Source organism: Roseateles sp. GW821-FHT09B06 (genome assembly GCF_059418245.1).
In genome coordinates, this window is the sequence record NZ_JBWKPM010000011.1 from 114,059 (window position 1) to 160,430 (window position 46,372).

Here is a 46,372-nt window from a genome sequence, read left to right on the forward strand (position 1 = left end):
GGCCTCGGCCGTCCTGCTGGCCGGCGCCGGTGCCAGTTTTGCCCAGGGCGCATCGACGCCCGCCCCGAGCAGCCCCGCGAAAAAGGAAATGATCGCGAAGCTGCTGCAGATGCAGAACCCGGCTTTTGACGCCGTCTCCCGCAGCCTGCTGCAGCAACCGGTCAACAACCTGATGCAAGGCGCCGGAACGGCCCTGCAGCAGCAGGTGCCGGCCGACAAGCGCGAGGCCACCGCCAAGGCCATCGAGGCCGACATCAAGAAGTTCGTCGACGACACGACGCCGATGATGCGCGAGCGCGCCGCCAAGCTGGCGCCGTCCACCATCGGCGCCATTCTGGAGGAGCGCTTCAGCGAGGAAGAGCTGCGTCAGCTGATGGTCTGGGTCGAGTCGCCGCTGAGCCAGAAATTCGCCCAGTTCGGCGTCGATGCGCCCCGAGCCCTGGCCGAGAAGCTGGTGGCCGACACCCGGCCGACCGTCGAGCCCCGTCTCAAGACCCTGGAGCAGGGCATCATCAAGCGCCTGAACGACGCCGGCGCGAAAATCGGCAAGCCGTCCTCGCCCGCCACTGCGCCTGCCGCTCCCGCCGCCCCCACCAAGAAGTAAGGCCGCCCCGCCCATGATCCAGCGCCCGTTCAATTTCTCCGCCGGCCCCGCCGCCCTGCCCGAAGAGGTGTTGCGCCAGGTGGCCGAAGAGATGCTGGACTGGCATGGTTCGGGCATGAGCGTGATGGAGATGAGCCACCGCGGCCGCGAGTTCATCTCCATCTACGAGGCCGCGGAGGCCGATCTGCGCGAGCTGCTGCAGGTACCGGCGAACTTCCGCATCCTGTTCATGCAGGGCGGCGGCCTGGCCGAGAACGCCATCGTGCCGCTGAACCTCTGCGGATCGAAGCCGGGCGGCAAGGTCGACATGGTGGTGACCGGCTCCTGGTCAAAGAAGAGCGCGGCCGAGGCGCGCCGCTACGCCGATGTGCAGATCGCGGCCGACGGCGCCGCGAGCCGCTACACCGAGATTCCGGCCGCTTCCAGCTGGCGGCTGCGCGGCGACGCCGCCTATGTGCATGTCTGCAGCAACGAGACCATCGACGGCACCGAGTTCCATGAACTGCCCGACCTGAAATCCCTGGGCAGCGCTGCGCCGCTGGTGATCGACTGCTCATCGCACCAGCTCTCGCGCCCGGTCGACTGGTCCAGGGTGGGCCTGGCCTTTGGCGGCGCACAGAAGAACGTCGGCCCCTCGGGCGTGACCCTGGTGTTCGTGCGCGAGGACCTGCTGGGCCATGCCCTGCCGATCTGCCCCTCGGCCTTCGATTACAAGGTGGTGGCCGAGGCGCAGTCGATGTTCAACACCCCGCCCACCTTCGGCATCTATGTCGCGGGCCTGGTGTTCAAGTGGCTGAAGAATTTCCGCTATGCCGGCAGGACCGGCGTGGCCGCCATCGAGCAGCGCAATATCGACAAGGCCGCCCTGCTCTACGGCGCGCTGGATGCGTCCGGCTTCTACGACAACCGCGTTGCGGCCCATTGCCGCTCGCGCATGAACATCCCGTTCTATCTCCGCGACGAACGTCTGAACGACGCCTTCCTGGCCGGCGCCAGGGAACGCGGATTGCTGCAACTCAAAGGCCACAAGTCGGTGGGCGGCATGCGTGCATCGATCTACAACGCCATGCCGCTGGAAGGCGTGCAGGCGCTGGTCACGTATCTGAAGGACTTTGAGGCACAACATGGCTGACGGAGCCAACTCTCCCGCATCCGAAATCACACCGGTCGCCGACCCCGCGCTGCTGGCGCTGCGCAACCAGATCGACGCGCTGGACAGCCAGCTGCTGAGCCTGCTGAACCAGCGCGCCAAGGTGGCCGAGCAGGTCGGCGAGATCAAGCGCCGCGAAGGCACGCCCTTCTTCCGCCCCGATCGCGTGGCCCAGGTCATCGCCAAGATCGAGAGCGCCAACCAGGGGCCGCTGAAGAGCGAGCATGTGGCCGCCATCTGGCGCGAGATCATGTCGGCCTGCCTGGCGCTGGAATCGCCGCAGCGCGTCGCCGTGCTGGGCCCGGTGGGCACCTTCTGCGAACAGGCCGCGATCGAGTACTTCGGCGGCGCCGCCGACCTGATCTACTGCAACAGCTTCGACGAGGTCTTCCACGCCACCGCCAGCGGCAGCGCGCAGTACGGCGTCGTGGGCGTCGAGAACATGACCGAGGGTGTGGTGACGCGCTCGCTGGACATGTTCCTGCACACCCCCACCCATGTGGTCGGCGAGGTCAGCCTGCTGATCCGCCACAACCTGATGCGCAAGACCGATTCGCTGGAAGGCATCGAGGCCGTGCTGGCGCATCCGCAGGCGCTGGCGCAATGCCAGAACTGGCTGAGCAAGCACCTGCCGCACGCCGAGCGCCGCGCCGTCTCCAGCAATGCCGAGGGCGCCCGCCTGGCGGCCGAGAACCCGGCCTGGGCGGGCATCGCCAGCGAGCGCGCGGCCACCATGTTCGGCCTGCATATCGTCGCCCATGCGGTGCAGGACGAGGCCTACAACCGCACCCGCTTCGCCGTCATCTGCCTGCCTCAGACCATGGCCACGCCGCCGGCCTCGGCGCGCGACTGCACCAGTCTGGTGGTCTCGGTGCCGAACCGCCCCGGCGCCATGCATGACCTGCTGGTGCCGCTGAAGACGCATGGCGTCTCGATGACGCGGCTGGAATCGCGCCCGGCGCGCACCGGCCAGTGGGAGTACTACTTCTACATCGACCTGGACGGCCATCCCAGCCAGCCCCATGTGGCGGCCGCGCTGGCCGAGCTGCGCCAGATCTGCGCCTTCTACAAGATGATCGGCGCCTACCCCATTAAGGCCTGAAGCTCCCATCATGTTCAACCAACTCGGCGTGATCGGCTGCGGCCTGATGGGCGGCTCCTTCGCGCTGGCCATGAAGAAGGCCGGCCTGGTCAAGCGCGTGGTCGGCTACAGCAAGTCGCCCTCCACCACCGAAACCGCCCGCAAGCTCGGCGTGATCGACGTGGCGGCCGAATCGGCCCTGCTGGCCGTGTCCGGTTCCGACATCGTGCTGCTGGCCGTGCCGGTGGCCGCCACCGAATCCTCGCTGCGCGCCGTGCGCCACCTGGTCGACCCCAAGGTGCTGTTCATGGACGTGGGCTCGACCAAGTGCGACGTGGTCGAGGCCGCGCGCCGCGCCCTGGGCAAGCAGCTGCCGGCCTTCGTGCCCGCGCACCCGATCACCGGCAAGGAGTCGGCCGGCGTCCAGCATGCCGACGCGGCGCTGTACCAGGGCCGCCAGGTGATCCTGACGCCGCTGCCGCAGACCGATGCCGGCCTGGTGCAGAAGGCCACCGACGTCTGGTCGGCCCTGGGCGCCCAGGTGCTGAAGATGACGCCGGAAAACCATGACGCCGCCTTCGCAGCCGTCAGCCATCTGCCGCATCTGCTGGCCTTCGCCTTCTTCCAGGCGGTCGCCAGCCAGCCGGCCGGCCGGGATTTCCTGAGCCTGGCCGGCCCGGGTTTCCGCGACTTCACCCGCATCGCCGCCAGCGACGCGGCGGTCTGGCGCGACATCCTGATGGCCAACAAGACCGAGGTGCTGCTGCAGTCGCGCCTGTTCCGCCAGGCGCTGGACGCGCTGGAGGCCATGATGCACAGCGGCGATGCCGCACAGCTCGAGGCGCGCATCCGCCTGATCGCCGAGGCGCGCGGCAACTGGCACATGAACCTGCCGCGCAGCGCCTCGCGCAAGGATTCCTGAGTTCCCCTTCCTCCCGTCCATGTTCAAGATTCCCTTCCTCGACCTGCCGCCCCTGCGCGCAGCGGCCGGCACGGTGCGCCTGCCGGGTTCCAAGAGCATCTCCAACCGCGTGCTGCTGCTGGCCGGCCTGGCCGAGGGCCAGACCCTGGTGCATGACCTGCTGGACTCCGACGACACCGCGGTGATGCTGGCTGCGTTGAAGGAGCTCGGCTGCGCGCTGGAGCAGGTACCGAACGGCCCGCTGAAGGTCACCGGTATCGGCGGCCGGCTGGCCAACCGGAGTGCCAAGCTCTTCCTCGGCAATGCCGGCACCGCGATGCGCCCGCTGACCGCCGCGCTGGCCCTGCTGGCCGCCACCCAGGGCGGCGAGTTCGAGCTCTCCGGCGTGCCGCGCATGCACGAACGCCCGATCGGCGATCTGGTCGACGCGCTGCGCGCGCTGGGCTGCACTATCGACTGCCTGGGCCAGGAGGGCTATCCGCCGCTGCGCCTGCGGGGCCCGGCCACGCTGAAGCTGGACGCACCGGTGCGCGTGCGCGGCGACGTCTCGAGCCAGTTCCTGACCGCGCTGCTGCTGGCCCTTCCCCTGGTTGCCGAACGCGACATCGAGATCGAGGTGATCGGCGAGCTGATCTCCAAGCCCTATATCCACATCACCTTGGAGCTGCTGAAGCGCTTCGGCATCGCGGTGCGGCGCGACGCCGACTGGCAGCGCTTCACCATTCCCGCCGGCAGCCGCTACCGCTCGCCCGGCGCGGTGCATGTGGAGGGCGACGCCAGCTCGGCCTCCTACTTCGTCGCGCTGGGCGCGATCGCCGCGCCGGATGCGCCGCTGCGCATCGAGGGCGTCGGCAGCGCCTCGCTGCAGGGCGATGTGCGCTTCATCGAGGCGGCCCGGGCGATGGGCGCGCAGGTGGCGGCCGGCCCGAACTGGCTGGAAGTGCGGCGTGGCGCCTGGCCCTTGAAGGCCCTGGACCTGGACTGCAACCACATCCCCGACGCCGCGATGACCCTGGCCGTGATGGCGTTGTACGCCGACGGCCCCAGCACCCTGCGCAACATCGCCAGTTGGCGCGTCAAGGAAACCGACCGCATCGCCGCGATGGCCACCGAGCTGCGCAAGCTCGGCGCCACGGTCGAGGAAGGCCCGGACTGGCTGAGCGTGCATCCGCTGCGCGACTGGCGGCCGGCCGCCATCCACACCTACGACGACCATCGCGTCGCGATGTGCTTCTCCCTGGCCGCCTTCAATCCGCTGGCGACCGATAGCCCGGTGCCGGTGCGCATCCTCGAGCCGCATTGCGTCGCCAAGACCTTCCCGGACTATTTCGAAACCCTGTTCGAGGTGGTGACGACCCGCCCCGAGGACGTGCCGGTGATCACGATCGACGGCCCCACCGCCTCCGGCAAGGGCACCCTGGCCGACGAGGTGGCCCATGCCCTGGGCTACTGGGTGCTGGATTCCGGCGCGCTCTACCGCGCCACCGGCCTGGCCGCCAGCCGCGCCGGCGTGGACCTGGACGATGCCCGGGCCGTGGCCGGCGTGGCCACCGGCCTGGACCTGCATTTCGCCAAGGGCCGCGTGACCCTGGGCCCGGAGGACATCACCGACGCGCTGCGCCTGGAGAGCACCGGCCTGATGGCCTCCCGGGTGGCCGTGCATGCCCCGGTGCGCGCCGCGCTGAACCAGTTGCAGCTGGATTTCCGCTGCCCGCCCGGCCTGGTGGCCGACGGGCGCGACATGGGCTCCGCGCTCTTCCCGGCCGCCCGGCTCAAGGTCTTCCTCAGCGCCAGCGCCGCCACGCGCGCCGAACGCCGGCATAAGCAATTGATTTCCAAGGGAATTTCCGCTAATATCGAAGACTTGCGTGCGGATCTGGAGGCACGCGATGCGCGCGACAAGGGTCGCAGCGCCTCGCCTCTGGTCGCCGCCGCAGACGCGCTCGAACTCGACAATTCGGCCCAGACCATTGAGCAATCAAGGGATCTGGTGCTGGCTTGGTGGGAAGAGCGCCGGCCGTTCAAGGGCTGATCCGCAAGGTTCAGCCCGCAGCGGCCAAACCCGGGCCCGCCGCCCTTCCCTCCGAACGTCAGTTCATCGGGGGCGGCGATCTCAACAACCTAACCCGCGGGTCCGCCCGCAAGCACCATGTCCCAAATTCAAAACGCCACCGGTGGTGAGTCCTTCGCCGCTCTGTTCGAAGAGTCGCTGCAAAAAGCCGACATGCGCTCGGGCGAGGTCATCTCCGCCGAAGTCGTGCGCATCGACTACAACTTCGTGGTGGTGAACGCCGGCCTCAAGTCCGAAGCCTATGTGCCCATCGAGGAGTTCAAGAACGACCAGGGCGAGCTCGAAGTCCATGTCGGCGACTTCGTCTCGGTGGCCATCGACGCCATCGAGAACGGCTACGGCGACACCATCCTGTCGCGCGACAAGGCCAAGCGCCTGGCTTCCTGGCTGGCCCTGGAAACCGCGCTGGAGTCCGGCGATTTCGTGACCGGCACCGTTTCCGGCAAGGTCAAGGGCGGCCTGACCGTCCTGGTCAACGGCATCCGCGCCTTCCTGCCCGGTTCGCTGCTGGACACCCGCCCGGTGAAGGACATGAGCCCGTTCGAGGGCAAGACCATGGAATTCAAGGTCATCAAGCTCGACCGCAAGCGCAACAACGTTGTGCTGTCGCGTCGCGCGGTGGTCGAGGCTTCGATGGGTGAAGAGCGCGCCAAGCTGCTCGAGACGCTGTCGGAAGGCGCGATCGTCAACGGCGTGGTCAAGAACATCACCGAATACGGTGCCTTCGTGGATCTGGGCGGCATCGACGGCCTGCTGCACATCACCGACATGGCATGGCGCCGCGTCCGTCACCCGAGCGAGGTGGTGACGGTCGGCCAGGAACTGACCGCCAAGGTCCTGAAGTTCGACGCCGAGAAGAACCGTGTCTCGCTGGGCCTGAAGCAGCTGGGCGACGACCCCTGGTTCGGCGTGGCCCGCCGCTACCCCACCAGCACCCGCCTGTTCGGCAAGGTCACCAACATCGCCGACTACGGCGCCTTCGTCGAGATCGAGCCGGGCATCGAAGGCCTGGTGCACGTCTCCGAAATGGACTGGACCAACAAGAACGTTGCACCTTCGAAGATCGTCTCCCTGGGCGACGAGGTCGAAGTCATGGTGCTGGAGATCGACGAAGACAAGCGTCGCATCTCGCTGGGCATGAAGCAGTGCAAGGCCAATCCTTGGGAAGAGTTCGCCGAGAACGTCAAGCGCGGCGACAGGGTCAAGGGCCCGGTCAAGTCGATCACCGACTTCGGCGTGTTCGTGGGCCTGGCCCAGGGCATCGACGGCCTGGTGCACCTGTCCGACCTGTCCTGGCAAGAGACCGGCGAAGCCGCCGTGCGCAACTTCAAGAAGGGCCAGGAAGTCGAAGCCATCGTGCTGGCCGTGGACGTCGAGCGCGAGCGCATCTCGCTGGGCATCAAGCAGCTGGACAGCGACCCGTTCACCACCTACACCTCGGTCAATGACCGCGGCATGTCGGTGACCGGCAAGGTCAAGACGGTCGACGCGCGTGGCGCCGAGATCGAACTGGCCGACGACGTGCTGGGCTATCTGCGCGCCTCGGAAATCTCCCGCGACCGCGTGGAAGACGCCCGCAACGTACTGAAGGAAGGCGACGAAGTGACGGCCATCATCGTCAACATCGACCGCAAGACCCGCAACATCCAGCTGTCGATCAAGGCCAAGGACAGCGCCGACCAACAGGAAGCCATGCAGCGCCTGTCGGCCACGTCCGAGCGTGAGAACGCCGGCACCACCAGCCTGGGCGCCCTGCTGCGTGCCAAGCTGGACAACCAGAACAACTAATCCTTGTTCAAGGGCGGCGGGGCTCTGTTAGCCTCGCCGCCTGGTGACCCACAGGCTCGCCACTCTTTCCGAGGGCGGGCCTGTTTTCTTCCGACAAGCCCAAAAAGAATTCCATCGTCATGACCCGCTCCGATCTTGTTGCCCATCTGGCCGAACGCTTCAGCCAGCTGACCCAACGCGACACCGAGTTCGCGGTCAAGACCATCCTGGACGCGATGTCCGAGGCGCTTGCGCGCGGCCACCGCATCGAGATCCGCGGCTTCGGCAGCTTCTCGATCAACCGCCGCCCGCCCCGCATGGGCCGCAACCCGCGCAGCGGCGCCCAGGTGCTGATCCCCGAGAAGCTGGTGCCCCACTTCAAGCCCGGCAAGGCCCTGCGCGAGGCCGTGGACACGCAGCTGCCGGCCCCCGACGCCGTCGAGTCCAAGAATCTCGCCTGAACCCCGCAGGGCTCATCGCCCCTAGAATCCGCCCGATGCGAGTGTTCGTCTGGCTCTTCCGAGCCTTCATCTTCTTTGCGCTCTTCGCCTTCGCGCTGAACAACAGCCAGGAGGCGCAGGTGCGCTGGTTCTTCGGTCATGAATGGCGCGCGCCGATGGTGATCATCGTGCTGCTGGCCTTCGGCCTGGGCGCGGCCCTGGGCGTGCTGGCCATGGTGCCGGCCTGGTGGAAACACCGCCGCGTGGCCCAGCGCCAGACCCCGGTCGACGCCGAGGCCGACATGCCGCCCCCCGTCCCGACTCCTCCCAACGCCGCCACGGTACGCGATGGACTTTGACCTGCGCTGGCTGCTGATCGCGCTGCCGGTGGCCTTCGCCCTCGGCTGGCTGGCCTCCAAGCTCGATGCGCGCCAATGGAAGCGCGAGCAGCGCGATGCCCCCAAGGCCTATTTCAAGGGGCTGAATCTGCTGCTCAACGAGCAGCAGGACAAGGCCATCGACGCCTTCATCGAGGCGGTGCAGGCCGATCCCGACACCTCGGAGCTGCACTTCGCCCTCGGCAATCTGTTCCGCCGCCGCGGCGAGTACGAGCGCGCGGTGCGGGTGCACCAGCACCTGCTGCAGCGCGGCGACCTGCCCAGGAGCGAACGCGAGCGTGCCCAGCATGCGCTGGCCCAGGACTTCTTCAAGGCCGGCCTGTTCGACCGCGCCGAGGAGGCCTTCGCCCAGCTGCGCGGCAGCGCTTTCGAGACCGAGGCCGAGCTGGCCCTGCTCTCGCTTTACGAGCGCTCGCGCGAATGGCGCAAGGCCGCCGAGGTGGCGCGCCATCTGGAGCAAGGCGGCAGCGGCTCCTTCGCCGCGCGCATCGCCAACTACCTGTGCGAACTGGCGCTGGAAGCTCAGGGCCGCCAGCAGGACGGCGAGGCCCAGGAGCTGCTGGCCGAGGCCCGCAAGATCGCGCCGCGCGCCGCGCGCGCCCATGTGCTGGCCGGCCAGATGCTGGCGCGGCGCGAGCAGCCCGAGCAGGCCATGGCCGCCTATGCCGGCCTGCTGAGCGCCAATCCCGAATCCTTCCATCTGGTGGCGCGCGACTATGCCGAGGTGGCGTTATCGGCCGGCCTGGCTTCGCAGGCCCTGGCCACCTTGCAGGCCCAGTACCAGCGCAGCCCCGGCATGCAGCTGCTGGGTGCGATCGCGCGCCTGGAGCCCGAGGCGGCCGCCCAGCGCCAGCGCCTGGTGACCCATCTGCGCGCCGAGCCCAGCCTGTCGGCCGCGCGCGCGCTGCTGGGTCAGAGCGGCGCCAGGCTCACCGAGGAAGAAGCGCCGCTGGTGGGCGCCGCGCTGGACCGCGCGGTGCGCCCGCTGCAGCGCTACCGCTGCGCCGCCTGCGGCTTCGAGGCCCAGCATTATTTCTGGCAATGCCCGGGCTGCCTCAGCTGGGACAGCTATCCGCCGCGCCACGTAGAAGAACTCTGATCAAGCCATGGCGAGCGACCGCATCATTCTGTGCATGAAATGGGGCACCAAGTACGGCCCCGAGTATGTCAACCGACTCTACGCGATGGTGCGCCGCCATCTGCGCGGCGAGTTCCGTTTCGTCTGCCTGACCGACCGCTCCGAGGGGGTGCGCGCCGAGGTCGAATGCCTGCCGATCCCGCCGCTGGCCCTGCCGCCCGGCAGCCCGGAGCGCGGCTGGACCAAGCTGACCACCTTCGAAGCCGATCTGCATGGCCTGCAGGGCACCGCCCTGTTCCTCGACCTGGACGTCGTGATCGTCGACGACATCACGCCCTTCTTCGAGGTGCCGGGCGAGTTCCTGATCATCCACGACTGGAAGCGTCCCTGGCGCATCACCGGCAACTCCTCGGTCTACCGCTTCACGCTCGGCGCCCATGCCGATGTGCTGGCCAAGTTCCGCCGCGAGTTCGACAGCATCCGGCGCCAGGTCCGCAACGAGCAGGCCTATTTGTCCAACGAGATGCAGGCCAAGGGCCTGCTGAAGTACTGGGACCCGGCCTGGTGTGCCAGCTACAAATACCACTGCATCCCGCGCTGGCCCGGCAACTACTGGCGTGCACCCTTCATCCCTCAAGGCGCACGCATCCTGATCTTCCACGGCGTGGTCAACCCGCCCGACGCGCTGGCCGGCCGCAACAACGGCAACTGGCGCCGCGCCCAGCCCGCGCCCTGGATCGCTGACCACTGGCGCGAATGAGCAGCAGCCCGCCCAGAGTCCTGCACTTCGTCACCGGCGGTTTTTCCGGCGCCACCCAGGTCGCGCTGGATCTGGTGCGTGCCGGTCAGGCCAGCGGCCGCAGCGAGCCGCTGCTGGTGCTGCGCCGCAAGCGCCAGACCGATCCGCGCCGCATCGAGGCCCTGCGCGAGCAGGGCGTGCCGGTCGAAACCGTGCCGGGCTGGTCGCACCTCGCCACGATCGCCGCGCTGCTGCGGCTGCTGCGGCGCTGGCGCCCCGACGTGCTGGTGGCCCATGGCTTCCCGGAGCATCTGCTGGGCCGCTGGGCCGGGCTGGCGGCGGGCGTGCCCCACCTGGTGCAGGTGGAACACAACTCGCGCGAGCGCTACGGCTTTTGGCGCCTGGCGCAGGCACGCTTCCTGGCACAGCGCAGCGACCGCATCGTCGGCTGCTCGGAGGGCGTGCGCCAGAGCCTGCTGGCGCTGGGCATGCCGGCGTCCAAGACCGTCGCGATCTCCAACGGCATCCGCCTGGAGCCCTTCGCCGAGGCCGAGCGCCATCCCTTCACCGAGCGGGTGCCCGGGCTGGTGATGGCGGCGCGCTTCGCCGGCCAGAAGGACCATGCCACCCTGCTGCGCGCGCTGGCCCTGCTGAAACAGCGCGGCCTGAGGCCGCCGCTGCTGCTGGCCGGCGGCGGCGGCGAGCGCCACCGGCGCGCCGCCCGCGCGCTGAGCGCCGAGCTAGGCCTGGACGATCAGGTGCAGTTCCTCGGCTTCCATCCGCGCGTGCCCGAGCTGCTGATGCAGCACCAGATCGCCGTGCTGTCCAGCCATTACGAAGGCATGCCGCTCTCGCTGGTCGAGGGCATGGCGGCCGGCTGCGTGGCCCTGGGCAGCGCGGTGCCGGGCATTCGCGAGCTGATCGAGGACGGCGTCAGCGGCCGCCTGGTGCCGCATGCCGATCCGCAGGCCCTGGCCGACGCGATCGAGGCCCTGCTGCGCGATCCCGCCGAGGCCGCCCGCCTGGCCGCGGCGGGCCGGCAGCAGGCCGAGCGGCAGCACAGCCTGGCGCGCATGCTGGGCCGCTACGAGGACCTGTTCCTGGCCCTGACGGCGCGGGAGCCACGCGCATGACCTCGCCCATGCCGACGCCCTGGCTCAGCCTGCTGCTGCCGATGTACCGCGTGCGCCCCTGGCTGGCCGCCTGCCTGGACTCGATCCTGACCCAGCAGGGCCTGGACGGGGTCGAGATCCTGCTGCTGGACGACGCCAGCGACGACGGCAGCCGCGAGCTGGCCGAGACCTACGCGGCGCGCTTTCCCGGCCGGCTACAGCTGCTGCGCCACGAGCGCAACCGCGGCGTGGCCGCGGCCCGCAACAGCCTGCTGGATGCGGCGCGCGGCGACTATCTGTGGTTCGTCGATCCCGACGATGTGATGCTGCCGGGCGCGATCGCATCGCTGCGCGCCACGCTGCAGCGCGAGCCCGGGCTCGATGTGCTGATGTGCGACTTCCGCATCCTGCGCGAGGACTTCGGGCCCAAGCATGAACGGCGCGGCGAGCTCCACATGTGCAGCTTCATCGGCCCCTCGCGCCAGCGCCTGAGCGACCGCTCGCGCCTGGTGCAGGGCCTGTTCGAGGCCGGTCATCTGCAGCCCTGGTGCAAGATCGTGCGGCGCACCGTCTGGCCGGCCGGGCTGCGTTTTCCCGAGGGCCGCTTCTTCGAGGACACCGGCGTGATGCCGCGCGTGCTGCTGCGGGCCCGCCACTATCTGCATATGCCCGAGGTCTGGATCGGCTACCGCAAGCGCGAGGGCAGCGTGCTGGCCGCGCTGGACCTGAAGAAGCTCGACGACATGAGCTTCGCACTGGCGGGCTATGGGGCCCAGCTGCGCGATCTGGACGAGGCGGCGCGCTTCGCCCAGGCCTACTTCGGCGCCGCCACCTTCGTCAGCGCCTGCCGCCATGCCAGCCGCCAGGGCGCGGCTCTGGGCCTGTACCGGGAGCGGCTGTGGCAGACGATCGACTTCGACCGCGCCGCCCTGCGCGCGCAATACCTGAAGCGCGGCTGGCTGTGGCGCTGGCTGCGCCTCGCGCATTGGCTGCGCCGCGCGGAGGGCTCGGCATGAGCGCAACGCAAGACAAGGCCCAGCCCTGGCTCAGCGTGCTGATCCCGGTCTACAACGTCGAGGCCTGGCTGCGGCCCTGCGTGGAGTCGGTGCTGGCGCAGGCCACCGGCATCGAGGGCCGGGGCGTCGAGATCCTCCTGCTGGACGATGTCTCGACCGACGGTTCGGCCGCGCTGATGCAGCGTCTGGCCGACGAGCACCCGGGGCGCCTGACCCTGCTGCGCCACGCGCGCAACGGCGGGCTCTCGGCCGCGCGCAACACCCTGCTGGAGGCGGCGCGCGGCGACTACCTCTGGTTCCTCGACTCCGACGACCTGATGCTGCCCGGTGCCCTGCCCGCGCTGGCCGAGATCGTGCGGCGCGATGCGCCGGACCTGGTGCTGTGTGACTTCCGGGTCCTGCGCGAGCGCATGCAGTTCAAGCACCGGCTGCGCGGCGAAGCGCATCGCCACACCTTCGAGGGCCCGGCGCGCAGCCTGCAGACCGACCGCTCGGCCCTGGTGCGCGGCCTGTTCCTGACCGGCAAGCTGCACGCCTGGAGCAAAATCAGCCGGCGCGCGCTGTGGGGCGACGATCTGCGCTTCCCGACCGGCCGCTATTACGAAGACATGTACACCTCGCCGGAGCTGGCCCTGCGCGCCCGCAGCTTCCTCTACGTCCCCGAGGTCTGGGTCGGCTACCGCCAGCGCGGCGGCAGCATCCTGGCCACCCTGAACCCGCAGAAACTCGAGCACATGATGGATTCCCTGGTGGGCCTGCCGCAACGGCTGGCCGCGCAGCAGCCGCCGCTGTCCCATGCGGCGCGCTTCGCGGTCGCGCATTACGCCGCGCGCGGCTATGTCAGCGCCGCGCGCTTCATGGCGCGCCATGCCGGCCGCGCCGCGCTGGCGCAATGCCATCGCCAGCTGCTGGCCAGCCTGCCGCTGGCGCCCGCCGAACTGCTGGCCGACTACCTGAAGCGCGGCTGGCTGTGGCGTGCCGCGCGGCTGCGTCACTGGCTGGCGCGCGGCGCGGAGGCCCAGGCATGAGCACGGCCGCCAAGCCCGCCAAGGACCGGACGCTCGGCCGTCTGCTGCGCTTCCTCAAGCCCTACCGCGCCGGCCTGCTGCTGTCCATCCTGGCCTATGTGGCCGCGGCCGGCACCGAGGCTTTGATCCCCAAGCTGCTGCAGCTGGCCTTCGACGACGGGCTGAAGGAGCAGAGCTTCCCGATCTGGTACGTGCCGGTCGCGCTGATCGGCCTCTACATGATCCGCGGCTGCGCCGGCTTCGCCGGCCAGTACCTGCTGAACTGGACCGTGCTGCGCGGCGTGCGCGACCTGCGCCAGGCCCTGGTCGGCGCCCTGCTGCGCGCCGATGCCAGCGTCTTCACCGGCCTGCAGGCCGGCACCGCGGTGACCAAGGTGGTCAACGATCCGCAGCAGTCGCTGTCGCTGCTGGGCAGCGTCACCACCACGGTGCTGCGCGACGGCCTGCCCGCGCTGGCCATGCTGGTCTACCTGTTCGTGCTGGACTGGCAGCTGACCCTGCTGTCGCTGGTCATCCTGCCCCTGATGGCCTTCGTCGTGAAGAAGGTCAACCGCCGCGTGCGCATGATGGGCAACCTGAGCTACGACGCGCAGATGCTGCTCTCGGCCAAGGTGGACGACCTGACCCGCGCCTGGAAGGTGGTGCGCAGCTTCGACGCCGGTCAGTACGAGCGCGAGCGCTTCGGCGACATCGCCCAGCAGGTGCAGCGCAACAGCCTCAAGCAGGTGGCGGCCGGCGCGCTGGGCCAGCCGCTGTCGCAGCTGGTGGCCAGCATCGGCATCTCGCTGATCGTCAGCATCGCGCTGCTGCAGGCGCGCGAGAACAACGCCTCGGCCGGCGCCTTCGCCGCCTATATCGGCGCGCTGCTGCTGCTGGCTTCGCGGCTGCGCCATCTGAGCGACCTGGCCACGCCGGCCAGCAACGCCCTGGTGATCGGCCGCGGCTGCCTGCAGCTGCTGGACCTGCCGCCGGAGCCGGACCCCGGCCAGCGCGATCTCGGCCCGGTGCAGGGCGAGCTGCGCCTGGAGCAGCTGAGCCTGCGCTACCCCGGCGCCGACCAGCCCGCGCTGCAGGCGCTGGACCTGCTGATCCCGGCCGGGCGCACCACCGCCCTGGTCGGCGCCTCGGGCGCCGGCAAGAGCTCGGTGGTGCACCTGATCCAGGGCTTCGGCCAGCCCGACGCCGGCCGCATCCTGCTGGACGGCATCGACATCCGCGAGCTGCGCAAGGCCGACCTGCGCCGCCAGTTCGCCGTGGTCTCGCAGGACATCGTGCTGTTCGACGCCTCGGTGGCCGACAACATCGCCTATGCCCAGCTGCGCGACGCCGCGCGCCTGGAACAGGCGCTGCGCGCCGCCCATCTGTGGGACTTCGTGCAGGGCCTGCCGCAGGGCCTGGACACGCCGGTCGGCACCAATGGCAGCAAGCTCAGCGGCGGCCAGCGCCAGCGCCTGGCGATCGCCCGCGCGCTCTACAAGGACGCGCCGATCTGGGTCTTCGACGAGGCCACCTCGGCCTTGGACGTCGAGAGCGAACGCGCGGTGCAGCAGGCCCTGGAGCAATGGCAGGGCCGCAAGACCCTGATCCTGATCGCGCACCGCCTCTCCACCGTGCGCTCCGCCGATGTCATCCATGTGCTGGCCGCGGGCCGGGTGCTGGAATCCGGCAGCCATGCCGAACTGCTGGCACAGGACGGCGCCTACGCCTCGATGGTGCAGGCGCAGATCGGGGACTGAGCGGTGCAGCGCCGGGCCTGGCTGCTGCTGGCGCCGCTGACGCTGTTGCTGTCCGGGCCCGCATCGGCCGAGCCCGCTCCGCTGGAACTCAACGAGGCCGACCGCGCCGAGCTGGAGTCGCTGCCCGGCATCGGCCCGCAGCTGGCCGAGCGCCTGCTGCAGGCCCGCGCGCTGGCGCCGTTCGAGGACTGGCGCGATCTGCGCCGGCGCGTCAAGGGTCTGGGGCCCGCGCTGCTGCGCCGCCTCTCGGACGCCGGACTGCGCGTGCGCGGCCGGCCCTTCGCCGACGCGCATTGACCGGGCGCGCCGGCGCCGCTGTGTCCGGCCTGACATCAAGCAGCCAATCACGCCTTACCTCGCTGGGCTTCAATGCCGGCTTCCGAGCGCCGCCGCGCTCCCGAACCGCCGCACCGATGCTCATCTACGCCCTTGCCCGGCCGGCATCGCGACAGCTGCGACATCTACGAGCATCGGCGCGACCCCAAATGGCCCCGCATCGGCGCGCTGCTGGACGCCCACCCGCGGCTGAGTCAGCTTCGTCGGCCGCGTGGCCCAGTACCGCTGCTACAACATGGACCAGATCGTCGCCGCGGCGCTGAAGGCGGCCGAGGCGCTGCTGGCGGCGGCGGCGGGGACCGGCCATGTGTCGGGATCGACACAAAGCGGCTAAACCGGCGACATGCGCGCCGGCTCCAATTCCGGCATCGCAGCCAGCAAGGAGCACGCATGAACCGCCTTTCGCCCCCCCATGATCATCCCCACGCCGATGCGCACGACCGGGGCCTGGCCCATGACCTGCTGGTGCTGCAGCGCCGCCGCGCGCTGGGCTGGCTGGCCGGCACCGGCGGCCTGCTGCTGTTCGGCTGCGGCGGCGGGGGCGACGACGCGGCCAGCTCCAGCAGCGACAGCGGTTCGGGCTCGACCTCGGGCACGGTCGCCAGCGGCAGCTGTTCGGTGATCCCGGAAGAGACCGCCGGCCCCTACCCCGGCGACGGCTCCAACACCGTCAATGGCAGCATCGCCAATGCGCTGACGCTCAGCGGCATCGTGCGCAGCGACATCCGCAGCAGCATTGCCGGCGCCAGCGGCACGGCCGGCGGCGTGCCGCTGACGCTCACCATCGAGCTGGTGAACACCAATGCCGGCTGCGCCGACCTGGCCGGCTACGCCATCTACCTCTGGCACTGCGACCGCGAGGGCCGCTACTCGATGTATTCCAGCGGCGTCACCAACCAGAACTACCTGCGCGGCGTGCAGGAGACCGGCAGCGACGGCACCGTCACCTTCACGACCGTCTTCCCGGGCTGCTATGCCGGCCGCATGCCCCATATGCATTTCGAGGTCTATCGCAACGCCAACACCGCCAGCTCCTACACCAACAAGCTCAAGACCTCGCAGATCGCCTTTCCCACCGAGGTCTGCAGCACCGTCTACAACGGCGCCAGCGGCTACAGCGCCAGCATCGCCAACCTGGCCGCGATCAGTTTCGGCAGCGACAACGTCTTCAGCGACGGCGTCGGCACCCAGCTGGCCAGCCTGGCCGGCAGCATTGCCGCCGGCTACAGCGCCACGCTGCGAGTCGGCCTCTCGGTGTGAGGAGGCCGACATTCGCTGGTGTATCGTGCGGCGATGCACCGATGGAGACTGGCATGACCCGTTGCCTGGTCGTGGACGACGACGGCGAGATCAGGAACGCGCTGCAGGACTATCTGCAGCGCTTCGGCATGCGCGTGGCCGGCGCGGCCGACGGCGCCCAGATGCGCCGCCAGCTGCTGACCCAGAGCTTCGACGTGCTGGTGCTGGACCTGATGCTGCCCGACGAGAACGGCCTGGAGCTGTGCCGCTGGGTGCAGCAGCAGCACAAGGAGCTGGCGGTCATCATGCTGACCGCCCATGGCGATCCGATCAGCCGCGTGCTGGGCCTGGAGATGGGGGCCGACGACTACCTGGCCAAGCCCTTCGAGCCGCGCGAGCTGGTGGCGCGCATCCACGCGGTGCGCCGACGCGTGCACAAGGGCGCGCTGGCCGGCGGGACGCCGCGCGAGCAGCGGCGCGAGCTGTGCTTCCAGGGCTGGCGCTTCGACCGCATGCTGCGCCAGCTGATCTCGCCCGACGAGGTGGTGGTGGCCCTGTCCAGCGCCGAGCACCGCCTGCTGCTGGCCTTTGTCGAGCGGCCCGGCCGGGTGCTGAGCCGCGAGCAGCTGATCGAGCTGACGCGCGCGCCCGGCGTCGAGGTCAACGACCGCAGCATCGACCTGACCGTCTCGCGCCTGCGCCAGAAGCTGGCCGATTCGCCGCGCGAGCCGCGCCTGATCCGCACCATGCGCGGCGAGGGTTATCTGTTCGACGCCCAGGTGCATTGACGCCCATGCGGTCCCTGCGTCGACTGCTTTTCACCGACACCCTGGCCCGGCGCCTGTTCCTGCTGATGTGGGCCGCCCTGGTGGCCAGCCATGTGCTGGCCTATGCGGCGGTGCGCCTGGTGCAGGTTGGCCCGGACGGCGACGCGCCGCAGCATCTGCCCACCTTCCCCTCGCTGCCGCCCACGCCGGGCATGCCCGATGGCGCGGCGCATGGCCCCGGAGGGCCACCGCCGGGGCCGCGGCCAGAACCGCGGCCGGAACCGCGGCTCGATGCGGCGGACGCGCCGCTGCCCGGCCCGCATCGCGGCCCGGGCCTGCCCGCGCGCGTGCTGCTGCTGGACTACGGCGTGCGCCTGCTGGTGATCGCCCTGGCCGCCTGGTGGGGCTCGCGCTGGCTGGCGCGGCCGATGCGCGAGCTGGTGCGGGCCTCGCGCTCGCTGGGCGGCGCCGTCGGCGGCGCGACCCGCCTGCCCGAGCTGGACGAGGCCGATGGCACGCAAGAGGTGCGCGAGGCCGCGCAGGTCTTCAACCGCATGGCCCGCGAGCTGAAGCGCCAGTTCAGCGAGCGCGGCCTGATGATGGCGGCGATCTCGCATGACCTGCGCACGCCGCTGACCCGGCTGCGCATGCGCCTGGAAACCATGGAAGCACCGGCCGAGCAGCGCGAGCGCTCGGTGGCCGACATCCGCGAGATGGACGGCCTGATCGACACCGTGCTGGAGCTGTTCCGCGGCAGCGACGGCCAGGAGGCCACGCGCGACACCGATGTCGGCGCGCTGGTGCAGGCCCTGGTCGACGACCTGGCGGAGCAGGGCCAGCCGGTGCGCTGCGAGCCGGAGGCCGGCGCCATGCCGACGATCGCCCGCGCCCAGCCCGCCGCGCTGCGCCGCGTGCTGGCCAATCTGCTGGGCAATGCGCTGCGCTACGGCGGCCCGACCGAGGTGCGGGTGCGGCGCGAGGGCACGACGGTGGCGGTGCGCATCGACGATGCCGGCCCCGGCATCCCCGAGGCGCAGCTGGAGGCGGTGTTCCAGCCCTTCTTCCGCCTGGAAGGCTCGCGCAGCCGCCATACCGGCGGCACCGGCCTGGGCCTCTATATCGCGCGCGACCTGAGCCAGCGCATGGGCGGCGAGCTGCGCCTGAGCAACCGCGCCGAGGGCGGGCTGCGCGCCGAGCTGCGCCTGCCGCGCGCCTGATCAGCCCGCCAGGGCCCGCGCCGCCTCGTCGATCAGCGCCGCCACCTCGGCCGGCCGCGAGGCCAGCGAGGCATGGCTGGCCGGCAGGCTCAGCAGCCTGCGCGGCTGCATGCGTTCGGCCATGCGGCGCTGGTTGTCCGGATGGATCATGCGGTCCTCGGTGGAGAGCTGATACCAGCAGGGCTTGTGCAGCCAGGCCGGCACGTCGACCGTGTCGCCGAAGGTGCCGGCCAGCGGCGCCTTCTGCGTGACCGCCATCACCAGCGCCTCGTCCGCGCTCAGGTCCTGGCAGAAGCTCTCGTGGAACTTGTCATGGCGGGCCCAGAGGTAGCCGTCGCTGTCCGGCTCGATGTTGGCGACCGCGGCCGGCGGCAGCATATGGGTGATGCCGCCCGGGCTTTCGCCGGCATCGGGCGCGAAGGCCGCGATATAGACCAGGCCCTGCACCTGCGGCAGATTGCCGGCCTGGCTGATCACCGCGCCGCCGTAGGAATGGCCGACCAGCAGCACCGGCCCGGGCTGCTGCGCCACCATCTTGCGGGTGCGCTCGGCGTCGTCGGCCAGCGAGCTCAGCGGCAGCTCGACCGTGCGCAGGCGCCGATGCCCCAGGCGCGCCAGTTCGACGATGGTCTTGCTCCAATGGGCCGCGCCGCCCCAGAAGCCATGAACCAGGACAATGCTCAATGGGTCGCTCATGGTGTCGTTTCCTTAGCTCGAGATCGGCTCCCTTCGCGGCATGCCATGCCGCGGCGGCGCGCCGCGGTGCGATCAGATGCCCGTCAAAAGGGACATAGCAGCTGGGTGGGCCGGGGCCGCGCGCGCTCAGGCCGGCACGCTTTCGACGAAACCGGCGCGGCGCCGGCGCATCGTGGCGGGATCGACCGTCGGCGCCTGGGCCGGCCAGCCGAAAAAGCGCTGCACCTCGGCGCGACGCGCCAGGGTGTCGGACATGCCCAGCATGATCAGCTCGCTGGTGTACGAGGGTTCGAACAGCAGGTAGCTGGCCAGCACCGAGCCACTGGCGCCCTTGCCCTCGCCGGCCACGCCGACGCCGCGCAGCAGCGCCCGCATGCTGGGCGGCAGGCTGCCCTGGTGCTCGGCGGCCAGTTCGTCCAGGCGCCGGCTGGGTGCGATCACCAGCACGTCGATGGGGCGCAGCGGGGTGCTGCGGCGCGCCTCCGGCGGCAGCAGCGACAGGGTGTGGTTGATGCGCTGCAGACGTTCCACGTCCACCGCCAGCGCGTCCAGGAAGATGTTGGACAGCGCATGGCCGGCGATCTGCGCCAGGCTGGGATGGCCCTCGGACGGCAGCTCGCGCCGCCCCCCGGGCGGCTCGTGCATGCGGCCGGCGCCGATCACCAGCACGCGCTCGGCCCCCAGGTGCACGGCCGGCGAGATCGGCGCGCTCTGGCGCATCGAGCCGTCGCCGAACCATTCGGGCCGGCCGTCCAGCTCCAGCTGCTCGGCCGGGAAGATGAAGGGGATCGCCGAGGAGGCCAGCAGATGTTCGATGCTCAGCCGCGCCGGCACCGCCAGACGCTGCGAGCGCAGCCACGGGGCGACCGGCTTGTGGGTCTGGTAGAAGGTGACATGCTGGCCCGAGGTGTAGCTGGAACCGCTGATCGCCAGCGCCCGCATATGGCCCTGCGCCAGCATCCCGTCCAGGCGTTCCAGCCGCACCCAGCGGCGCAGCAGCTCGCCCAGCGGCGCATTGTCCAGCAGGCTGCGCGGGCGGCTGCGGCGCCAGCGCGCCAGCGCCCAGCCCAGGCTCATCATCGTCATCCAGCGCGCGCCGCTGCGTATCACGCCCAGCGAATCGGCCGCGTAGACCTGCTCGACATGGATGTTCAGCCAGATATGCATCAGGCCGTCGACCGCGGCATCGAAGTCGTCGGCGATGCAGGCCAGGGTGGCCGCATTGATCGCCCCGGCCGAGGTGCCCGCGATGATGGGAAAGGGATTGGGGCAGCCCGCCCCGGCCTGGCCGGCATCGCGGCGCAACTGGGCCAGCGCGGCCAGCACGCCCACCTGATAGGCCGCGCGCGCGCCGCCGCCGGTCAGGATCAGGCCGGTGGCGGGGGGCGCGATCAGCGGTGACGGGACGGCATGCGGCGACACCCGGCCAGCTTACGACCTGTTGCCGGCCGGCAAAGCACCGAACAGGGCCCCAGATGGGGGTCTCGTTTGCGCGGACGCAACGCCGCCGCGGCGCCCGGCCGCCTACTCGTAGACCACCTGGGGCGGCTCCGGGCTCTGCGCCATCATGCGCCGCAACGCCTGCAGCGCTTCCTCGCAGGGCCAGAAACGGCTGTCCTCGCCGAGATCCAGCTTGGCCTGGCCCTGGGCCAGGAAATGATGGGTCAGCACCTTCAGGCCCTGGGTCACCGTGCCCTGCTCGCCCTCCACCCTGCGCGCCGGCCAGGTCTTGACGACCTCGGCCAGCGGTGGCAGCGCGCTCTTCACCGGCACATAGACATAGCGCCCGAAGCGCGCGCGCGCGCCGGCCAGGCTCCAGACCTGCTGCACATTCATGCGCAGGCCGCCGGAGAAGCGGTCGTTCTGCACCTTGCCGGAGACGATGATCAGCTCGTCCTCGGCCAGCAGCTCCTTGTTGGCGTTGAGCATCTCCTCGTTGGCCACCGCCTCGATCGCATCGCTCTTGTCGTCCAGCTTGAAGATCGCGACGCGCCCGCGGTTGCCGTTGATGACGCGCAGGTCGCTGACGATGCCGGCCACCATCACCGGCTCGCGGCCGTCCTGCAGCTCGACGATGCGGCGCCTGACCATGCGGCGCACCTCCTCGCCGCTCTGGTCGAACAGATGGCCGCTGAGGTAGTAGCCGATCGCGGTCTTCTCCAGGCTGAGCTTTTCCTTGATGCTCCAGGGCGCCACCTCGACCAGCGGCGGCTCGGCGGTCGACGAGCCGTGGGCGTTGTCGTCGAAGTCGAACAAGCCGCCCTGGTCGACGTTCTGCGCCAGCTTGTCGGCATAGGTGTAGCCCAGGGCCACGCTGGCCAGGAGGCGCGCGCGGTCCGGCTCCAGCGCATCGAAGGCGCCGGCCTTGATCAGGGCCTCGACGACCCGCTTGTTGACCGCCTTGCGGTCGACCCGGGCGCAGAAATCGAAGAAGCTCTTGAACGGCCCCCCCTCGGTGCGCGCCGCGACGATCGCATGGATCGCGCCGACACCGGTGCCCTTGACCGCGCCCAGGCTGTAGTTGATCTTCTTCGGGCCCAGCGGCTCGAAGCGGTGCACGCCCAGGTTGACATTGGGCGGCTCGAACTCGATGCCGAACAGCTTGGCGTCGTTCAGCAGCACCTTCAGCTTGTCGGTGTCGTCCGATTCGATCGTCATGTTCGCGGCGAAGAACTCGGCCGTGAAATGCACCTTCAGCCAGGCCGTGTGATAGGCCAGCAGCGAGTAGGCGGCGGCATGCGACTTGTTGAAGCCGTAGCCCGCGAACTTCTCCATCAGGTCGAAGACCTCGTCGGCCTTGTCCTGGTCGATGTTCTTCTCCGCGGCGCCCTTGCGGAACAGCTCGCGGTGCATGGCCATCTCTTCGGCCTTCTTCTTGCCCATCGCGCGGCGCAGCATGTCCGCGCCGCCGAGCGAGTAGCCGCCCAGCACCTGGGCGGTCTGCATCACCTGCTCCTGGTAGACCATGATGCCGTAGGTCTCGGCCAGCACCGGCTCCACCAGCGGGTGCGGGTATTCGACCACCTCGCGGCCATGCTTGCGCGCCACGAAGCTGGGGATCAGGTCCATCGGGCCCGGGCGGTACAGCGCGTTCAGCGCGATCAGATCCTCCAGGCGCGAGGGCTTCGCGTCCTTCAGCATCTTCTGCATGCCGCTCGATTCAAACTGGAACACCGACTCGGTCAGGCCGTCGGAGAACAGCTTGTAGGTCTTCTTGTCGTCCAGCGGGATCTTCTCGAAGGCGAAGTCTTTCTGCTCCGGATAGCGCGCTTGAATAAAGTCCTTGGCCAGCTCCAGGATGGTCAGGGTCGCCAGGCCCAGGAAGTCGAACTTCACCAGGCCGATCGCCTCGACGTCGTCCTTGTCGTACTGGCTCACCGCGCTGGTGGAGCCGGGCTGCTGGTACTGCGGGCAGAAGTCGGTGATCTTGCCCGGCGCGATCAGCACGCCGCCGGCGTGCATGCCGATCGAGCGCACCGTGCCCTCGACCCGCGCGGCCATCTCCAGCAGGCCGGCCACTTCCTCGTCCTGCTGCTCGCGCTCCTCGATCTCGGGCGACTCGTGGCGCGCATAGACCATCTTGGCCTTGGCCGGATCGAAGTCCGGCGGCAGCTTGGCCAGCGTCACCGTCTTGCCGGGCGGCGCCGGCACCAGCTTGGCGATCGAGTCCACATGGCCGAAGCCCATGCCCAGCACGCGGCCGATGTCGCGCAGCGCGCCCTTGGCCGCCATCGTGCCGAAGGTGGCGATCTGGCTGACCGCCGGGCGGCCGTACTTGTCCTTCACGTACTCGATGACGCGATCGCGGTTGCCCTGGCAGAAGTCGATGTCGAAGTCGGGCATCGAGACCCGCTCGGGGTTCAGGAAACGCTCGAACAGCAGGTTGTACTGCAGCGGGTCCAGGTCGGTGATCAGCAGTACATAGGCCACCAGCGAGCCCGCGCCCGAGCCCCGGCCCGGGCCCACGGGGCAGCCGTTTTCCTTGGCCCACTTGATGAAGTCGCCGACGATCAGGAAGTAGCCCGGGAAGCCCATCTTGATGATGGTCTCCAGCTCGAACTCCAGGCGCTCGACATAGCGCGGGCGCTGGGCGTCGCGCTTGGCCGCGTCGGGGAACAGCAGCTGGAGCCGGTCCTCCAGGCCCTCGTAGGAGAGCTGGCGGAAATACTGGTCCATCGGCATCGGCGTGCCGTCTTCCAGCGGCGGCGTCGGGAAGTTCGGCAGCTGCGGCTTGCCCAGCACCAGGGTCAGGCTGCAGCGCTTGGCGATCTCCACCGTATTGGCGATCGCGCTCGGGATGTCGGCGAACAGCGCCTCCATATCGGCCTGGCTGCGGAAATACTGGCTCGGCAAAAATCGCTTGATGCGCTTGGGGTTGGCCAGAGTCTCGCCCTCGGCGACGCAGACCCGCGCCTCATGGGCCTCGAAGTCCTCCTCGGCGAGGAACTGGATCGGGTGCGTGGCCACCAGCGGCAGCTGCAGCTCGGCCGCGAAGGGCACGCTGGCGCGCACCAGCGCCTCCTGGCCGGGCAGGCCGGCGCGCTGCAACTCGATGTAGAAGCGATTCGGGAAGATGCTTGAGAGGCGCTGCGCCCAGTCGCGCGCGCGCGCCCGATCGCCCATCAGCAAGGCCTGGCCCAGGCCGCCGAACTGTGCGCCGGACAGGCAGATCAGGCCCTCGCCCAGCTCCTGCAGCCATTCCCATTTGAGGCAGGCCTGGTTGCGCACGACGTTCTGTATCCAGGCGCGCGACAGCAGCTCGGAGATGTTCAGATAGCCCTGCTTGTTCTGCACCAGCAGCAGCAGTCGGGTCGGGTTCTTGTCCGAGCCCTCGGGCTCCAGCCAGCAGTCCGCGCCCAGGATGGGCTTGACGCCCTTCTTGCGGCAGGCGTTGTAGAACTTGACGCCGCCGAACAGATTGGCCAGGTCCGCCAGGCCCAGGGCCACCTGGGCGTCCTTGGCCGCCGCATTGGCGGCATCGTCGGTTCGCAGGGTGCCGTCTACGACGGAATACTCGGTATGGGTGCGCAGATGAACAAAGGCCATGCCGGATTGTAAGGAAGCCGGGCCTGGGCCTAACCCTCGGCAGCGGGCTTGGCGAGGGCGGCTATGCTGCGAGCCCATGCGCAAATCCATGCCCATCCTGCTCGCCGGCGCGCTCGCGCTGGCCCTGCCCGTGCCGGCACAGACGCCGGCCGCCAGGCCCAACGCCCAGCCCGACGCCAAGCCGCGGCGCAGCAGCACCGAGATCCTCGCCCAGTCCCCCTCGGGCGATTGGCGCACGCCGGATCCGGCGAACACCCTGCTGATGGAGCTGCAGCCCGCACGGGCCGGTCAGGAGGTGGCGCAAGTGCTGATCGAGCTGGCGCCGCGCTTTGCGCCGCGCCATGCCGAGAACATCCGCGCGCTGGCGCGCGGCGGCTATTACGACGGCCTGGCCATCGTGCGCGTGCAGGACAACTTCGTCACCCAGTGGGGCGACCCGGATGGCGAGGACGCGGCCAAGGCCCGGCCGCTGGGCAAGGCCGCGTCCAGGCTGCCCGCCGAGTTCTCCGTCGCCTACCAGGGACTGCCCATCACCCGGCTGCCCGACGTGGACGGCTGGGCCCCGCTGACCGGCTTTGTCGACGGCTTTCCCGTCGCCGCCGACCCCGGGCAGGACAAGGCCTGGCTGGCCCATTGCTACGGCATGGTGGGCGCCGGCCGCGGCGATGCGGTCGACTCCAGCAGCGGCGCCGAGCTCTATGCGGTGATCGGCCATGCGCCACGCGGCCTGGACCTGAACATCACCGTGGTGGGCCGCGTGCTCAAGGGCATCGAGCATCTGTCCAGCCTCTCCCGCGGCGGCCCCAACATGGGCTTCTACGAGCGGGCCGAGCAGCGCACCGCGATCCGGCGCGTGCGCCTGCTGGCCGACCTGCCCGAGGCCGAGCGCCCGGCCCTGCAGCTGCTGCGCACCGACAGCCGGACCTGGCAGGAGCTGCTGGACGCGCGCCGCCACCGCGGCGGCTGGTTCGTCCACAGCCCCGGCCATATCGAACTGTGCAGCGCCGGCGTGCCGAGCCGGCCGGCACGCTGAACCGCCGCCGGAATCGCCCTTGGACCTGAGAACCCTGTTCCAGGCGCAGACCTGCGCATTGCTCGCGATCGCCGCGATGCTGTGGGCCGCGCGCGGCCCCGGCGACCGTGGCACCGGCCTGGGCACCTGGACCCTGGGCGTCAGCGCGCAGGGCCTGGCCTTTCTGCTGCTGGCCGGGGCCGGTCAACTGCCGCCGCTGCTGTCGGCCGTGCTGGCCAACATGGCCGGCGCCCTCAGCGTGGCCCTGTTCTTCGTGGCGCTGCGCCAGTTCCTGGGCCGGCCCTGGTCCCGCCCGGGCCTGGCCCTGCTGGTAGCGGCCGTGGTGCTGGTGGCCGCCTTCAGCGGCGTCCGCTATGTGGACTCGACCATCTTCAACGGCTTCGCCTACGGCCTGCTGCAGCTGCTCAATGCCCGGCTGCTGTGGCGGCATCTGCCGGCCGCGCAGTGGCCGATGCGGCGCGTGCAGCGCCTCGTCGCGCTGTTCTATCTGCTGATGGGTCTGCTGCTGCCGCTGCGCGCCACGGCCCTGCTGCTGGGCGTCGCCGCACCGGGCTACCTGGACCTGCCGCCCGGCGCCCAGCTGCCGATCTATGTGTTCTCCTTCGTCTTCATCATCGTCACCAACCTCGGCTTCCTGCTGCTGTGCAAGATGCGCGCCGAGGCCGAGGTGCGCGCCCAGGCGATGACGGACGAGCTGACCGGCCTGCCGAATCGGCGCGCGCTCGACGAGGCGCTCGGGCAGGCCCTCGCCGAGGCCACGGCCGGCGGCCGGCCCTTCGCGGTGATGATGGTGGATGTCGACCATTTCAAGTCGATCAACGACCGTTTCGGGCACCACGCCGGCGATCTGGCGCTGCGCGCCTTCGCCCAGCGCCTCGGCCTGGCACCGGTCAGGGGGGCGCGCATCTTCCGCTATGGCGGCGAGGAGTTCAGCGTGCTGCTGCCCGACACCGGCGAACCCGCGGCGCGCGCGCACGCCGAGCGGCTGCGCGCCCAGGTGGCGCTGCCGCCGCAGGAGCTGACGCAGGCGCGCAGCGCCAGCTTCGGCCTGACCCTCTGGCGCCCGGGCGACAGCGCCGACGCGCTGCTGGGGCGCGCCGACATCGCGCTGTACCGCGCCAAGTCCCAGGGCCGCGACCGCGTCGAGTTCGAGTAATCCACGCGGGCCGCGGCGGCCGGCGCACATTGCCTACAATCCCGGCCTTCGCTATGCAGAACGCCGCTTCTTCCATCCTCAATATCTCGGCCTACAAATTCGTGGGCCTGCCCGATTGCCACGCGCTGCGCGAGCGCCTGCACGAGCACGCGCAGACACTGGGCCTGAAGGGCACCGTGCTGCTGGCCGAGGAAGGCATCAACCTGTTCCTGGCCGGCGCCGCCGAGGGCGTGCGCGCCTGGGTCGATAGCCTGCGCCAAGACCCGCGTTTTGCCGACCTGGCCCCGAAGGAGAGCTGGAGCGAGGCCCTGCCCTTCAAGAAGCTGCTGGTCAAGGTCAAGCCCGAGATCATCCGCATGAACCACCCGGCGATCCGCCCGGATCGGCTGGAGCGCGCGCCCGCCCTGCCCGCCGCCACGCTGGCACGCTGGCTGACCCAGGGCCATGACGACGCCGGCCGCCCGGTCGTGACCCTGGACACCCGCAACGCCTTCGAGGTGGACTATGGGTCATTCGAGGGCGCGATCGACTGGCGCATCGCGAAGTTCAGCGAGTTCCCCGCCGCGGTGCAGCGGCACCGCGAGGAGCTGCGCGGCAAGACCGTCGTGAGCTTCTGCACCGGCGGCATCCGCTGCGAGAAGGCCGCGATCTACCTGCAGCAGCAGGGGCTGGACGCGCCCGTCTACCAGCTGGAGGGCGGCATCCTCAAGTATTTCGAGGAAACCGACGGCGCCCATTACCGCGGCAGCTGCTTCGTGTTCGACCAGCGCGAGGCGCTGGATGCCGGCCTGGCGCCGGACAGCCGGGTCCAGCGCCCGGCCAGCGAGGCGCATCGGGCCCCGCGATGAGCCGCGAACGAACCAGCCTCGGCGGCTGGCTGCTGCGCCTGGCAGGCCTGGCCGTGCTGGGGCTGGCGATCAGCCTCGCCGCCTTCCGCGCGCCCGAGAGGCCGCTGGAGAGCCTGGTGGCCCGCTGGGCGCCGCCGCCCTCGGACTTCCTGGATCTGGACGGCCAGCTGGTGCATTACCGCGACGAGGGCCCGCGCCACGATCCGCTGCCGATCGTGCTGCTGCACGGCACCGCCGCCAGCCTGCACACCTGGGAGGGCTGGGTGGCGGCGCTGAAGGGCGGCCGCCGCGTCATCAGCGTCGACCTGCCCGGCTTCGGCCTGACCGGCCCCGCCAGCGACGGCGACTACAGCGCCGCGGCCTATCAGCGCTTCGTGCTGGCGCTGCTGGACCGCCTGCGGCTGGCGCGCGTGGTGCTGGGCGGCAATTCGCTGGGCGGCCAGACCGCCTGGGAGCTCGCCCTGCAGCATCCCGCGCGGGTGGCGGCCCTGGTGCTGGTGGATGCCGGCGGCCACGACTTCCGGCCCGCCGCGGTGCCGCCGGGCTTCCGGCTGGCACGCCTGCCCGGGGTCGAATGGCTGCTGCGCGGCCTGCTGCCGCGGCGCGTGGTCGAGGCCAGCGTGCTCGAGGTCTACGGCACGCCGGCCAAGGTGCGGCCCGAGCTGGTCGACCGCTATTTCGAGCTGACCCTGCGCGAAGGCAACCGTGCCGCCCTGGTACAGCGCCTGCGCCAGCTGCGCCCCAGCCCGCTGATCGAGCGCCTGCCCGAGCTGCGCCAGCCCACGCTGATCCTGTGGGGCGGGCGCGACCGTCTGATCCCGCCCGCCTATGGCGAGGCCTTCGCCAAGGCCATTCCCGGCAGCCGCCTGCAGGTCTTCGAGACCCTGGGCCATGTGCCCCAGGAGGAAGATCCGGCGGCGACGGTGGCCGTCGTGGCCGACTTTTTGCATTCGCTCAAACCCTGATGCCCGGCGCGCACCCGGGCATGCAACACTGCCAACCGCACATAACTCTCAGGAGCAACTCCTCATGCAACGACGTCATCTGATTGCCCTGGCCGCGCTGGCCCTGGGCGCCGCCACCGCCGTCCAGGCCCAGGCCCCCGAGTGGAAGAAGATCCGCATCGGCGTGGAAGGCGCCTACCCCCCGTTCTCCGAGGTGGGCCCCGACGGCAAGCTCAAGGGCTTCGAGATCGACTATGCGCTGGCCCTGTGCGCCGAGATGAAGGCCGAATGCACGCTGGTGCAGCAGGACTTCGACGGCCTGATCCCCGCGCTGCAGGCTCGCAAGACCGACGCCATCATCGCCTCGGTGTCGATCACCGACGAGCGCAAGAAGGCCATCGCCTTCTCGGTGCCCTACTACAACACCCCGGCCCGCTTCGCCGCCAAGGCCGACGCCAAGCTGGACGCCACCCCGGCCGGCATGAAGGGCAAGAAGATCGGCGTGCAGCGCGCCACCATCCACGAGAAGTTCGCAGCCGAGCAGTTCAAGGGTGCCGAGATCGTGCGCTACGCCACCCAGGACCAGGCCTTCCTGGACCTGAAGTCGGGCCGCATCGACGCCACCGTGGCCGACATGGTCGCCATCGACCTGGGCTTCCTGAAGACCCCGGCCGGCAAGGGCTTCGCCTTCACCGGCCCGAGCTACACCGACGTCAAGTACTTCGGCGTCGGCGTCGGCGTCGGCCTGCGCAAGGCCGACGACAAGGTGCTGGGCAAGAAGTTCAACGACGCGATCGGCGCGCTGAAGGCCAACGGCACGTTCAAGAAGCTCAACGACAAGTACTTCGAGTACGACATTTCCCCGAAGTAAACGGCCCACCCCCTACCGGCTGCGCCGGCCCCCTCAAGGGGGCGCGTCCGAGGGCCCGGCAAGGCCGGATCCCCGGGCGCCACTCGATGAATCGCGCCGGCTGCGCCGCGCGCTCATCGAGGGGTGTGGCGGATGGACTCATTATGTTTTTGCACGGTTTTCTGCCGAGCCTGCTGCAGGGCGCCCTGGTCACGCTGAGCGTGGCCCTGGCGTCCCTGGCGCTGGCCATGGTGCTGGGCCTCGCGGGCGCCATGGCCAAGCTCTCGAGCTGGGCTTTCGCCCGCGGCCTGGCCTATCTCTACACGACGGTGATACGCGGCGTGCCCGATCTGGTGCTGATGCTCTTGATCTTCTTCGGCGGCCAGGTCGCGGTGAACCACCTCGCGCTGGCCCTGGGCCACGAGGACTACATCGACATCGACCCCTATCTGGCCGGTGTGCTGACCATCGGCTTCATCTTCGGCGCCTACCTGACCGAGGCCTTCCGCGGTGCCTTCCTGGCCGTACCGCCGGGCCAGCGCGAGGCCGGCCTGGCCTTCGGCATGGCGCCCTGGCAGGTGGCCTGGCGCATCACCTTCCCGCAGATGTTCCGCCATGCGCTGCCGGGCCTGTCGAACAACTGGCTGGTGCTGATCAAGAGCACGGCCATCGTCTCGGTGATCGGCCTCTCGGACCTGATGACGCGCGGCTCGCAGGCCGCCGGCTCGACGCGCGAGCCCTTCGTCTTCTACGCCGCGGTGGCGCTGATCTACCTCGGCTTCACCAGCGTCTCGGAGCTGGTGTTCGACCGACTGCAGAAGCGCTTCTCGATCGGCCAGAAGCAGGGCAAGCTCTGACCCCCGCACCATGAATCTCGAAGCCATCACCGAGAACCTGCCGCTCTACCTCAGCGGCGCCCTCACCACCTTTGAACTGCTGCTGATCTCGCTGGGCCTGGGCCTGGCGTTCGCGATCCCGCTGGCGGTGCTGCGCGCCCTGCCCAATCCCTGGATCTCGCGCCCGATCTGGTTCTACACCTATGTGTTCCGCGGCACGCCGATGCTGGTGCAGCTGTTCCTGATCTATTACGGACTGGCGCAGTTCGACTGGATGCAGCAGAGCGCGCTGTGGCCCTATTTCGGCTCGGCCTGGTTCTGCGCCTGCCTCGCCTTCGCGCTCAACACCTGCGCCTACACGGTGGAGATCATCGCCGGCAGCATCGGGTCGCTGCCGCATGGCGAGATCGAGGCCGCCAAGGCCATGGGCATGAGCCGCCCGGTGATGCTGCGCCGCATCGTGCTGCCCTCGGCGCTGCGCCGCGCCCTGCCGGCCTACAGCAACGAGGCCATCTTCATGCTGCACGGCACCTCGCTGGCCAGCATCGTCACCATCATGGACCTGACCGGCGCGGCCCGTCAGGTCAACTCCACCTACTACCTCCCCTTCGAGGCCTTCATCACGGCCGCGCTGTTCTATTTCCTGCTGACGCTGAGTCTGGTCGGCCTGTTCCATGCGGCCGAGCGCCGCTGGCTCAAGCCCCTGATGCCGCGCTGACCCTTCATGCAAACCCAACGCCACGCCCTGCTCTCGCCCGCCCCCGGCACCCAGCGCGAGCTGATCTCCCTGCACTACGGCCGCCCCGACCCGGACGGTCCCGGCAAGGCCTATATCCAGGCCTCGCTGCATGCCGACGAACTGCCCGGCATGCTGGTGGCCCACCACCTGCGCCGCCGCCTGGACGCGCTGCAGGCCGAAGGCCGCATCCGCGGCGAGATCGTGCTGGTGCCGATGGCCAATCCGATCGGCCTGTCCCAGCATCTGCTGCACGGCCATCTGGGCCGCTTCGAGGCCGCCTCGGGCGAGAACTTCAACCGCCATTACCCCGACCAGGTCGAGGCCGTGGCCGCCGCCGTCGAGGGCGAGCTGGGGCAGGACCCGGCACGCAACACGCGCCTGCTGCGCGAGGCGCTGAGGAAGGCCATCGAGGCCAGCCCGGCGGACACCGAGCTGCAGTCGCTGCGCCGCACCCTGATGCTGCTCGCCTGCGATGCCGACATCGTGCTGGACCTGCATTGCGACGCCCAGGCGGTGCTGCACCTCTACACCGAGACGCCCTGCGCCGCCGACTGCGAGCCGCTGGCGCGCTTCCTGGGTTCGCGCCTGACCCTGCTGGCGCTGGACTCGGGCGACAAGCCCTTCGACGAGATCTGCTCCCAGCCCTGGTGGCGCTGGGCCGAGCGCTTCAAGGGTCGCTTCCCGATCCCGCAGGCCTGCCTGTCGGTGACGGTGGAACTGCGCGGCCAGGCCGATGTCGAGCATGAACTGGCCGAGCGCGACGCGCAGAACATCATCGACTTCCTGGCCTGGCGCGGCCTGATCGACGCGCCGGCACCGCCCCTGCCCGAGGCCCTGGGCGACGCCCGCCCGCTGGCCGGCAGCATGCCGATCAAGAGCGAGACGGCAGGCCTGCTGACCTTCCTGCGCCAGCCCGGCGAGACGGTGAAGGCCGGCGAGGTGCTGGCCCAGGTGATCGACCCGATCTCCAACGGCGTCACCGAGCTGAAGAGCCCGGTCGACGGCCTGCTGTTCGCACGCGACACGGTGCGCTTCGTGCGCGCCGGCATGAAGATCGCCAAGGTGGCCGGCCATCGGGCCTTGCGCAGCGGCAAGCTGCTGGGAGACTGAGCGATGACGTCAAGTCTCAAGATCGAGAACCTGCACAAGCGCTACGGCGAACGCGAGGTCCTGAAGGGTGTGTCGCTGTCGGCCAGGCAGGGCGACGTGATCACCCTGATCGGCTCCAGCGGCTCCGGCAAGAGCACCTTCCTGCGCTGCATCAACCTGCTGGAGCAGCCCCACGAGGGCACGCTGTCGCTGGGCAGCGAGCAGCTCGCGCTGACGCGCGACCGCGACGGCAGCCTGAAGGCGGCCGACGCCAAACAGCTGCAGCGCTGGCGCGCCCGCCTGGCCATGGTGTTCCAGAACTTCAACCTCTGGGGCCACCGCACCGTGATCGAGAACGTGATCGAGGTGCCGGTCCATGTGCTGGGGATGCCCAAGGCCGAGGCGCTGGAGAAGGCCGAGGCCCTGCTGGCTAGAGTCGGCGTGGCGCATCGCAAGAGCGTCTACCCGGCCCAGCTCAGCGGCGGCGAGCAGCAGCGCGTCGCGATCGCACGCGCGCTGGCGGTCGAGCCCGAGGTGATGCTGTTCGACGAGCCGACCTCGGCGCTGGACCCCGAGCTGGTCGGCGAGGTGCTGAAGGTGATGCGCGACCTGGCGGCCGAGGGCCGCACGATGATCGTCGTCACCCACGAGATGGGCTTCGCGCGCGAGGTCTCCAGCCACACCATGTTCCTGCACCAGGGCAAGGTCGAGGAGCAGGGCAACCCGCGCGAGGTGCTGGCGCGCCCGCAGAGCCAGCGCCTGCAGCAGTTCCTCAGTGGCGGCTTGAAATAGCCCCCCGCGGCGCGCAGCGCGCGGCGGGCCGTACACAGCAGGTAACAGGCGGCCTGCCGTCCGCCCCTACACTGCCGGCCGAATGCCGCAGTCCAGGGAAGAACAGACGATGCGAATGCCGCCAACCCGGCCCCCACGCCACCGGTCGCTGCCGGGCCTGCTCGCGCTCTGCGTGGCGGGCCTGAGCCGGGCGCAGGGCCCGTCGCTGCCCGCGCTGGAGGAATGCGCGGCGATCGGCGCGCCGGCCGACCGGCTGGCCTGCTACGACAAGGCCATGGGCCGCGCGTCCGAACTCACCGTTCCGGCGGCTATGGCGGCCTCTGCCGCGCCGCCCGCCTCCACCTCGCTGCTGGCGCCCAAGGGCTCGCCGCTGACGGCCGCCGCCGCGCCGCGCGAGGGGCCGCCCAGCCTGCTGTCCAAGTTCTGGGAACTGGAGGCCGAGGACAAGCGCGGCATCTTCAACTTCGTCGGCTACAAGGCCAACTACGTGATGCCGATGCACATCACCAGCCGCATCAACCGCGCGCCGCGATCCCCCAGCCAGGCCGCCGTGCAGCAGCCCAACTACCGGCGCGAGGAGGCCAAGTTCCAGCTCTCGCTGCGCACCAAGCTGCTGCAGGATTTCCTGCTGCCTGGCGGAGACCTCTGGGCCGCCTACACCCAGCAGGCGATGTGGCAGATCTGGAACGGCAAGGATTCCAAGCCCTTTCGCAACAGCGACTACGAGCCGGAGCTGATGTATGTGCTGCCCACCGCCCGGGGCCTGCGCCACCTGCCCTTCCTGCCGGACGGCTGGCAATGGCGCTACACGCAGCTGGGCATCGCCCACCAGTCCAACGGCCAGTCCGACCCGCTGTCGCGCAGCTGGAACCGCGTCAACCTGTCCGCCGGCTTCGAGCGCGGCGACTGGTCGCTGATCACGCGCATGACCCAGCGCATCAACGAGCCGGCCGCCACCGACAACAACCCCGACCTGGTGGACTACCGCGGCCGCGGCGAGTTCCAGCTCAACTGGGCCCATGGCCCGCACACGCTGCAGCTGCTCTACCGCAGCACCCTGAGGGACGTCGCCAAGTACGGCGCGCTGCAGCTGGAATGGACCTACCCGGTCTACGCCGACCAGCCCAACGGCCTGCGCTGGTATGTGCAGGCCTTCCGCGGCTATGGCGAAACCCTCACCGACTACAACTTCCGCCAGACCAGCATCGGCGCGGGCCTGAGCTTCCTGCAGTTCTGAGGCTCAGCGCGGCGGCAGCGTCGTCACCTCGTCCTCCAGCGCCGCCAGCACCTCGGAGCGGAACTCGCGCTGGTAGAGGATGTAGATCACGCCCGCGATGCCGGCCATGAAGGCCCAGGGCGAGAAGAACCAGGCCACCGCGGCGAAGGCCAGGTAATAGGCGCGCAGCCCGTCGTTGAAGGTCTCGGCCGCCAGCCCCACCACCTTGCCGGCGCGGTCGGCGAAGGCCTCGCGCGACAGCCTGGGGTCGAGGTCGAACTGCTTGGCCTCGGGTGCCGCCGCCACCAGCAGCGCGCCGAAGGTGTACTGGCGCATGCTCCAGGTGAAGCGGAAGAAGGCGTAGACGAAGATCGCGGCCAGCAGCACCAGCTTGAGGTCGAACACCAGGGCCGTGGTGCGCGCCGCGAAGGGCAGCTCGCGCACCAGCTCGGTGGCCTTGTCGCTGGCGCCCAGCACGGCCAACAGGCCGCCGATGATCAGGATGGTGGTGGAGGCGAAGAACGAGGGGCTGGTCGAGAGGCTCTGCACCACCACGCCGTCGATCACCCGCACCTCGCGATAGGTGGTCTGCAGCATCCAGCGTCGGCGCTCGCGGTTGGTGGCGCCCAGCACCGAGGCCTTGGTCAGCGAGCGCCGCTTGGCGAAGCGGGCATAGCCGATCCAGCCCACGAAAAACAGCCCCAGGGCGAGCCAGTCGGCCAGGGGCAGGAACTTCAGCAGGGTCAGCAGTTTGTCCATGGGCTGGAGTCTATCCAGCCCCGGCGCCGAACTCACCCTCGATTACGCGCCGAAGGTCGTAGCCGGCGCGCGCCGGGCTTAGGGCATGAGCCTTACCTGGGCAGGTCGAACACCAGCACCTCCGCGTCGGCACCGCCGGAAATCTCCAGCTGCGCCACGTCGCGGATCTGCAGCGCGTCGCCGCCCGTCAGCGCCTGGCCGTTGACCGTCAGCGCGCCGCGCACCAGGTGCACATAGGCGATGCGGCCGGCGGCCAGCGCCAGCTCGGCGCTTTCGGCGCCGTCGAACAGACCGGCGTAGAGCCGGGTATCGGCATGGATGCTGACCGAGCCCTCGGCACCGTCCCGCGAGGCCACCAGGCGCAGCCGGCCGCGCTTGTCGGCCGCATCGAAATGCTTCTGCTCATAGCCGGGCGTCACGCCGCGCTGGTCCGGCATGATCCAGATCTGCAGGAAATGGGTCGACCCGCTCTTCAGATTGTTGAACTCGCTGTGCATCACGCCGGTGCCGGCGCTCATGCGCTGCACGTCGCCCGGGCGGATCACGCCGGCATTGGCGCCACCGGCATGGCCGTTGCCCATGCTGTCCTTGTGCGCCAGCTCGCCGTCCAGCACATAGCTGATGATCTCCATGTCGCGGTGGCCATGGGTGCCGAAGCCGGTGCCCGCAGCGATGCGGTCCTCGTTGATCACGCGCAGCGGCCCGAAGCCCATGCGCTTGGGATCGTAGTAGTCGGCGAACGAGAAGCTGTGGAAGGATTTCAGCCAGCCATGGTCGGCATAGCCACGGTCGGCGGATTTGATCAGTTCAAGCATCATGCGCTCCTTGTGTTGGGCACCGATCGGCGCCATGGGGTCAATGTAGGAGCGCCACCGCGTTTCACCGCCCAGGGCGCGTGAAGCCAGCATTCAAATAAGATGAAAGGTCTACCGGTTCACCCGACAATTCCACTCCACCATCCCTGCCGATGTCCATCGCCGATAAACGCCGCGTCCTGACCCCCGAAGCCCTGGCCATGATGGACAGCATCGCCCGCGCCGGCAGCTTTGCCGCCGCGGCGCGCGAGATGGGCAAGGTGCCCTCGGCCCTGACCTACAGCGTGCGCCAGCTGGAGGACGCGCTGGACGTGCTGCTGTTCGACCGCCGCTCGCGCCAGGCCGAGCTGACCGCGGCCGGCCAGGAGCTGCTGGTCGAGGGCCGGCGCCTGCTGCAGGAGATGGACGCGGTGGCGAACCGGGTGCGCCGCATCGCCACCGGCTGGGAAAGCGAGCTGACCATCGCGGTCGACGACGCGATGGCGCGGCGCGCGCTGTTCGACCTGATGGAGGCCTTCTACCAGCTGCCGGTGGATGACACGCCGGGCGCCGAGCTGGGGCCCCCGACGCGCCTGAAGCTGCGCATCGAGGTGCTGTCCGGCACCTGGGAGGCCCTGCTGTCCGGCCAGGCCGACCTGGCCATCGGCACCAGCGCCCAGCCGCCGGGCGCCTCGGTGTTCTGCGAGCTGCTGGGCGATATGGAGATGGTGTTCTGCGTCGCCCCGCACCACCCGCTGGCGCGCGAGAGCGCGGGCATGCTGTCGGCGGCCGAGATCGCCCAGCACCGCATCATCGCGGTGGCCGACAGCGCCCGCACCCTGGCGCCGATGACCGTCGGCGTGATGCCCGGCCAGGAGGTGCTGACCGTGCCCTCGATGGCCACCAAGCTGGAGGCCCTGATGCGCGGCCTGGGCTGCGGCTCGCTGCCGATCTCGATGGTGCGCCGCCATATCGAGGCCGGCCGCCTGGTGGCGCCGCCCACCTATCAGGAGAAGCGCGTCTTCCCGATGCACTATGCCTGGCGCAACACCGGCCAGCCGCCGGCCAAGGCCCTGGCCTGGTGGCTGTCGCAGCTGCAGAGCGCGAAGACCCGCAAGGCACTCGTAGAGCAGCACGAGGGCCTTCTCCTCTGATGACGGACTACATCGGCAGGTTCGCCCCCTCGCCCACCGGCCCGCTGCACGACGGCTCGCTGGTGGCCGCGCTGGCCAGCTGGCTGGATGCACGCGCCCATGGCGGGCGCTGGCTGCTGCGCATCGAGGACGTAGATAGCCCGCGCTGCGTGCCCGGCGCGGACGAAGTGATCCTGCGGCAGCTGGCGGCCCTGGGCCTCGTGCCCGACGAACCGCCGGCCTGGCAGTCGCGGCGCGGCGCGCTCTACGCCGCGGCGCTGGAGCGGCTGCGGGCCGCCGGATTCGCCTACCCCTGCGCCTGTTCGCGCAGGGACATCGACCTGGCGCTGGCCGCCGCCGGCCTCGACCATCAACGCCATGGCGAGCGCGTCTACCCCGGCACCTGCCGCCATGGCCTGGGCGCCCGGCCGGCGCGCGCCTGGCGGCTGCTGACCGCGGGCGCCGGCCGCATCGACTGGCAGGACCGCCGCCTGGGCGCACAGCACCAGGACCTGGAGGCCGAAGTGGGCGATTTCGTGCTGAAGCGCGCCGACGGCCTGTGGGCCTACCAGCTGGCCGTGGTGGTGGACGATGCGGACCAGGGCGTCAGCGACATCGTGCGCGGCGCGGACCTGGCCGACAACACGCCGCGCCAGCTGTTCCTGCAGCGCCTGCTGGCGCTGCCCCGGCCACGCTATCTGCACACGCCCCTGGTGCTGGCCGCGGACGGCCAGAAGCTCTCCAAGCAGAACGGCGCGCGAGCGCTGGACCTGGCGCACCCGCTGGAGACGCTGCGCGCCGCAGCGCTGCACCTGGGCCTGCGGCTGCACGCCGCCACCCCGGCCGAGGCCCTGGCCGAGGGCGTGGCGCAATGGGGAGAACGGTGGCGGGATTTATGATGCCGGCCATCGCAACCAAGGATCTTCCCCATGAACACCACCGCCAGCGGCCTGCAATTCGATGACACCAAGGTCGGCACCGGCGCCGAAGCCAAGTCCGGCCAGGACGTCTCGGTCCATTACACCGGCTGGCTCTACATCAAGGACGGCGAAAACTGGAAGAAGGGCAGCAAGTTCGATTCCAGCAAGGACCGCGGCGAGCCCTTCGACTTCGAGCTCGACGGCGGCATGGTGATCCGCGGCTGGGACGAGGGCGTGCAGGGCATGAAGGTCGGCGGCACCCGCGTGCTGGTGATCCCGGCCGAGCTGGGCTATGGCGCGCGCGGCGCCGGTGGCGTGATCCCGCCGAACGCCACGCTGATGTTCGAGGTCGAGCTGCTGGGCGTTTCCGGTGGCGACGAAGCCGTCAGCCTGAACCTGACCACCACCGCCAGCGGCCTGCAGTTCGAGGACAAGATCGTCGGCGACGGCGCCGAGGCCAAGAGCGGCGCCAAGGTCACCGTGCACTACACCGGCTGGCTCTACAAGGCCGAGGGCGCCGTGCGCGGCAAGAAGTTCGACTCCAGCAAGGACCGCCGCGACCCCTTCAAGTTCCAGCTCGACGCCGGCATGGTGATCCGCGGCTGGGACGAGGGCGTGCAGGGCATGAAGGTCGGTGGCACCCGCATGCTGGTGATCCCGGCCGAGCTGGGCTATGGCGCGCGCGGCGCCGGCGGCGTGATCCCGCCGAATGCCACGCTGATGTTCGAGGTCGAGCTGCTGGCGGTCTGAGCTCGCGGCCACGCTCGCAAGAAAGGCCCTGCGGGGCCTTTTTTCATGGGCTCTTGTTCGCGGCGGCCGCCTTGGCCGCCGCCCGCAGCTCCGTCACCGGCTTGCCGCCGATGCCCCAGTTGTCGGTCTCGACCTCGTCGATGATGACGAAGGTGGTGGCCGGGTTCTTGTTGAGCACGCGCTGCAGCAACTCGGTGACGCCGGCGATCAGCTCGGCCTTTTGCGCCTGGGTGGCGCCTTCGCGGGTGATCTGGATATTGACGAAGGGCATGCTTGTCTCCTGCTTGAGTGGGGGAACCGGTGGCCCGGGTTTCAGGTCCATGACTCGGCGCGCCGCAGCAACTGCTGCGCCTCGTTGACGATGCGTTCTACCACCAAAGCGGCCGGTGGCAGATCGTGCACCAGGCCGGCAGCCTCGCCGGCGATCACCGCGGCGGTGTCGAAGTCGCCCTGGGCGCGCGCCTGGGCATAGCGCTCCGCCTCGCCGGGCAGTTCGCGCAGCAGCTCCAGCTCGCGGCCGGCCCAGCGCTGCAGATGGCTGTTGAGCAGGCAGCGGCCGGTGAACGGCGCGGGCCAGACATTGCGGCGCGACAGATCGAACACGATGCTGCGCAGGCTGTCGTCGCCGCTGGCCTGCACGATGCGCTGCTTGGCCGCGTCGAAGCCGGCCGCCTCGCTCGTGGCATAGAGCCGCGTGCCCAGCACCACGCCCGCCGCGCCCAGCATCAGCGCGGCCGCCAGCCCGCGGCCATCGGCAATGCCGCCGGCGGCCAGCACCGGCACGCCGCGCCCGGCCGCCAGGTCGACCACGGCCGGCACCAGGGCCAGCGTGCCGCGGCTGACGCCATGCCCGCCCGCCTCCGCGCCCTGGGCCACCAGCATATCGGCACCGGCCGCCAGCGCGGCGCGCGCCATCGCCTCGTTCTGCACCTGGCACACCATCAGGGCGCCGGCGTCATGGATGCGTGCCGCAAACGGGGCCGGGTCACCGAACGAGAGCCAGATCGCACTGGGCCGCGGCGCCAGCGCGATCTCCAGCAGCTCAGGCTGGCGCGCCAGGCTCCAGGTGATAAAGCCGACGCCGAAAGGCCGGCCCAGCTCGCGCGCCTGCGGCGCCAGCAGCGCCAGTTCGCGCCGCAGCCAGGCCTCGTCGCCGTAACCGCCACCCAGGAAACCGTAGCCGCCGGCCCGTATCACGGCCAGCGCCAGCCGTGCATCGGCCACCACATCCATCGCCGCCAGCACCACCGGGTGCTCGACGCCCAACAGCTTCGTCACCGCCGTGTTCAACATCGCCATGAGCCGCTCCTGAAAACCGGGTAGATCCCAGCTTAGGGCTTGCCAGCCATCTTTAAAAATGAAACATTCCGATGGCTGCAATCTCATATCAAGATCGAAAGCATCATGGACCTCATCGCCCTGAACACCTTCAGCACCGTTGCCCGGCTCGGTTCGGTCAGCGCCGCGGCGCTGGAACTGCACACCGTGCAATCGAATGTCACGGCCCGACTCAAGCAGTTGGAGGGCGAGCTGGGCGTGCTGCTGTTCCAGCGCCATAGCCGCGGCGTCAGCCTGACCGGCGCCGGCAGCCGCCTGTTGGTCTATGCGCAAAGGCTCGGCGCGCTGGCCGACGAGGCTCGGGCGGCGGTGCGCGACGATGGCGCGGTGGTGCGCGGCGGGCTGCGCATCGGCTCGATGGAAAGCACGGCGGCGGTACGGCTGCCGGGCCTGCTGGGGCCCTTCCACCAGACCTATCCCGAGGTGCAGCTGGAGGTGCGCACGGGGCCGACGGCCGAGTTGCTGGAGCTGGTGCTGGCCCACAAGCTGGACGGCGCCCTGGTGGCCGGTCCGATCGAGCATCCGGAACTGGAGGCGCTGCCGGCGTTCCGAGAGGAGCTGGTGCTGGTGCGCGCGCTGGGCAGCGCCGGGCCGACCGCCCGCCTGGCGCGGGGCGCGGCGGGCCTGACGGCCATCATGTTTCGCCAGGGCTGCTCCTATCGCCAGCGCCTGGAGGAACAGTTCGCCTCGCGCGGCTGGCTGCCGTTCCGGCGCCTGGAATTCGGCACGCTGGAGGGCCTGCTGGGCTGTGTCGGCGCCGATATCGGCATGACCCTGCTGCCGCGCAGCGTCGTCGAGGGCTATGGCGGCCGCGCGCTGCTGCAGGTCGAGCCCTTGGGACCGCGGCCGCTGTGGGTGGACACCTTGTTCGTGCGCCGCCGCGACGCCCCTCTGGGCCGCACCTTGCGGGCCTTCGCCGACCGGCTGGCGGCGGCGCGCCCTCAGCCCGCGGCCGAGTCGCCCCCCGCCATCACGGCCAGATAGGCCGCAAGGAACTCTGCCGGCATGCGGCGCGGCCGGCCGCTGGCGATCTCGATGCAGACCAGTTCCCAGCGTCCGCGCAGCACGGTGGCGCCGTCGCGGTCGCGGCGCAGCTGGAAGCGCCGCTCCATCGAGAGCTTGCCGTCGCTGCCGGTCAGCCAGGTGCCCAGCAGCAGGGCCTCGCCCGCGAAGGAGGGCAGCAGGTAGTCGTAATGCCCCGCGCGGATCGCCATCGCGCGGTCCAGCCGCCGGTAGTCGGCCAGGCTCAGGCCCAGCGCCTCAGAATGCGCCCAGGCCACCTGCTCGCACCACTGCACATAGACCGCGTTGTTGGTATGGCCCAGGCCGTCGATATCGGCCGGCTGCGGGTTCAGGGCCAAGGTAAACGGCGCCGGATGGTCCCATCCCTCCTCCATCGCCGGCACCAGCCCAGCGACGCCCGAGCATCCGGCTTCGCCGGTGCTGCGGGCGTGCCCCCTTGAGGGGGCCGGCGCAGCCGGTAGGGGGTGGGCCTCTTCAGTCATAGATCGACTTCTCGGGCCGCCGCGTGATCACCGCGATCGGCGGCGCCCAGCGCTCGCCCCTGGGCTTCTTGCTGGTCACCAGCGTGATCTCCGAAGGCTCGAACACCTCGACGTTGTGCGTGATCGGCGTGGTCAGCAGGTATTGCGCGCGGGTGCTGCGCAGGAAATGGCCGACCAGCTGGATGTTGCGCACGTCCAGGTGGGCGAAGGGCTCGTCGATGAAGACAAAGCCGCCGGGCGTCTCGTCGTCCTTCATCAGGCCCACCAGCAGGATCAGGCTCTTCAAGACCTGCTGGCCGCCCGAGGCCTCGCCGTCGTTCAGGCCCACCTCGCCCTTGCCGTCGAAGTTGAAGCGCACCTGCAGGCCGGCCTGGGCCAGCACCAGGTCGTCGTTGTCCAGATGCGGCAGCTCGGCCTGGGCCATCACGCCGGCCAGCTCGCCCAGCTCCTGCACGTTCTTCTTGTAGCGGCGCACGGTGGCGCGCAGCACGTCGATATAGCGCTCGCGCGCGTTGAAGGCGGCGATGCGCGCCATCTCGTTGCTGGCGCGGCGGTCATCCAGCTGGGTGCTCTGCTCCAGCACCGAGACGTTCATGCGCGCATGGCGCTCCTGCACCGCCGGGTCGGTTTCCCAGGTGCCATTGTTCAGGCCGGTGTCCAGCTCCTGCTGCACATGGCGGGCCGCGATCTCGGCCTGCTTGGCGTTCTCGAACTCGTCGCGCAACGCCTGGATCTTGGCGGGCAGGGTCCAGGCGGCCGGGAATTTCGCGCACGCCTCGCGCGACGCGCGCGAAGCCTGGGCCAGATCCTGACGGCGGCTCTCGTGCTCGCGCTGGCCGCGCAGCACGTTCTCCTCGCTGGTCTTGAGCCCGCCCTGGGCGGCCTCGTAGTCGCGCTCGCTGCGAGTCGCCTGGGTCAGCGCGCGGTCATGCTCGCCGTCCAGCGCGGCCATGCGGGTGGAAGCCTCGACGCGCGCCTGGCGCAGCCCGGCCAGGCGGGCGCGGCCCTCAGCGAACTCGGCCGCGCGCTCGGCCAGCTCGCGGGCGGCCTTGTGGCCCTGGGCGGCCTTCTGCGCGTCCTTCAATTGGCGCTCGACCTCGGCCTGCTCCTTGGCGATGCGGGTCAGCTCGCCGTCGTAGCGGCTCAGCTCGCGGTCCAGCGAGGCGCGGCGCGAGTCCAGCGCGGAGGCGCCGAACTGGTAGTCGCGCGCCTCCACCCAGAGGCTGCGGCCGCCGCGGCCGTCGCGGTAATAGGCGTCCGGCGTGATCCATTCGCCGCCCGCCCTGGCACCGGCCTCGGTGTCTTTCACACAGCGGATGCTGGCCAGCTGGCGCAAGAGCCAGCCGGGCAGCTTCGCATTGATGTTCAGCGCGGCCAGCAGCGAATCCTTGGGCGGCAGCTTGGGCGCCTCCTCGGCATCGGCCACCACGTAATGGCGGTAGCGCTCCTTGGCCGCCAGGCCGAAGGCGCGGCCTTCGTCGGCGCTGCGCTCCAGCACGACGACCCAGCGCGAGGGGCGCAGAAAGCCCTCGGCCGCGGCGCGCCAGGCCTCGTCGGCGATGTCGATGCAGTCGGCCAGCACATGGTGGGCAATGCCGGCCTCGTCCAAGGCCTTGCGGAAGCGCGTCACCTCGGGCGGCGGCGGCGGCAGGCGCTGGCCGGTCAGCGCGTCCAGCGCGGCCTGGGCCTTGCGCGCCTGGTCGTTCTGGCGCGTGAAGCTCTCGCGCAGTCCATGCTGCTGGCTGCTCAGGGCTTCGAGGCGCGAGCTCAGTTCGGCGCCGTCGGTCTCCACCGCGGCCAGGGCCTTCAGTTCCTCCTCGCGCTTGGCCAGCAGCTCGGCCGGGCGCTCGGCCTCGCGGGCCGCGTCGAAGGCGGCACGGGCCTGCTTGCGCTCGGCCTCCAGCTCGATGAGCCTGAGCTTGGCCGCCTCGTGCTTCTCGAAGAGGGCATGCAGCTCGGCGCGCTTGGCCGACATCTGGCGATTGTCGCCGGCGGCGAAGAGGCGCTGGCGGTGCAGCTCGCGCAGCTGCTGCGCGCTGCGCTGGCGGCTTTCGGCCCATTGCAAGACCGGCACCACCTCGGTGGCCAGGCGCTCGCGCTCCTTCAGGCGCAGCTGGTACCGCTGGTAGCTGTTGACCCGGTTCGCCAGGTCCGAGAGCTGGGCCTGGGTGTGCGACAGCTCGTGCGCGGCCGACTCGACCTCCTTCATCAGCTGCTGCTGGTGGCTGCGCGCCTGGTCGTAGCGGTCCAGCACCTCCTGGTCGCCGAACACCTCGAAGACGAGGCGCAGCAGCTCCTTCGGGGAGAGCTCGCAGAGCCGGTCGGTCTGGCCCTGCTCCAGCGCCAGCACGCGGCCGATCGCGCGGGTCAGGCCGGCGGCCTCCAGGCGGCGCTTCCAGGCCTCGATGCCCAGCCAGTCCTTCTCCGGCTTCTCGGCCAGGGCCTCGATCTCGTGCACGCCGTCCACCATCACATAGCGGCGCTGCCAGTCGCCGCCATGGCGCTCGATGCGGCAGGCCAGGGTCACCTGGTCGGCATAGAGCAGCGAGCTGGCGAAGGGCCGCGAGCTGTTCTGGCGGCCGCGCGGGCGGTTGTCCACCAGGGCGCGCAGCCAGGCCGTCTCGGCATTGGCATGGCGCGCATAGGTCTTGTAGGTGCGGCCGCCCGAGCATTCCAGGCCCAAGAGGGTGCGCATCGCATCCAGCAGGGTGGTCTTGCCCGAGCCGTTCGGCCCGGCGATCGTGATGATGGCGCCGTCCAGCGGCATAGCGACGCGCTGGCAGTAGTCCCAGTGCAGCAGTTCAAGCGATTGCAGATGAAACATGATCGGGGCTCAGGCCTTGTTCTTTTCTTCTTCTTGTTGTTCTTCGATCCCTTCTTCTTCAGGGATCTCTTCCTGCTCGGCCTCGCGCAGCTTGGCCAAGAGCGGCGCCACCGTCGGGTCGGTGCTGCGCGCCAGCACGTCGGCCAGCGCGCCGTCGAGGATGCGCGGGGCCAGCGTGTCGTAGTCCAGCAGCAGGTCCAGGAGCGGGCCCTCGGCGATGTCCTCACCGCCGCGGCGGATGATGAAGCCGTTGCGCTCCAGCAGCTTCAGGTTGGCGTCCAGGCGCATCTTCTTGCCCAGCTGGTTGCCGAAGTCGGCCAGCAGGCTGCGGTAGCTGACCGTGGGCGCGACGCTGGCGGCCAGCGGCACCGGCTTGTCGGTGGCGAAAAACTCGCCCTGCCCTTCTTCCTTGGCTTCGGCGCGCGCCACCTGGCGCTGGCGCTTGGGCAAGACGATCAGCGACCACAGCACGATCAACAGGGCTACGCCGTCGCGCGGCAGGTCCAGGTTGTTGTTGGCGGCCAGGCCGGTCTCGCCGAACACCGAGACCTCGGCCGGGCGCAGCATCGCCACCGAGATATGGTCGGCATAGAGGTTGTCGATCACCCGCATGCCCACGGCCGCCAGGCGCTGGCCCAGGGCGGCCCACAGCTCGGTGTCGATCAGGGCGCGGCGCACCAGCGGATGGTTGCGGGGCAGCCAGCGGCGGGCGAGCAGTTGCGCCGCCAGCTGGGCGGCATCGTCGAAGGCTTGTTGGCTCATGTGGGAGAAGAAACGGATTCGGATGATTCGGGAGAGGCCGGCGAGGCCGCAGGCGGCGGCTGCGGATGCTCGTCGGTGCTGTAGAGCACGCCGCGGCTCATCCATTCGACGTATTCGTCGCTCACCTCGCCCTGCTCCACCGACCAGCGCACGCGCCAGGGCTGGCGCGCCATGTCGCCGGTGGCGCCCGACAGATGCTGGGCCTGCGGGTCGCCCAAGAGCGGCAGCAGCTGGGCGCGGTAGGCCGCGCGGGCATAGCTGCCGCCCAGCACCGCCGGGGACAGGTCTTGCTGCGCATGGCCGGCCTCGGTCCAGCGGTTCAACAGCGCCTGCAGCTCGTCCATCTCGGGCGGCAGGCTCAGCACGGCCAGCTGCCCCGGCGGCGCGGCCTGGCCCGGCGGCAGGGCCATGGCCTCGGGCGGCTTGGGGCGGTCGCGCTCGAACTCGGCCTCGGTCGTGTCCAGCAGCTCATGCTGGGCCACCAGCACCGGATGCACCGGGCGCGACAGCGCGCCCAAGGAGAGGTTCTCCAGGAAGGGCACGTTCTGCAGCCAGCGCCGCACGTCGGTGGTCGTGATGCCGGTGGAGCCCAGGGTGACGCGCTGGCGGTCCGCCTGCTGCAGCGCGCGGTTGAACTGGCTGGCCATCGCCAGCAGGCGCGCCTGGGCCAGGCCCAGCTCGCGCGCCAGGCGCTCCAGCCGCGCGTTGCCGTCGGCCTCGGCCTGCTCGATGATGGCCTTCAGCGCCTCGCTGGCCTTCTCGACCAGTTTCAGCGCGCGCTCGAAGCGCTGGCGCGCGCGGCGCAGATGGAACTCCGAGCCCGAGGCGATCGCGTCGGCGAACTCGTCATACAGGCGCGAGAGCTGGGCCTGAAGATGGTGCAGCTGGGCCGGGTCCAGCGTGCCCAGCTGGTGGGCGCCGGCCACATTGGCCAGCAGGGCGGCCAGGTCGGCGTCCTGCTCCCCATTGCCCCCCTGCATCAGCGGCGACAGCAGGCCGATCAGGCGCTGGGCCAGCGGCGTGACGCTGTAGACCTGGTTCGAGCCGTCCCAGGCCAGCAGTTCGGCCTCGCGCAGGCGCTTGAGCACCAGCTCCAGCGCCTCGTCGCGCAGCGTGTGGAAATGGCGGTTCAGCGTGTCGCGCGCGACGCGCGACTCCGGCAGCGCCATCAGCTCCATGAACACCCAGGTGCGCAGCCGCACCAGGGCGGCGGGGCCATGGCACAGCGCGCGCAGCGCGGCCAGCAAGGCCTCGTTGCGCTCCAGCTGCCACCACAGCAGGGCCTCGGTCGGGGCGGCGCCCTCGCGGAAATAGTCTTCGAAGCGCAGGGCCTCGGCGGCGGTGTCGTCGGCGTTGCTGGCGTCATCGACGGGGATGACGGGCAACGCGCGAGCGCCCCGGGCCGCGCTTGCGGCGTGATCGATCATAGCCGGCGATTATCCCAGGGTAGGAGGGGTCGCTCGGCGGAGGTGCGAGCCGTTCAGGGTAGGCCGACCACCGAGCGGCCTCAACGTTCGCGCTGAGCGGGCGGCGTAGCCGTCCGCTCCAGCAAAGGGTTAAAGCGCGCGGTTTGGCAAGGTAAGTGCAACACCGTCTCCAAAGAAGGTAGGGAGCTGGCCATAGTGCAGAGACCCTCAACCG

At 70.2% G+C, this 46,372-nt stretch carries 43 protein-coding genes and 1 pseudogene (1 of these 44 only partly in view); 33 read left to right on the top strand and 11 right to left on the bottom strand.

Going from position 1 to position 46,372, the window contains the following annotated elements; translation table 11 throughout:
• From AC07OQ_RS12115 to AC07OQ_RS12200, 18 genes are all read left to right on the top strand, one after another.
• Positions 1-604, top strand: the 3' portion of a protein-coding gene (locus AC07OQ_RS12115) for a DUF2059 domain-containing protein (protein WP_495053380.1). The gene continues 32 nt to the left of window position 1, outside the view; the window shows 604 of its 636 coding nt (coding positions 33-636); its start codon lies beyond the left edge, outside the window; it ends in the stop codon at positions 602-604.
• 16 nt (positions 605-620) lie between these two features.
• A complete protein-coding gene (gene serC, locus AC07OQ_RS12120) occupies positions 621-1,736 on the top strand; it encodes a 3-phosphoserine/phosphohydroxythreonine transaminase (RefSeq protein ID WP_495053421.1) in 1,116 nt (371 codons plus the stop codon).
• Entirely contained in the window at positions 1,729-2,856 is a 1,128-nt protein-coding gene (gene pheA / locus AC07OQ_RS12125) for a prephenate dehydratase (protein ID WP_495053381.1), read from the top strand. The genes serC and pheA overlap by 8 nt, the downstream gene beginning before the upstream one ends.
• Before the next feature lie 10 nt (positions 2,857-2,866).
• Positions 2,867-3,757 (top strand): prephenate dehydrogenase, encoded by an 891-nt coding sequence (locus AC07OQ_RS12130; protein ID WP_495053382.1) that lies wholly within the window; start codon positions 2,867-2,869, stop codon positions 3,755-3,757.
• Between the two features lie 19 nt (positions 3,758-3,776).
• A complete protein-coding gene (locus tag AC07OQ_RS12135) occupies positions 3,777-5,789 on the top strand; it encodes a bifunctional 3-phosphoshikimate 1-carboxyvinyltransferase/cytidylate kinase (protein WP_495053383.1) in 2,013 nt (670 codons plus the stop codon).
• A gap of 117 nt (positions 5,790-5,906) precedes the next feature.
• Positions 5,907-7,616 (top strand): 30S ribosomal protein S1, encoded by a 1,710-nt coding sequence (gene rpsA / locus AC07OQ_RS12140; protein ID WP_495053384.1) that lies wholly within the window; start codon positions 5,907-5,909, stop codon positions 7,614-7,616.
• Positions 7,617-7,735: 119 nt separating this feature from the next.
• Positions 7,736-8,056, top strand: coding sequence for an integration host factor subunit beta (locus tag AC07OQ_RS12145; RefSeq protein WP_495053385.1), 321 nt, complete (start codon positions 7,736-7,738; stop codon positions 8,054-8,056).
• A gap of 35 nt (positions 8,057-8,091) precedes the next feature.
• Positions 8,092-8,394 (top strand): lipopolysaccharide assembly protein LapA domain-containing protein, encoded by a 303-nt coding sequence (locus tag AC07OQ_RS12150; RefSeq protein WP_495053386.1) that lies wholly within the window; start codon positions 8,092-8,094, stop codon positions 8,392-8,394.
• Complete coding sequence (gene lapB, locus AC07OQ_RS12155; protein ID WP_495053387.1) at positions 8,384-9,532, top strand: lipopolysaccharide assembly protein LapB; 1,149 nt, start codon at positions 8,384-8,386, stop codon at positions 9,530-9,532. Before AC07OQ_RS12150 ends, lapB begins: the two co-directional genes overlap by 11 nt.
• 7 nt (positions 9,533-9,539) lie before the next feature.
• A complete protein-coding gene (locus AC07OQ_RS12160; RefSeq protein WP_495053388.1) occupies positions 9,540-10,271 on the top strand; it encodes a glycosyltransferase in 732 nt (243 codons plus the stop codon).
• Positions 10,268-11,383 (top strand): glycosyltransferase, encoded by a 1,116-nt coding sequence (locus tag AC07OQ_RS12165; protein ID WP_495053389.1) that lies wholly within the window; start codon positions 10,268-10,270, stop codon positions 11,381-11,383. The genes AC07OQ_RS12160 and AC07OQ_RS12165 overlap by 4 nt, the downstream gene beginning before the upstream one ends.
• On the top strand, positions 11,380-12,378 hold the full coding sequence (locus tag AC07OQ_RS12170; protein WP_495053390.1) for a glycosyltransferase family 2 protein: 999 nt from the start codon (positions 11,380-11,382) through the stop codon (positions 12,376-12,378). The genes AC07OQ_RS12165 and AC07OQ_RS12170 overlap by 4 nt, the downstream gene beginning before the upstream one ends.
• A complete protein-coding gene (locus AC07OQ_RS12175; RefSeq protein ID WP_495053391.1) occupies positions 12,375-13,406 on the top strand; it encodes a glycosyltransferase family 2 protein in 1,032 nt (343 codons plus the stop codon). Before AC07OQ_RS12170 ends, AC07OQ_RS12175 begins: the two co-directional genes overlap by 4 nt.
• Positions 13,403-15,142 carry an ABC transporter ATP-binding protein gene (locus AC07OQ_RS12180; protein ID WP_495053392.1) on the top strand — a complete coding sequence of 580 codons (1,740 nt, stop codon included), beginning with the start codon at positions 13,403-13,405 and terminating at the stop codon, positions 15,140-15,142. The genes AC07OQ_RS12175 and AC07OQ_RS12180 overlap by 4 nt, the downstream gene beginning before the upstream one ends.
• Positions 15,143-15,145: 3 nt before the next feature.
• Positions 15,146-15,439, top strand: coding sequence for a ComEA family DNA-binding protein (locus tag AC07OQ_RS12185; RefSeq protein ID WP_495053393.1), 294 nt, complete (start codon positions 15,146-15,148; stop codon positions 15,437-15,439).
• A 429-nt stretch (positions 15,440-15,868) separates the two neighbouring features.
• Positions 15,869-16,738, top strand: a complete 870-nt coding sequence (locus tag AC07OQ_RS12190; RefSeq protein ID WP_495053394.1) for a dioxygenase family protein — start codon at positions 15,869-15,871, stop codon at positions 16,736-16,738.
• 53 nt (positions 16,739-16,791) lie between these two features.
• Complete coding sequence (locus tag AC07OQ_RS12195) at positions 16,792-17,505, top strand: response regulator (protein ID WP_495053395.1); 714 nt, start codon at positions 16,792-16,794, stop codon at positions 17,503-17,505.
• A gap of 5 nt (positions 17,506-17,510) precedes the next feature.
• A complete protein-coding gene (locus AC07OQ_RS12200) occupies positions 17,511-18,701 on the top strand; it encodes an ATP-binding protein (RefSeq protein ID WP_495053396.1) in 1,191 nt (396 codons plus the stop codon).
• On the opposite strand, the gene AC07OQ_RS12205 is transcribed toward AC07OQ_RS12200, so the two are convergent.
• The 3 genes from AC07OQ_RS12205 to dnaE all read right to left on the bottom strand — a co-directional run bounded on the left by AC07OQ_RS12205 (position 18,702) and on the right by dnaE (position 24,443).
• Positions 18,702-19,397 carry an alpha/beta hydrolase gene (locus AC07OQ_RS12205; protein WP_495053397.1) on the bottom strand — a complete coding sequence of 232 codons (696 nt, stop codon included), beginning with the start codon at positions 19,395-19,397 and terminating at the stop codon, positions 18,702-18,704.
• A gap of 126 nt (positions 19,398-19,523) precedes the next feature.
• A complete protein-coding gene (locus tag AC07OQ_RS12210; protein WP_495053398.1) occupies positions 19,524-20,819 on the bottom strand; it encodes a patatin-like phospholipase family protein in 1,296 nt (431 codons plus the stop codon).
• 102 nt (positions 20,820-20,921) lie between these two features.
• Entirely contained in the window at positions 20,922-24,443 is a 3,522-nt protein-coding gene (gene dnaE, locus AC07OQ_RS12215) for a DNA polymerase III subunit alpha (RefSeq protein WP_495053399.1), read from the bottom strand.
• 76 nt (positions 24,444-24,519) lie between these two features.
• On the opposite strand from dnaE, the gene AC07OQ_RS12220 reads away from it, so the two are divergent.
• The 10 genes from AC07OQ_RS12220 (at position 24,520) to AC07OQ_RS12265 (ending at position 33,967) form a co-directional block, all read left to right on the top strand.
• Positions 24,520-25,476, top strand: a complete 957-nt coding sequence (locus AC07OQ_RS12220) for a peptidylprolyl isomerase (RefSeq protein ID WP_495053400.1) — start codon at positions 24,520-24,522, stop codon at positions 25,474-25,476.
• Positions 25,477-25,495: 19 nt separating this feature from the next.
• On the top strand, positions 25,496-26,632 hold the full coding sequence (locus tag AC07OQ_RS12225) for a GGDEF domain-containing protein (protein ID WP_495053401.1): 1,137 nt from the start codon (positions 25,496-25,498) through the stop codon (positions 26,630-26,632).
• Between the two features lie 53 nt (positions 26,633-26,685).
• Positions 26,686-27,480: a sulfurtransferase gene (locus AC07OQ_RS12230; RefSeq protein ID WP_495053402.1), complete on the top strand. Its 795-nt coding sequence runs from the start codon at positions 26,686-26,688 to the stop codon at positions 27,478-27,480.
• Positions 27,477-28,445: an alpha/beta fold hydrolase gene (locus AC07OQ_RS12235; protein WP_495053403.1), complete on the top strand. Its 969-nt coding sequence runs from the start codon at positions 27,477-27,479 to the stop codon at positions 28,443-28,445. Before AC07OQ_RS12230 ends, AC07OQ_RS12235 begins: the two co-directional genes overlap by 4 nt.
• Before the next feature lie 64 nt (positions 28,446-28,509).
• A complete protein-coding gene (locus tag AC07OQ_RS12240) occupies positions 28,510-29,295 on the top strand; it encodes an ABC transporter substrate-binding protein (protein WP_495053404.1) in 786 nt (261 codons plus the stop codon).
• 143 nt (positions 29,296-29,438) lie between these two features.
• On the top strand, positions 29,439-30,131 hold the full coding sequence (locus AC07OQ_RS12245) for an ABC transporter permease (RefSeq protein ID WP_495053405.1): 693 nt from the start codon (positions 29,439-29,441) through the stop codon (positions 30,129-30,131).
• Between the two features lie 10 nt (positions 30,132-30,141).
• Positions 30,142-30,828: an ABC transporter permease gene (locus AC07OQ_RS12250; protein WP_495053406.1), complete on the top strand. Its 687-nt coding sequence runs from the start codon at positions 30,142-30,144 to the stop codon at positions 30,826-30,828.
• A 6-nt stretch (positions 30,829-30,834) separates the two neighbouring features.
• Entirely contained in the window at positions 30,835-31,959 is a 1,125-nt protein-coding gene (locus tag AC07OQ_RS12255) for a succinylglutamate desuccinylase/aspartoacylase family protein (protein WP_495053407.1), read from the top strand.
• A 3-nt stretch (positions 31,960-31,962) separates the two neighbouring features.
• Complete coding sequence (locus AC07OQ_RS12260) at positions 31,963-32,730, top strand: ABC transporter ATP-binding protein (protein WP_495053408.1); 768 nt, start codon at positions 31,963-31,965, stop codon at positions 32,728-32,730.
• Between the two features lie 109 nt (positions 32,731-32,839).
• The gene (locus AC07OQ_RS12265; protein ID WP_495053409.1) at positions 32,840-33,967 is read left to right on the top strand and encodes a phospholipase A; all 1,128 of its coding nucleotides are present in this window, start codon (positions 32,840-32,842) and stop codon (positions 33,965-33,967) included.
• Between the two features lie 3 nt (positions 33,968-33,970).
• Here AC07OQ_RS12265 and AC07OQ_RS12270 read toward each other — a convergent pair whose 3' ends face one another.
• Positions 33,971-34,705 carry a DUF599 domain-containing protein gene (locus AC07OQ_RS12270; protein ID WP_495053410.1) on the bottom strand — a complete coding sequence of 245 codons (735 nt, stop codon included), beginning with the start codon at positions 34,703-34,705 and terminating at the stop codon, positions 33,971-33,973.
• A 92-nt stretch (positions 34,706-34,797) separates the two neighbouring features.
• On the bottom strand, positions 34,798-35,520 hold the full coding sequence (locus AC07OQ_RS12275; protein WP_495053422.1) for a pirin family protein: 723 nt from the start codon (positions 35,518-35,520) through the stop codon (positions 34,798-34,800).
• 158 nt (positions 35,521-35,678) lie between these two features.
• Between AC07OQ_RS12275 and AC07OQ_RS12280 the strand changes: the two genes are divergently transcribed.
• The 4 genes and pseudogenes from AC07OQ_RS12280 (at position 35,679) to AC07OQ_RS12295 (ending at position 38,302) form a co-directional block, all read left to right on the top strand.
• Positions 35,679-36,653, top strand: coding sequence for a LysR family transcriptional regulator (locus tag AC07OQ_RS12280; protein ID WP_495053423.1), 975 nt, complete (start codon positions 35,679-35,681; stop codon positions 36,651-36,653).
• Entirely contained in the window at positions 36,653-37,531 is an 879-nt protein-coding gene (gene gluQRS, locus AC07OQ_RS12285) for a tRNA glutamyl-Q(34) synthetase GluQRS (RefSeq protein WP_495053411.1), read from the top strand. Before AC07OQ_RS12280 ends, gluQRS begins: the two co-directional genes overlap by 1 nt.
• Positions 37,532-37,561: 30 nt before the next feature.
• Positions 37,562-37,918, top strand: a pseudogene (locus AC07OQ_RS12290) (FKBP-type peptidyl-prolyl cis-trans isomerase); the annotation flags it as partial.
• A gap of 24 nt (positions 37,919-37,942) precedes the next feature.
• Positions 37,943-38,302 (top strand): FKBP-type peptidyl-prolyl cis-trans isomerase, encoded by a 360-nt coding sequence (locus AC07OQ_RS12295; protein ID WP_495053424.1) that lies wholly within the window; start codon positions 37,943-37,945, stop codon positions 38,300-38,302.
• Positions 38,303-38,345: 43 nt separating this feature from the next.
• Here AC07OQ_RS12295 and AC07OQ_RS12300 read toward each other — a convergent pair whose 3' ends face one another.
• Together AC07OQ_RS12300 and AC07OQ_RS12305 are read right to left on the bottom strand one after the other, a co-directional pair.
• Positions 38,346-38,573 (bottom strand): tautomerase family protein, encoded by a 228-nt coding sequence (locus tag AC07OQ_RS12300; protein WP_495053412.1) that lies wholly within the window; start codon positions 38,571-38,573, stop codon positions 38,346-38,348.
• A gap of 41 nt (positions 38,574-38,614) precedes the next feature.
• Positions 38,615-39,601 carry an NAD(P)H-dependent flavin oxidoreductase gene (locus AC07OQ_RS12305; protein ID WP_495053413.1) on the bottom strand — a complete coding sequence of 329 codons (987 nt, stop codon included), beginning with the start codon at positions 39,599-39,601 and terminating at the stop codon, positions 38,615-38,617.
• Between the two features lie 105 nt (positions 39,602-39,706).
• On the opposite strand from AC07OQ_RS12305, the gene AC07OQ_RS12310 reads away from it, so the two are divergent.
• Entirely contained in the window at positions 39,707-40,624 is a 918-nt protein-coding gene (locus AC07OQ_RS12310; protein ID WP_495053414.1) for a LysR family transcriptional regulator, read from the top strand.
• Here the strand turns inward: AC07OQ_RS12310 and AC07OQ_RS12315 are convergent.
• The 4 genes from AC07OQ_RS12315 to AC07OQ_RS12330 form a co-directional block, all read right to left on the bottom strand.
• Positions 40,582-41,037, bottom strand: a complete 456-nt coding sequence (locus tag AC07OQ_RS12315) for an acyl-CoA thioesterase (protein WP_495053415.1) — start codon at positions 41,035-41,037, stop codon at positions 40,582-40,584. The two genes, AC07OQ_RS12310 and AC07OQ_RS12315, sit on opposite strands and share 43 nt — an antisense overlap.
• A gap of 100 nt (positions 41,038-41,137) precedes the next feature.
• Positions 41,138-43,969, bottom strand: a complete 2,832-nt coding sequence (locus tag AC07OQ_RS12320) for an ATP-binding protein (RefSeq protein ID WP_495053416.1) — start codon at positions 43,967-43,969, stop codon at positions 41,138-41,140.
• Positions 43,970-43,978: 9 nt separating this feature from the next.
• Positions 43,979-44,731 carry a hypothetical protein gene (locus AC07OQ_RS12325; RefSeq protein ID WP_495053417.1) on the bottom strand — a complete coding sequence of 251 codons (753 nt, stop codon included), beginning with the start codon at positions 44,729-44,731 and terminating at the stop codon, positions 43,979-43,981.
• Positions 44,728-46,116 (bottom strand): hypothetical protein, encoded by a 1,389-nt coding sequence (locus AC07OQ_RS12330; protein WP_495053418.1) that lies wholly within the window; start codon positions 46,114-46,116, stop codon positions 44,728-44,730. The genes AC07OQ_RS12325 and AC07OQ_RS12330 overlap by 4 nt, the downstream gene beginning before the upstream one ends.
• Between the last annotated feature and the right edge of the window lie 256 nt (positions 46,117-46,372).

Bases quoted from the DNA above. Each gene is read 5' to 3' on its own strand.
- pheA (WP_495053381.1), top strand. From the start codon at position 1,729: ATGGCTGACGGAGCCAACTCTCCCGCATCCGAAATCACACCGGTCGCC.
- AC07OQ_RS12130 (WP_495053382.1), top strand. From the start codon at position 2,867: ATGTTCAACCAACTCGGCGTGATCGGCTGCGGCCTGATGGGCGGCTCC.
- AC07OQ_RS12135 (WP_495053383.1), top strand. From the start codon at position 3,777: ATGTTCAAGATTCCCTTCCTCGACCTGCCGCCCCTGCGCGCAGCGGCC.
- rpsA (WP_495053384.1), top strand. From the start codon at position 5,907: ATGTCCCAAATTCAAAACGCCACCGGTGGTGAGTCCTTCGCCGCTCTG.
- AC07OQ_RS12145 (WP_495053385.1), top strand. From the start codon at position 7,736: ATGACCCGCTCCGATCTTGTTGCCCATCTGGCCGAACGCTTCAGCCAG.
- AC07OQ_RS12150 (WP_495053386.1), top strand. From the start codon at position 8,092: ATGCGAGTGTTCGTCTGGCTCTTCCGAGCCTTCATCTTCTTTGCGCTC.
- lapB (WP_495053387.1), top strand. From the start codon at position 8,384: ATGGACTTTGACCTGCGCTGGCTGCTGATCGCGCTGCCGGTGGCCTTC.
- AC07OQ_RS12160 (WP_495053388.1), top strand. From the start codon at position 9,540: ATGGCGAGCGACCGCATCATTCTGTGCATGAAATGGGGCACCAAGTAC.
- AC07OQ_RS12165 (WP_495053389.1), top strand. From the start codon at position 10,268: ATGAGCAGCAGCCCGCCCAGAGTCCTGCACTTCGTCACCGGCGGTTTT.
- AC07OQ_RS12170 (WP_495053390.1), top strand. From the start codon at position 11,380: ATGACCTCGCCCATGCCGACGCCCTGGCTCAGCCTGCTGCTGCCGATG.
- AC07OQ_RS12175 (WP_495053391.1), top strand. From the start codon at position 12,375: ATGAGCGCAACGCAAGACAAGGCCCAGCCCTGGCTCAGCGTGCTGATC.
- AC07OQ_RS12180 (WP_495053392.1), top strand. From the start codon at position 13,403: ATGAGCACGGCCGCCAAGCCCGCCAAGGACCGGACGCTCGGCCGTCTG.
- AC07OQ_RS12190 (WP_495053394.1), top strand. From the start codon at position 15,869: ATGAACCGCCTTTCGCCCCCCCATGATCATCCCCACGCCGATGCGCAC.
- AC07OQ_RS12195 (WP_495053395.1), top strand. From the start codon at position 16,792: ATGACCCGTTGCCTGGTCGTGGACGACGACGGCGAGATCAGGAACGCG.
- AC07OQ_RS12200 (WP_495053396.1), top strand. From the start codon at position 17,511: ATGCGGTCCCTGCGTCGACTGCTTTTCACCGACACCCTGGCCCGGCGC.
- AC07OQ_RS12205 (WP_495053397.1), bottom strand. From the start codon at position 19,397: ATGAGCGACCCATTGAGCATTGTCCTGGTTCATGGCTTCTGGGGCGGC.
- dnaE (WP_495053399.1), bottom strand. From the start codon at position 24,443: ATGGCCTTTGTTCATCTGCGCACCCATACCGAGTATTCCGTCGTAGAC.
- AC07OQ_RS12220 (WP_495053400.1), top strand. From the start codon at position 24,520: ATGCGCAAATCCATGCCCATCCTGCTCGCCGGCGCGCTCGCGCTGGCC.
- AC07OQ_RS12230 (WP_495053402.1), top strand. From the start codon at position 26,686: ATGCAGAACGCCGCTTCTTCCATCCTCAATATCTCGGCCTACAAATTC.
- AC07OQ_RS12235 (WP_495053403.1), top strand. From the start codon at position 27,477: ATGAGCCGCGAACGAACCAGCCTCGGCGGCTGGCTGCTGCGCCTGGCA.
- AC07OQ_RS12240 (WP_495053404.1), top strand. From the start codon at position 28,510: ATGCAACGACGTCATCTGATTGCCCTGGCCGCGCTGGCCCTGGGCGCC.
- AC07OQ_RS12245 (WP_495053405.1), top strand. From the start codon at position 29,439: ATGTTTTTGCACGGTTTTCTGCCGAGCCTGCTGCAGGGCGCCCTGGTC.
- AC07OQ_RS12250 (WP_495053406.1), top strand. From the start codon at position 30,142: ATGAATCTCGAAGCCATCACCGAGAACCTGCCGCTCTACCTCAGCGGC.
- AC07OQ_RS12255 (WP_495053407.1), top strand. From the start codon at position 30,835: ATGCAAACCCAACGCCACGCCCTGCTCTCGCCCGCCCCCGGCACCCAG.
- AC07OQ_RS12260 (WP_495053408.1), top strand. From the start codon at position 31,963: ATGACGTCAAGTCTCAAGATCGAGAACCTGCACAAGCGCTACGGCGAA.
- AC07OQ_RS12265 (WP_495053409.1), top strand. From the start codon at position 32,840: ATGCGAATGCCGCCAACCCGGCCCCCACGCCACCGGTCGCTGCCGGGC.
- AC07OQ_RS12270 (WP_495053410.1), bottom strand. From the start codon at position 34,705: ATGGACAAACTGCTGACCCTGCTGAAGTTCCTGCCCCTGGCCGACTGG.
- AC07OQ_RS12275 (WP_495053422.1), bottom strand. From the start codon at position 35,520: ATGCTTGAACTGATCAAATCCGCCGACCGTGGCTATGCCGACCATGGC.
- gluQRS (WP_495053411.1), top strand. From the start codon at position 36,653: ATGACGGACTACATCGGCAGGTTCGCCCCCTCGCCCACCGGCCCGCTG.
- AC07OQ_RS12300 (WP_495053412.1), bottom strand. From the start codon at position 38,573: ATGCCCTTCGTCAATATCCAGATCACCCGCGAAGGCGCCACCCAGGCG.
- AC07OQ_RS12305 (WP_495053413.1), bottom strand. From the start codon at position 39,601: ATGGCGATGTTGAACACGGCGGTGACGAAGCTGTTGGGCGTCGAGCAC.
- AC07OQ_RS12310 (WP_495053414.1), top strand. From the start codon at position 39,707: ATGGACCTCATCGCCCTGAACACCTTCAGCACCGTTGCCCGGCTCGGT.
- AC07OQ_RS12315 (WP_495053415.1), bottom strand. From the start codon at position 41,037: ATGGAGGAGGGATGGGACCATCCGGCGCCGTTTACCTTGGCCCTGAAC.
- AC07OQ_RS12320 (WP_495053416.1), bottom strand. From the start codon at position 43,969: ATGTTTCATCTGCAATCGCTTGAACTGCTGCACTGGGACTACTGCCAG.
- AC07OQ_RS12325 (WP_495053417.1), bottom strand. From the start codon at position 44,731: ATGAGCCAACAAGCCTTCGACGATGCCGCCCAGCTGGCGGCGCAACTG.